The organism is Schlesneria paludicola DSM 18645, assembly GCF_000255655.1.
GTDB lineage: Bacteria > Planctomycetota > Planctomycetia > Planctomycetales > Planctomycetaceae > Schlesneria > Schlesneria paludicola.
The window spans coordinates 1,791,422-1,849,092 of sequence record NZ_JH636434.1 but is presented as its reverse complement, the minus strand read 5'-3'; the positions used below and the strand labels follow the sequence as shown (position 1 = coordinate 1,849,092).

General features: G+C 54.6%; 51 protein-coding genes and 1 tRNA gene (2 of these 52 running past the window's edge). 32 read left to right on the top strand and 20 right to left on the bottom strand.

The window, feature by feature from the left end:
- From OSO_RS0109115 to OSO_RS0109090, 5 genes are all read right to left on the bottom strand, one after another.
- A protein-coding gene (locus OSO_RS0109115; protein WP_162130522.1) for a hypothetical protein crosses the window boundary here: on the bottom strand, nucleotides 1-194 show its 5' portion. Its footprint begins 163 nt before the window's first position; 194 of the gene's 357 nt are visible here — the first part of the coding sequence; its start codon is at nucleotides 192-194; the stop codon falls past the left edge of the window.
- 1,124 nt (nucleotides 195-1,318) lie between these two features.
- Complete coding sequence (locus OSO_RS0109105) at nucleotides 1,319-3,265, bottom strand: recombinase family protein (protein ID WP_010583092.1); 1,947 nt, start codon at nucleotides 3,263-3,265, stop codon at nucleotides 1,319-1,321.
- Nucleotides 3,266-3,627: 362 nt separating this feature from the next.
- Nucleotides 3,628-3,831, bottom strand: coding sequence for a hypothetical protein (locus tag OSO_RS50710; protein ID WP_010583091.1), 204 nt, complete (start codon nucleotides 3,829-3,831; stop codon nucleotides 3,628-3,630).
- A 77-nt stretch (nucleotides 3,832-3,908) separates the two neighbouring features.
- Nucleotides 3,909-5,345 carry a tyrosine-type recombinase/integrase gene (locus OSO_RS0109095; RefSeq protein ID WP_010583090.1) on the bottom strand — a complete coding sequence of 479 codons (1,437 nt, stop codon included), beginning with the start codon at nucleotides 5,343-5,345 and terminating at the stop codon, nucleotides 3,909-3,911.
- Nucleotides 5,346-5,465: 120 nt separating this feature from the next.
- Nucleotides 5,466-5,552: transfer RNA gene (locus OSO_RS0109090), tRNA-Ser, on the bottom strand.
- Between the two features lie 173 nt (nucleotides 5,553-5,725).
- Between OSO_RS0109090 and OSO_RS0109085 the strand changes: the two genes are divergently transcribed.
- The 3 genes from OSO_RS0109085 to OSO_RS47675 all read left to right on the top strand — a co-directional run bounded on the left by OSO_RS0109085 (nucleotide 5,726) and on the right by OSO_RS47675 (nucleotide 10,725).
- Entirely contained in the window at nucleotides 5,726-7,033 is a 1,308-nt protein-coding gene (locus OSO_RS0109085) for a tyrosine-type recombinase/integrase (protein WP_010583089.1), read from the top strand.
- A gap of 1 nt (nucleotide 7,034) precedes the next feature.
- Nucleotides 7,035-7,937, top strand: a complete 903-nt coding sequence (locus OSO_RS0109080) for a hypothetical protein (RefSeq protein WP_010583088.1) — start codon at nucleotides 7,035-7,037, stop codon at nucleotides 7,935-7,937.
- Nucleotides 7,938-8,883: 946 nt separating this feature from the next.
- A complete protein-coding gene (locus OSO_RS47675; RefSeq protein ID WP_157605106.1) occupies nucleotides 8,884-10,725 on the top strand; it encodes an AAA family ATPase in 1,842 nt (613 codons plus the stop codon).
- 690 nt (nucleotides 10,726-11,415) lie between these two features.
- Here OSO_RS47675 and OSO_RS50705 read toward each other — a convergent pair.
- Nucleotides 11,416-11,559: a hypothetical protein gene (locus OSO_RS50705; RefSeq protein ID WP_157605105.1), complete on the bottom strand. Its 144-nt coding sequence runs from the start codon at nucleotides 11,557-11,559 to the stop codon at nucleotides 11,416-11,418.
- Nucleotides 11,560-11,586: 27 nt separating this feature from the next.
- On the opposite strand from OSO_RS50705, the gene OSO_RS0109055 reads away from it, so the two are divergent.
- From OSO_RS0109055 to OSO_RS0109000, 10 genes are all read left to right on the top strand, one after another.
- On the top strand, nucleotides 11,587-11,988 hold the full coding sequence (locus tag OSO_RS0109055) for a hypothetical protein (protein ID WP_010583085.1): 402 nt from the start codon (nucleotides 11,587-11,589) through the stop codon (nucleotides 11,986-11,988).
- A 13-nt stretch (nucleotides 11,989-12,001) separates the two neighbouring features.
- Nucleotides 12,002-12,331 (top strand): hypothetical protein, encoded by a 330-nt coding sequence (locus OSO_RS0109050; protein ID WP_010583084.1) that lies wholly within the window; start codon nucleotides 12,002-12,004, stop codon nucleotides 12,329-12,331.
- Between the two features lie 379 nt (nucleotides 12,332-12,710).
- Nucleotides 12,711-13,202 (top strand): hypothetical protein, encoded by a 492-nt coding sequence (locus OSO_RS0109040; protein ID WP_010583083.1) that lies wholly within the window; start codon nucleotides 12,711-12,713, stop codon nucleotides 13,200-13,202.
- A 77-nt stretch (nucleotides 13,203-13,279) separates the two neighbouring features.
- On the top strand, nucleotides 13,280-13,846 hold the full coding sequence (locus OSO_RS0109035) for a hypothetical protein (RefSeq protein ID WP_157605104.1): 567 nt from the start codon (nucleotides 13,280-13,282) through the stop codon (nucleotides 13,844-13,846).
- Entirely contained in the window at nucleotides 13,846-14,346 is a 501-nt protein-coding gene (locus OSO_RS0109030; RefSeq protein WP_010583081.1) for a hypothetical protein, read from the top strand. The genes OSO_RS0109035 and OSO_RS0109030 overlap by 1 nt, the downstream gene beginning before the upstream one ends.
- A gap of 23 nt (nucleotides 14,347-14,369) precedes the next feature.
- Nucleotides 14,370-14,609, top strand: a complete 240-nt coding sequence (locus OSO_RS0109025; RefSeq protein WP_162130521.1) for a hypothetical protein — start codon at nucleotides 14,370-14,372, stop codon at nucleotides 14,607-14,609.
- Nucleotides 14,610-14,702: 93 nt separating this feature from the next.
- Complete coding sequence (locus OSO_RS47670) at nucleotides 14,703-15,332, top strand: HK97 family phage prohead protease (RefSeq protein ID WP_050986064.1); 630 nt, start codon at nucleotides 14,703-14,705, stop codon at nucleotides 15,330-15,332.
- Between the two features lie 369 nt (nucleotides 15,333-15,701).
- The gene (locus tag OSO_RS0109015; protein WP_010583078.1) at nucleotides 15,702-16,097 is read left to right on the top strand and encodes a hypothetical protein; all 396 of its coding nucleotides are present in this window, start codon (nucleotides 15,702-15,704) and stop codon (nucleotides 16,095-16,097) included.
- Nucleotides 16,094-16,648: a hypothetical protein gene (locus OSO_RS0109010; RefSeq protein WP_010583077.1), complete on the top strand. Its 555-nt coding sequence runs from the start codon at nucleotides 16,094-16,096 to the stop codon at nucleotides 16,646-16,648. Before OSO_RS0109015 ends, OSO_RS0109010 begins: the two co-directional genes overlap by 4 nt.
- Nucleotides 16,649-17,257: 609 nt before the next feature.
- Nucleotides 17,258-18,646: a hypothetical protein gene (locus OSO_RS0109000; protein ID WP_010583076.1), complete on the top strand. Its 1,389-nt coding sequence runs from the start codon at nucleotides 17,258-17,260 to the stop codon at nucleotides 18,644-18,646.
- A 237-nt stretch (nucleotides 18,647-18,883) separates the two neighbouring features.
- Here OSO_RS0109000 and OSO_RS0108995 read toward each other — a convergent pair whose 3' ends face one another.
- Entirely contained in the window at nucleotides 18,884-19,216 is a 333-nt protein-coding gene (locus OSO_RS0108995) for a hypothetical protein (protein WP_010583075.1), read from the bottom strand.
- 394 nt (nucleotides 19,217-19,610) lie between these two features.
- Between OSO_RS0108995 and OSO_RS0108990 the strand changes: the two genes are divergently transcribed.
- The 10 genes from OSO_RS0108990 (at nucleotide 19,611) to OSO_RS0108930 (ending at nucleotide 29,770) form a co-directional block, all read left to right on the top strand.
- Nucleotides 19,611-20,102, top strand: coding sequence for a hypothetical protein (locus OSO_RS0108990; protein WP_010583074.1), 492 nt, complete (start codon nucleotides 19,611-19,613; stop codon nucleotides 20,100-20,102).
- Nucleotides 20,099-20,362 carry a hypothetical protein gene (locus OSO_RS42770; protein WP_010583073.1) on the top strand — a complete coding sequence of 88 codons (264 nt, stop codon included), beginning with the start codon at nucleotides 20,099-20,101 and terminating at the stop codon, nucleotides 20,360-20,362. Before OSO_RS0108990 ends, OSO_RS42770 begins: the two co-directional genes overlap by 4 nt.
- A 3-nt stretch (nucleotides 20,363-20,365) precedes the next feature.
- Nucleotides 20,366-20,572, top strand: coding sequence for a hypothetical protein (locus OSO_RS0108980; RefSeq protein ID WP_010583072.1), 207 nt, complete (start codon nucleotides 20,366-20,368; stop codon nucleotides 20,570-20,572).
- Nucleotides 20,573-20,576: 4 nt separating this feature from the next.
- Nucleotides 20,577-21,221 carry a Gabija anti-defense Gad2 family protein gene (locus OSO_RS0108975; RefSeq protein WP_010583071.1) on the top strand — a complete coding sequence of 215 codons (645 nt, stop codon included), beginning with the start codon at nucleotides 20,577-20,579 and terminating at the stop codon, nucleotides 21,219-21,221.
- Between the two features lie 1,368 nt (nucleotides 21,222-22,589).
- Entirely contained in the window at nucleotides 22,590-23,213 is a 624-nt protein-coding gene (locus OSO_RS0108965) for a riboflavin synthase (RefSeq protein WP_010583069.1), read from the top strand.
- Nucleotides 23,214-23,585: 372 nt separating this feature from the next.
- Nucleotides 23,586-23,756, top strand: coding sequence for a Flp family type IVb pilin (locus OSO_RS0108955; RefSeq protein ID WP_010583068.1), 171 nt, complete (start codon nucleotides 23,586-23,588; stop codon nucleotides 23,754-23,756).
- A gap of 473 nt (nucleotides 23,757-24,229) precedes the next feature.
- A complete protein-coding gene (locus OSO_RS0108950) occupies nucleotides 24,230-24,790 on the top strand; it encodes an A24 family peptidase (RefSeq protein WP_010583067.1) in 561 nt (186 codons plus the stop codon).
- A 381-nt stretch (nucleotides 24,791-25,171) separates the two neighbouring features.
- Nucleotides 25,172-26,320 (top strand): Flp pilus assembly protein CpaB, encoded by a 1,149-nt coding sequence (gene cpaB / locus OSO_RS0108945; protein ID WP_157605103.1) that lies wholly within the window; start codon nucleotides 25,172-25,174, stop codon nucleotides 26,318-26,320.
- Between the two features lie 143 nt (nucleotides 26,321-26,463).
- A complete protein-coding gene (locus OSO_RS0108935; RefSeq protein ID WP_010583065.1) occupies nucleotides 26,464-28,380 on the top strand; it encodes a type II and III secretion system protein family protein in 1,917 nt (638 codons plus the stop codon).
- Between the two features lie 175 nt (nucleotides 28,381-28,555).
- The gene (locus tag OSO_RS0108930; protein WP_010583064.1) at nucleotides 28,556-29,770 is read left to right on the top strand and encodes a CpaE/TadZ family protein; all 1,215 of its coding nucleotides are present in this window, start codon (nucleotides 28,556-28,558) and stop codon (nucleotides 29,768-29,770) included.
- Nucleotides 29,771-29,865: 95 nt separating this feature from the next.
- Here OSO_RS0108930 and OSO_RS0108925 read toward each other — a convergent pair whose 3' ends face one another.
- Both OSO_RS0108925 and OSO_RS0108920 read right to left on the bottom strand, forming a co-directional pair.
- A complete protein-coding gene (locus tag OSO_RS0108925) occupies nucleotides 29,866-31,275 on the bottom strand; it encodes an amidase (RefSeq protein ID WP_010583063.1) in 1,410 nt (469 codons plus the stop codon).
- Between the two features lie 165 nt (nucleotides 31,276-31,440).
- Complete coding sequence (locus OSO_RS0108920; RefSeq protein ID WP_010583062.1) at nucleotides 31,441-31,629, bottom strand: hypothetical protein; 189 nt, start codon at nucleotides 31,627-31,629, stop codon at nucleotides 31,441-31,443.
- Between the two features lie 182 nt (nucleotides 31,630-31,811).
- Here OSO_RS0108920 and OSO_RS0108910 point away from each other — a divergent pair, with 182 nt between their 5' ends.
- Nucleotides 31,812-33,881, top strand: coding sequence for a tetratricopeptide repeat protein (locus tag OSO_RS0108910; protein ID WP_157605102.1), 2,070 nt, complete (start codon nucleotides 31,812-31,814; stop codon nucleotides 33,879-33,881).
- 50 nt (nucleotides 33,882-33,931) lie between these two features.
- Here the strand turns inward: OSO_RS0108910 and OSO_RS0108905 are convergent, their stop codons facing one another.
- A complete protein-coding gene (locus OSO_RS0108905) occupies nucleotides 33,932-37,060 on the bottom strand; it encodes a DUF1549 domain-containing protein (protein WP_162130520.1) in 3,129 nt (1,042 codons plus the stop codon).
- 302 nt (nucleotides 37,061-37,362) lie between these two features.
- On the opposite strand from OSO_RS0108905, the gene OSO_RS42765 reads away from it, so the two are divergent.
- Nucleotides 37,363-38,148: an SDR family NAD(P)-dependent oxidoreductase gene (locus tag OSO_RS42765; protein ID WP_010583059.1), complete on the top strand. Its 786-nt coding sequence runs from the start codon at nucleotides 37,363-37,365 to the stop codon at nucleotides 38,146-38,148.
- A gap of 90 nt (nucleotides 38,149-38,238) precedes the next feature.
- Here OSO_RS42765 and OSO_RS0108895 read toward each other — a convergent pair whose 3' ends face one another.
- The 3 genes from OSO_RS0108895 to carA form a co-directional block, all read right to left on the bottom strand.
- On the bottom strand, nucleotides 38,239-39,021 hold the full coding sequence (locus OSO_RS0108895) for a hypothetical protein (RefSeq protein ID WP_010583058.1): 783 nt from the start codon (nucleotides 39,019-39,021) through the stop codon (nucleotides 38,239-38,241).
- A 449-nt stretch (nucleotides 39,022-39,470) separates the two neighbouring features.
- Nucleotides 39,471-39,932 (bottom strand): nucleoside-diphosphate kinase, encoded by a 462-nt coding sequence (gene ndk / locus OSO_RS0108880; RefSeq protein WP_029246805.1) that lies wholly within the window; start codon nucleotides 39,930-39,932, stop codon nucleotides 39,471-39,473.
- Between the two features lie 118 nt (nucleotides 39,933-40,050).
- Nucleotides 40,051-41,226, bottom strand: a complete 1,176-nt coding sequence (gene carA, locus OSO_RS0108875) for a glutamine-hydrolyzing carbamoyl-phosphate synthase small subunit (protein ID WP_010583055.1) — start codon at nucleotides 41,224-41,226, stop codon at nucleotides 40,051-40,053.
- 383 nt (nucleotides 41,227-41,609) lie between these two features.
- Between carA and OSO_RS0108870 the strand changes: the two genes are divergently transcribed.
- From OSO_RS0108870 to OSO_RS0108855, 4 genes are all read left to right on the top strand, one after another.
- Nucleotides 41,610-42,497, top strand: coding sequence for a DUF1559 domain-containing protein (locus OSO_RS0108870; protein WP_010583054.1), 888 nt, complete (start codon nucleotides 41,610-41,612; stop codon nucleotides 42,495-42,497).
- Nucleotides 42,498-42,579: 82 nt separating this feature from the next.
- On the top strand, nucleotides 42,580-43,068 hold the full coding sequence (locus OSO_RS47665) for a hypothetical protein (RefSeq protein ID WP_010583053.1): 489 nt from the start codon (nucleotides 42,580-42,582) through the stop codon (nucleotides 43,066-43,068).
- A gap of 114 nt (nucleotides 43,069-43,182) precedes the next feature.
- Nucleotides 43,183-43,956 (top strand): DUF3386 family protein, encoded by a 774-nt coding sequence (locus OSO_RS0108860; RefSeq protein WP_010583052.1) that lies wholly within the window; start codon nucleotides 43,183-43,185, stop codon nucleotides 43,954-43,956.
- 137 nt (nucleotides 43,957-44,093) lie between these two features.
- Nucleotides 44,094-45,746, top strand: coding sequence for a hypothetical protein (locus OSO_RS0108855; RefSeq protein ID WP_157605101.1), 1,653 nt, complete (start codon nucleotides 44,094-44,096; stop codon nucleotides 45,744-45,746).
- 227 nt (nucleotides 45,747-45,973) lie between these two features.
- On the opposite strand, the gene hemP is transcribed toward OSO_RS0108855, so the two are convergent.
- Together hemP and OSO_RS47660 are read right to left on the bottom strand one after the other, a co-directional pair.
- Nucleotides 45,974-46,174, bottom strand: coding sequence for a hemin uptake protein HemP (hemP, locus tag OSO_RS49770; protein WP_083842818.1), 201 nt, complete (start codon nucleotides 46,172-46,174; stop codon nucleotides 45,974-45,976).
- A gap of 351 nt (nucleotides 46,175-46,525) precedes the next feature.
- The gene (locus tag OSO_RS47660; protein WP_050986061.1) at nucleotides 46,526-48,283 is read right to left on the bottom strand and encodes a hypothetical protein; all 1,758 of its coding nucleotides are present in this window, start codon (nucleotides 48,281-48,283) and stop codon (nucleotides 46,526-46,528) included.
- Nucleotides 48,284-48,889: 606 nt separating this feature from the next.
- Between OSO_RS47660 and OSO_RS47655 the strand changes: the two genes are divergently transcribed.
- Nucleotides 48,890-49,495 carry a hypothetical protein gene (locus OSO_RS47655; protein ID WP_010583049.1) on the top strand — a complete coding sequence of 202 codons (606 nt, stop codon included), beginning with the start codon at nucleotides 48,890-48,892 and terminating at the stop codon, nucleotides 49,493-49,495.
- Between the two features lie 92 nt (nucleotides 49,496-49,587).
- Here the strand turns inward: OSO_RS47655 and OSO_RS0108835 are convergent, their stop codons facing one another.
- On the bottom strand, nucleotides 49,588-50,565 hold the full coding sequence (locus tag OSO_RS0108835) for a hypothetical protein (RefSeq protein ID WP_010583048.1): 978 nt from the start codon (nucleotides 50,563-50,565) through the stop codon (nucleotides 49,588-49,590).
- Nucleotides 50,566-50,704: 139 nt separating this feature from the next.
- Here OSO_RS0108835 and OSO_RS0108830 point away from each other — a divergent pair, with 139 nt between their 5' ends.
- The gene (locus OSO_RS0108830) at nucleotides 50,705-51,055 is read left to right on the top strand and encodes a RidA family protein (protein ID WP_029246803.1); all 351 of its coding nucleotides are present in this window, start codon (nucleotides 50,705-50,707) and stop codon (nucleotides 51,053-51,055) included.
- Here OSO_RS0108830 and OSO_RS42745 read toward each other — a convergent pair.
- The gene (locus OSO_RS42745) at nucleotides 51,013-51,939 is read right to left on the bottom strand and encodes a UbiA-like polyprenyltransferase (RefSeq protein ID WP_050986057.1); all 927 of its coding nucleotides are present in this window, start codon (nucleotides 51,937-51,939) and stop codon (nucleotides 51,013-51,015) included. The genes OSO_RS0108830 and OSO_RS42745 overlap by 43 nt on opposite strands.
- Nucleotides 51,940-51,997: 58 nt before the next feature.
- Entirely contained in the window at nucleotides 51,998-52,822 is an 825-nt protein-coding gene (locus OSO_RS0108820) for a sugar phosphate isomerase/epimerase family protein (RefSeq protein WP_029246802.1), read from the bottom strand.
- Nucleotides 52,823-53,669: 847 nt separating this feature from the next.
- Between OSO_RS0108820 and OSO_RS0108805 the strand changes: the two genes are divergently transcribed.
- On the top strand, nucleotides 53,670-54,008 hold the full coding sequence (locus tag OSO_RS0108805) for a hypothetical protein (protein ID WP_010583043.1): 339 nt from the start codon (nucleotides 53,670-53,672) through the stop codon (nucleotides 54,006-54,008).
- Between the two features lie 263 nt (nucleotides 54,009-54,271).
- On the opposite strand, the gene OSO_RS42740 is transcribed toward OSO_RS0108805, so the two are convergent.
- Together OSO_RS42740 and OSO_RS0108795 are read right to left on the bottom strand one after the other, a co-directional pair.
- On the bottom strand, nucleotides 54,272-55,654 hold the full coding sequence (locus OSO_RS42740) for an efflux RND transporter periplasmic adaptor subunit (RefSeq protein ID WP_010583042.1): 1,383 nt from the start codon (nucleotides 55,652-55,654) through the stop codon (nucleotides 54,272-54,274).
- A gap of 14 nt (nucleotides 55,655-55,668) precedes the next feature.
- On the bottom strand, nucleotides 55,669-57,671 hold the 3' portion of the coding sequence (locus OSO_RS0108795) for an efflux RND transporter permease subunit (protein WP_010583041.1). The gene runs 1,198 nt beyond the window's last position; only the last 2,003 of its 3,201 coding nucleotides appear in the window; the start codon falls outside the window, past its right edge; its stop codon occupies nucleotides 55,669-55,671.

Here is a 57,671-nt window from a genome sequence, read left to right as displayed (position 1 = left end):
AAATCGCAATCTTCAAATTGACAACAAGTTAAATCGATGACGCCCGGACGTGCTTCTTCGCTAGTCGAATCGAATCGCAACCAAGCGTGTTCTTGTGGGATTGGAAAGCGATCCCCAGATTCACTAATGCCAGAAACATGTGTGACCGGGTAATGTTTCTTGTTGAGGAAAAATCCGAACAATCGCGATGACATACGGCATCCGCCATTCGGGAACGGTCCGTAAACTAAACTCAATCCCCAATCCTCTTTCACGAGTTTCTTCAGGACACACGAAAATTCAAATGCGTAGACCTGAATTTGAGGCAGGGAAAGCATCCTGATGTCCATGAAACAAAACTTGGGCGTTTCGACAAGTGGAAGTGTGACAGGACATTCTTGCAAATCCGCGCCCGCTGTGTCGATCATGACGACGTCACATCGCCAACTCCCGCCATCTGCAAATAGGGTCAGAACGGGCAATTCAAATCCGATTTCGGTTCGATTCCTGTCGTTTCGAGCACCCGACGCTGCAAGCCCTGTTCGCGTTCCAGTTGCGCATGGTTTGGGAAAAGGTTAGTCTTCCGTTTCGAACCCGACATGGAACATCCGGTTTATGTCGGCCAGCAACTTGATGTCTTTATCGCCGAAACCAACGACTCTGTGTCTGTTTCCTCGCCACGGCCCTGACGAACGTTCGGGATCTCGCGCCTGAAGCGAATCCTCTTGGGGACGCGTTTAGCACCAACTCTTTGCAAGAGCGCTTGAGACGGCCGGTAGGAGATCCTGTTCACAACGCACTGAACGATGCGCGAGCTCAAGGTGAAATGTTTAAAAAAATGCGAGAAAGCAGACAAACATCAGACGCCCTCATATCAGACCGAATTTGACGTTGTCCTCACCGGCGTCGAGCGCTCCCTTCTCACTGTCGAATACGGTCATGATCACTTAAGTCCGTGAAATGCCTGCGACATCACGCATGCCATCCGACTGAGCGATCACGACTTTTTCGACGTGACTTCCAATAGCTAAAAAAATCCATTGTTCAGGCCACGGGGTTTCACCGTGGCCTGAACAATGGAGGTCGTTTTTCTATTTTGGTCTTGGCGATCGTGGCTTTGGGCGGTGTGTCGCCGGACAATTAGTCGCCGGCTGCGTACGTGCGATCAATTTGGCGGCGACTCGTTGTGCCAGGATTTCCAACAACCGGATCCAGGGATCTGCGGATTGTCGGTCAGGAAAGTCCTTTGACAATCATTCCTCCTTCTGCAAAAGAAACAAGACCCCGCCAAAAGCTTGGCGAGGTCTTTGTATGATGTGAGATTCAGTTTCAGCATGAATCAGTCAGTTACAGGCCGCTCGAATCCGGGCAACGGTTCGAACTGGTATCGAGGGTGCAGATGTCGCTTCCCCTTCCAACCACGGCTTGGCGGATCATTTATCGGTACCCAAGGGGATTGAAGCCCTCGTTCCCGCATGATTCGAAACAGCTTTCGCGCCATTCCGATCTCCCCCAGTGACAGGCCAAGCGCATAGCCCGTCGATACGACCGAACCGCGTTGTTCGATGGCCCCTAACTGGGGAGCATGCTGCACGTACGGCCTTGGTTCGAACAAATTTACCACCAAGCGTTTCGGGGATGCGAAAGACGGGAGTGAATGGCCGGCCAAGTGTTCGGCGAGCGGACTCAGATCCAGTTCCACGATCGCTTGCGGTTCAACATTCATCGAATCACACAATTCGACCGGACGAATGATGATACTTGGCAGAACACGACAGAGGAGTCGATGGGCCTCATCGTCTTTGCCCAACTCGGCAAACGTTTCTTCCACCAAGGTGGCAATTTCTTCCATCTTCGGAATCACAATCGAAGCCGGTCGCGGACGATCGAACTTGGAAAGTTCGTACTGGGCCGTTTTGCGCTCTGCGACATACTCTGACAGTTGGTCGCGGATTTCGGCGGAGTCACCGTGGTCGGCGATGAACTTCGTCAGATTTTTGATCTTCCGCGTCAGTTCGTTCACCAAACGTTCGAGCCGGGTCCGTTCCGCCTGGTCGTTGGATGAGTCCTTGCGGATGGCTGTCTCGAGTTGTTGTAGAAATTTGGACACAAATCCATCCAGGCTTCGAATTTCAGCTAGGACAGCGCGGCTAATTTCCCGTTGCGTCAAGTCGACATCGACGTAGAGGCTGTGCCAACACTTGTGATCCATTCCGCCACTGCATGTGATCTGTTGCCGGCCTGCAGACTGGCATGTCATGAGCATCTTGCGACCGCAGATACCACAAATCGCGTGTTGCGACGGAAAGAGAGTCCGCTTCGTCGGCATACCAAGTCGGGGATTCGGCTGCTCGCCATCTGTTGGCCGTCCCTTGTTTTTGTTCCGGTCCTTCACAAGGCTGAGAACGTGATCACGGTACGCGACATCCAAGAATGCCAAATGCGGGCAGTGACGTTCCAGCAACTCTTCTGGAGGGGCTGGAATACATGCTCGCTTGCCCGACTTATTGATCCGTTTACTCTTTTCGCGATTGTGATATCGCATCCCAACCAGCAAGTCATTCTTGACGAACTTGCCAAGCAGCGTTCCGTTCCATTGCCGAGTCCGACAAGCAGGGCCGGTCGGAATGTTTTGCGAGTTCAACCAATCAGCGACTGCGGCATACGACCCACCATCTTCAAGCCGCTGAAAGATTTTGCGGATGACTGGTTCGGCCTCTGGATCCTTCTGAATTTCATCGTCGGTTTTGGCGCCGAGAGGTCGAATGTACCCCCAGATCTGTTTGGGCAGATTGCCCCCTTGGACGAAGCGGTGCCGTTGTGTACGCCGAATTCTTTTTGAAGTGTCCTTGTTGTAGCTCTCGTGCCGCATCGTCGCAAAGTAAGAATTCTGCATCCAGTCGTCTTTTGCCGTGTCGACGTTATCATTTATCGCAATTAATCGCGTGCCACTGTCTTCACACATTTCGCAAATCTGAATCGCGTAATTGCGACGACAGATGCGTCCCAAGTCTTCGCAAATGACAACATCCCACTCGCCGCTCTCGATCAACTCGATCAGCTCAAACAACTCAGCTCGATCGAGACATTCTCCACCTGCCTGCGTCTTGATTGAATGGACGAAACAGGGAAATGTCGTGCGATCACGAATAAATCCTTGATTAAAGGCTTCCTGATCGTCATTACTTTTTCGGTCTTGCCTTGGGGTCGAAATCCGAGAAACGGAAACGACACGCAACTCATTTCCACGTCTCGGCACAAATTCATCATCACGGCATCGTGACATTGGACGGGTCTCCCGAACCAGGATTAAGTCAAAAACATCACGAACTCCTTTCTTGCTGCACTGAGTGGCTAGCTGGACTTCTCGATAAACGTGGTCCCGTTCAATGCCGTCACCGTGAACGTGGACCGAAATAGCGACTCATGACGAACTGAAGCGAGTAGTCAAATCACATGATCAAAGTAGGCGGGTTCGAGAAATGCCAAATGTCGACACTCGCGATACCACACACTTTGCTGGTTACCTTGCATTGACCAACACCGTCGGGTTATGCGAACTACTTTGCGGATCCGCGTTCCGTGAGGATTGGCTGATGAACAAAATGCTGGACCATAGAACTGTTCCATGTCGCTCGTCGGGAATAGTTAATGGCCGTGTTGATTCAACCAATCTGCAACTTCAGAGCAACTGGCACCTTTTTCAATGCGGCGGAACACCGCACGAATGATCCGTTCCGCTTCAGGGTCTTTTCGCAATTGACGGTCTGTTTTAGCACCGAGTGGTTTCGCATACCCATATGGGGGCAATGAGAGAGCACCGAAGGTGTTAATGGGGGAATCATTTGTCACTGGCAGGGTTCTCCTTGAGTGGACTGGGATCAGATCTTGCTCATCTCCACACATGAGAGATGACACGCGAATATCCATTAATCACCTGATTCATTGGAGGGAAATCGTTTTGAATCCGTTTCCCCCTTGGACGATGATTGAGTGTCGAATTCGTCAACTGAACTCAGCCAATGCTGAGCAAGTTCGAGCGAACGAGGGTATTGAGAAATTGCCCGCGCAATCTCGCGAGCATGGGTTTCTGGTCTTGAGTGCGTGTAGACGCTTGTCATCCCAAGTGCGCCACTGGTACCCGAGGGTTGGTGGCCCAATGTGATCTGACGTAGTAGCGGGTCGACGTTGGCATCCTGCAAAAGCGTCGCGAACGAATGGCGCCAACTCTTAGGGCAAGTCGCATATGGAAGTCCGCACCGGGTCGCAATGCGGATGAAAGACCTTCGAATTTGATCAGAATCAAATGCACCAGCGTCTCGCCACAACTGCCGTGAGAGCTGCTGTTTCGCTTTTCTGGTCAATGGAACACCCGAATTCTTTGAAACCTCCGAAGTCAATTCGGCAAGAGCGTCGCGGAGTCCAGACCGATCGATTTCGCAAGCAGCCGGGAACCCGGCGAACATCGGGCGACGAAATACCACACCAGCCACGCGATTGCCGATCACTTGGCGAAGCACTGCCAGGAGGATCGGGTGCAAGGGAACACTTCGTTCGTTCCGTGTCTTGACCGACCAACCAAGTTCCGGTTTGTTCCGAACATGCAGCCATCCGGCACGAAGGTCAATTTCTTCGATCAGAACGTGACACAGTTCTCCAGAGCGAAGACCCGTCTTGGCCTGTGTGAAATGAATCGGAAATTCCCAAGGTTTTGCCGCCCCGAAGAAACGCAATTCCGTATCAGCATCGAAGACAAAGATTGGCTTGGCGTCTTCGACCCGCATGCGTTCGATCCGAAGCTCCGCAAACGGATTGGTCGCGTAGGGCGGCAGGTGTCGTTGCCGTTGTGCGAACCCGTACATCGAGCGACAGTTTTCAAGAATATTTTGAACGCCCTTGTCGCGAAACTGGCGTTTGGCCGTGTTCGGGTGTCCGTTTGGTGACACGCAGCAAGCTCGCAAATACTCAACGAAGCCCGCCGCCGAAACCTCATGGGCTTTCGGTTGACGTGGCAAGCTGTTCGCGTAATTCACCAGATGTTGTATCGATGATCGGTACCGACCGATTGTCCCCAGCGATGAGCGCAGGACGTCCTCGTGGTATGCCAGAAACATCGAATGCAATTCAGTGACAACGACCGGACGGAAGTCGAACATTGTCTGTGCCGAGACGGTCAGCTGCGCGTTGATCTCTGAGGCGACCCGCTCAGCGGTCGTGCGATCAGTCCCGATCCTTTTACGAACCGGTTGATCGACCTGACGGTAGTACAGCCACCAGCAACTATGATGAAAATAGACAGAGACACGTCCGACGCGGAATCGTGTGCACCGCCCCCGCTTCGCAGCATTTGGTTTTCGAGTGACCATAATCCCCTTCCGTGCACAGCGTGTGCACCAAACGTGCACCAGGAAGGGAGTTCGACAGTCAAAAGAAAACCGCAAGTGACTATTTTATAGTCACTTGCGGTACTGGCTAAATTTAGAAAGCGGAGAGGGTGGGATTTGAACCCACGGTACCCTTGCGGGTACACTGGATTTCGAGTCCAGCACAATCGGCCACTCTGTCACCTCTCCGATGTCTAAATTATAGTGGTTTTTGGCTTTTCTTGAGTCCGCTGCAGAGTTGTTGACACCCGCATTGACACCCAGTAGGCTGAAAACCGTCTAATTTAGACGATTTTGACACCCGGCGGCGGCAACCGCTGGGTGTCTTTGACACCACCCCAAACGTTACTTGAGGCGAAGTCGTGGCGGATAATAGCAAAGCGCCCGCGAAGGGCAAACCCAACTTGCCAGCAAAACCGTACGCGGATTTTCCGCTATTTGCCCACCAGACAGGGCGATGGGCCAAGAAGGTTCGCCAGAAGTTGCGGTTCTATGGCCGCTGGGGACGAACGGTATCCGGCGAGGTCATTCCCGTTGAGGACGGAGAGAAAGCAGCATCTGACGCTTTAGCGGAATTCCAGCGTTGCTGGCCGTATCACTCTCAAGGGCGTGAAGCCCCTGACACAGATGACGGCGCGTTTCTGACGCTCCGAGCCTTGGCGAACAGGTTCCTTGGAGCCAAAGAGAGCCGTGTTGAGAGCGGTGAATTGTCTCGGACAAGCTTCGAAGACTATTACCGAACTTGTGAAATGCTGATTTCGCACTTCGGTCGACAGAGGCGTGTCGACGCGTTGACACCCGAGGACTTTGAAGGCTTGCGGAAGGCAATGGCGACCGGGTGCAACTTGACGACACTCAGGAACAAGGTGAATCACGCCAGGATCGTTTTTAAGTTCGCTTTCGACTCGCGGCTCATTGACCGGCCTGTCAACTTTGGGCAATCGTTTGACCGACCGTCACGAATGCGGCTCCGAGCCACGCGAGAGCTTGCTGGTAAGAAGCTGTTCTCCCGCGAAGAGGTGCTATTGATCCTCGCCGCATTGGACGGTCACCCAATTGTCATCGAGGGTAAGTCGAAGCCCGTCACATGGCCTCGATCTTCAGTTATGCGGGCGATGGTTCTCTTGGGCTTGAATGGCGGATTCGGGAACACGGATTGCGCGAGCTTGCCACAAACTGCGGTGGACCTGAAAACGGGATGGCTCGAATTCCCGCGTCCCAAGACCGCGATCAAGCGACGAATTCCGCTTTGGCCGGAAACGGTAGCAGCAATTCGCGAAGCGATCTCAGTGAGACCTGCGGCCATTGACCCCGATGATTCAGGTCTTTGTTTCCTGACTGAACGCGGAACTCGATTCGTGCGAGTCCAAGCAAGCAAGCAGTCCGAGCATCGCATCGTCGTGATCAATTCACTCGCACGGCGTTTTGAACAGCTCTTAGACGCGATCAAAGTTGGCCAGCGGAAAGGGATCGGCTTCTACACGTTTCGGCACGTCTTCGAAACAATTGGCGGAGATTCGAAGGATCAGGTTGCAGTCGATTCGATCATGGGGCACACAGACAACACGATGGCTGCGACTTATCGCGAGGAAGTGGCAGACGAACGGCTTCTGGCGGTTACCAACCATGTGAGAAGTTGGTTATGGCCAGGACAAAGAGAGGCCAAGTGAAATGACCGGATCAATCGAACTGAATCGGAAGCATGATCACTGCTGCGGATTTCTCCGCGAGATTCAAAGCTGGCTTGCGATGACCGCATTCGCAAGCCGAATCCCAGTCGAAGAATCTCGGTCCGAGTTTCAAAAGTCTCTATCAGATTCCACGTTCGCGGCCCTCAGCAATCGCTTCACGGATTGGCAGCCAGAGTTTGACAAATGGCGGGAGAGAGCCGAAGCGATTCTTAGTGAGCCAGATGCTGTGCTCAAACAGCGTTCGGATCTCGAACAAGAGTTTCCCGGCATGCTGTGGGACTCGCAAGCCATGCGGTTCATCAACGCGGCAATTGACGTTCTGGAACCTGCGATTTTCCATCGCGGCGAAGTTCCGATCGGCTGGCGACCGTCGACCTACGCTAACGTGAATCGCTTCCCTACGACTCCGATCAGGTCTGCTGCGGATTTGTTGCCGACGCTCAAGTCGATTCTCGATGACATTCGAGAGAGTCTGTCTTCCGGCTGGTCAGGCCGTGGTGACAGCTTGTATGTCGACGCCCGTCGCGAACTGCTAAATGCCCGTGATGCCTTGCGAGTGCTTGCGCCTGGCCATCCTGCAATCGCTGATGTCGGCGATGTCACGATGGATACGGACCCCGATGTCCTGAAAGGCAATCTTGATCGGCTGATTGAATCGCTGTCGGAGCCATCGAGAATCGACAACGATGCTTGGAGTGATTATCGGCAGCCAAAAGTCTGGAAACAGGTGTTCGGCCTAGATTCACCGCAAGGCTGGACGGCGTTCGCGAATAAATATCGCGAACGCGGCTTATTGAAGAACGATCCTCAAAGCGGGGCCAAGCTCGTGTCGGTCCATGAATCAGTGTTCTCTGAACGAGGCATTTCGATGCCGAAGAACTAGCGATTCGGCTCGATTGGTACTGATCAAATACTGACTAAGTACGGCATGTACTGAAGCCGTACCGAACGCGTCAGAAGACTATTTCAAATCGAAAAACGGACGCTAGGATACCGCCGTAGTCACGTCACTGACACGCAAACGAAAGGAGAACAGTTGAGCCTGACCATTGCAGAAGTTGCCGTCGCAATCGGCAGACGGCACCAAGCGGAGCCAGTTCCGCTGTGGAAAATGCGACGAGTTGTGGACGATCTGGATTCGCGGGGGCTGGTATCTATCCAGCGAATCGGAGTCTACCGAACAATTGACGATTCATCGATTGAGACTGTGGCCGAAGAGCTGCGAAAAATCGGCTGGCTTCGACCAGGGCAAGTTGGTTGCTAATCGCAACGCATTCACCCGCAGCCATCGCAGAGCGATGGGGCTGCAAAGTCGACAAGGTTCTTGGCTTGATCGCAACTTGTGAATTGGTCGCGATCAACATCGCAACCAAGAGAAACGGCAGTAAGCCGCGATGGCGGATCACGCAAGAATCGCTCGACGATTTCGAGCGGGCCAGATCGACGCTACCGAAGGCAGCCACCCCCGAACGTCGCAGGCGGGCGGTTGTGACCACGAAGCAATATTTCTGAATTTGAAACGTTTGGAGCCTTCAATAAATGACAATTGGTAGCAATCAGTAGGCGTGGCGGACACACTTCGAACCGCTGTTTTGTCAGCGGATCGTCCACCTGATCATATCATCGACTCAGCGGCAATCCCCGGTGACATGACTAACCTGGCTCGCTGGGTCTGCTGGAGATGGGAGCGAAATGGGGATCGGTGGACGAAGATTCCCAAACGTGCTGCCAGCCCAAGCGTAAACGCGTCATCGACTGATCCGGCGTCATGGTCTGACTTCCCGACTGCCGCTGCATCATCATTGATAAACGGCTTGGGAATCGGGTTCGTGTTTAATGGTGACGGTCTGATCGGTATCGATTTGGATGATTGCCGCGAGCCAGTGTCTGGCGATCTTGCTGGCTGGGCTCAAGACATCGTCGAGTGCTTTAAAACCTACGCAGAAGTGAGTCCATCCGGTACGGGTGTCAAACTGTTCGTTCGTGGCGTGCTGCCTGAGGGGTTTCGCAAGAAGCATCGTCGACCGGAAGGCGGTGAGGTCGAGGCTTATGATTCGGGCAGGTTTTTCACGGTCACTGGCCAGCGTCTGTATGGAACTCCAGACGACGTGAAGGATCGACCGAACGCGGTTAACTCACTGGCGCGGATGCTGGAGGGTTGGAAGCCTGAGCAACCGGCACCGGAACCGACACCTCGAAAGGAATCGAGCCCTGTAACCGGTGATCATGAGGCTGGCTTGCGGCGGGCGAAGGGTTATCTCGCGAACGTGCCGGGCGCTGTGTCTGGCTCCGGTGGACACAATCACACGTTCGTCACGACGATGAAGCTTGCCGGGTTCGGCCTATCGGCTGATGCGATGTTCGACCTGTTGGCCGAATGGAATCTGCGATGTGAACCACCTTGGTCGGACACCGAGCTACGGCACAAGATCGATTCGGCGTTGAAGTCGAATCCGGCACCTATGCCAGATCGACCGCGTGAGCCAGTGGGGGATCGGTATCCTGACGTTGATCTGTCGCGGATCATGGGTGGGGGATCGCAGCCATTGTCGAGCGTTGTCGACAAGCCGCAATCAGCCAGTCCAATCGTAATCCGCAAAGCGGGGGATCTCATCCGAGACTTTCCCGCCTTGCGGTCACCGATTCTGGAAGGGCTGATCCGTCGCGGTGAGACGATGAACATCATCGCCGCGCCAAAGATGGGGAAGTCCTGGCTTTCAATGGGGCTTGCGCTGTCGGTTGTCGCGGGGCACAAGTGGCTCGGTCGATTTTGGCCAACACGCGGTAATGTATTGATCGTGGACAATGAATTGCACCCCGAGACGTCATCGCATCGACTTCCGGTGATTGCGTCTGCGATGGAGATCCCATCGGCGGACTACAGTGACCGGCTTTTTATCGCGAACCTTCGCGGTGGGCTGCTGGATATGAATCAGTTGGCAACGCAACTGATTGGGTTGGAGGCTGGAACCTTTTCGCTGATCATTTTGGATGCGTGGTATCGCTTCCAGCCGACTGGATCGGACGAAAATTCGAACGGCGACGTGTCTCGACTTTACAATCTGCTGGACTCCGTTGCATCGAAGCTTGGATGCGCCTTTGTATGCATTCATCACAGCTCGAAGGGGAACCAATCGGGTAAGTCGGTGACTGACATGGGGGCAGGTGCAGGGGCGCAAGCCAGGGCTCCAGACTGCCATCTGGCAATGCGTCAACATGAACAGGACGGGGCGGTCGTTGTCGAAGCGGCTGTCAGATCGTGGGCTCCGATAGAACCATTTTGCCTGCGTTGGAAATTTCCCGTATGGGAGCCTGCCGACGATCTTGATCCGAAAGCCCTGCGGGTTGAGAACCCAAGGCGAGAGCGAAAGCAGGTTGATCTGAGTGGATTGCTTCATCCTAAAGCGATGTCGACGGACCAAGCAAACCAACTGAAGGTTTTGGAAATCCTAGAATCTCTGCCATGCGGCGAAACGAAAAGCTTGATCTCTGAATCCGCTGGCTTGAACAATAGAGTTACCAATACGATCTTGGCCGCGATGCTTCGCGATGAACAAATCACCAAGTGCATGGTCCAGAAAGTTCGGAAAACGCCCTACGATGGATTCCAGATTACGAGCGCCGGAATCGGTGTGCTTGAACGACTCCGACAACTCCGACAAAACGCATAGTTGTCGGAGTTGTCGGACCTAGGTTTTGAGGACTCCGACAAATGCCCCCCTCCGTAGGAGGGGGCATTGTCTGTCGGAGTCCAAAACCACGGCCAGTCGGGGTAGTTCAGGGGAAGTGATTGGTGGTGAAACCACGATCAAAAACGCGAATACATTCCTGAACGCGAAAATTACGCCATACGAGGCGTTTCCCTGCCGGGATGATGGATCTGCCGTGCGGAACATTGAATGGCCGCAAATCGCGTTTTGTGGCAAAAGTGAATAGTTGTATTATTAACATGAGTAGTCCGACAAGTCCGACTACCTGAAATGGGGTTTGTCGGAGTGCTCCTTCTAGTCCGACAACTGGGGTTTGTCGGACTACTTTGTCGGAGTCCGTTTACTAGGCGTTTTGTGTTCCGTTAGGGCACGTTGACGGCACACCACTGGCTCGCGGGAATGCCACCAATTGGACTCGGTTCACCACACATTCGAAAGGAACAGCGATCACCACGACTGACACCCAGGCCGAGCAGTGCAGCAACTGCCGCTTTGCCAGATCACTCGACGAACTGAAGGGCACGCACCACTGCAGGCGGTATCCGCCGTCGCCTCAGCAAGAGCCTGACGAAGACTTTGCAGGGATGACAGATCACCATCCGGGCTGGTGGGTTTTTCCGGTGATGACTGGCGATGGTTGGTGCGGTGAGTTCAGGCCAGCATCAGCGCCGAACTGACCTGCCAGCGCCGACCGGCAGGGGCGGGAGGGTGGTCGAAAACCGACCAGGGGGTCATTTTGTGGCCCTCCGCGAGTTCCCAAACCATCCCGCTCGGCTTTTTTGCGAATAGTTGCATCACGATATTTCGAGGAGATAGCGAAAAATGAAGTCTGGGCCTAAGCCCCAGCCAACTGCCGTGGCATCACTGGCAGCGGTTCAACCACCCCCGCCTGACCTTCTGGAGATCGTCCCAGACCCGCCAGACTGGTGCCGTGACAGCTCCGTAGAGCTGTGGCAAGAAACATGTCAGATCCTGATCGATCGAAATCAGCTCTCACGCGGTGATCTTAAGGCGGTCGAAGCTTTCGTCCTGTCGTGGAACATGATCGACATGGCACGCGATGAAGGCTGCGTACGCGATTGTGACAAGCTGATGTTGTCGGCGACACGCTTTGCCCGTGAACTCGGGCTAACGCCGAACGCGAGGGAACGGTTTCGTATTGTAGCTGGCTCTGACGAAGACCCTGAACGAACAGATGAGTTGGAGCAGTTCAAACGAGGCTGATTTTACAGAGGACATGATGAAGCGAGTTTCGGCGAACAAGCCACCGAAGAAATCACGGGCATGCAAATCACGGGCTCAGTACCCGCTGATGGTGACTGGTCCGAGCGACGCGCAGGGATTTGCCGACTGTCGGGAGCAAACCCGATCGGCGCTAATGATCCTTGCGACTGAGCGTATTGCGATCACGATTTTCGACGCTGTCCAAGCGGATAAACGCGAGATCCTGAAGTCGGCACTTCACGATTGCCCTGACATCCTCGGCGACGACTTTGAGCAAGCGCTGCTGACCGCGATCAAGCGGTGGGACTTCGGGTCGACAATCGAGAGGCAGGCAGATGAATAGTAGCCCTAATCCACCAGAATCGGAGTCGATGAAAATTTAGCCCTTACCAACCCCAAGCCTTCGCGGGCTTTCAACATTTCATCAATTCACCCTTAAGAGGTTTTTTCGAATAACAATCACGTCTTGTGTCGAGTTGGATCTTGCTGGAGAACGATCCTTCTCAACCGGTTCCGTTCGATGGATCTGGGAATCAGTTGAAGCTCGACGGAACCGCATTTTCAGATACCGACCTTTGGCGGTTTTGCTATCGACCATTTGGAAACCGCGTTGACTACTCAGCGATGCCTTGGAGCTGATTGATGGTTTGCGGCGTGAATGTGCCCGACTCGATGTGAGTCGGGCCTTGTTTTTAATTCGAATGGAGGTTTGTTTTTTGGCGATGGCAGTGAGTGAAACGGCATCTGACTTTCAGTTGCCGCACGGGCTTTTGGACAAGTTGCGCTCGGTCCGGTCTCCGATCGCAGAGCGCGAGGCCCGATTGCAGCGAATCGAGGCCGACGCGAAACATGATGCGGACTGTGCTCGGGCTCGACTGGTCGAACTGGCGGAACTGACCAGACAAGAACGGATACGCCACATCCAGAGAGATCCTGGCGCTGACCTGAAAACGCTCGACGATCGGATGCGGCAGCAACAGGAGTTGTTGCGACTCGCCGAACTAAAGATCGATTCTGTGGCTCGCGATCGATCTATCGGCGTTCCGATTGACGCATGGACAGAGGTTGTGGAGCAGTTTCGGATTGAGCTCGATCAGGCTGCCGAAGCCGAGCGTGTAGCCTTAGTGTCTCTCGGCAATGCTCGGCGGATTCGGTACTCGATCGCTGATCACCTCAGAAAGCTGGGATGCCCTGCCGTGATCGCGATCCGGTAGCTGATCGTTTTTTTGCTTGGTGGCGTGTGCATGGTGTGCGCGTCGTGTTTGAATGAGTTTTGTGTGAGGGAATTGATTTGACGGAATTGGTTTCGGGCGGGTTGGCGATTCAGCATGTCGACAAGCATCCATTGGTTTGTGATGCGGCTGAACGGCTGAAGACTTTGCAGTCTCGAGTTGATGGCTACCGGCAGCGGAATGCCGAACTGCTAAAGCTAGGTGCTACGCAGGCGGCACTTGATGCGGCCCGTGAAAAAGCCCTGTTTGATGACGACGATCCTTCGTGTCAGCGTGTCACTGAGATTTCTGGGTTGCTCTCTGAGTTCCGCGACAATGCTGGATTCATCAGCGTTGGTGAATCTGCGATTGAACGCATGGAGCGAGATCTTGCTTCCTCGGTCGTGAACCGAGCGCGTGAAGCAGTGATCGCGAGCGTGCGGCCCTATCGCCAAGAGATCGAGCAACGGCTGCGAGACGCGATCCGCGAAATGGTGTGCTGCTTCGACGATGATCGAAATCTCCAGTGGCGGCTTCAAAATGCCGGTGCCGCAAGCCACGGGTTTGTGTCGTTTGAGCGGATGGGCTTCGGCTCCGACAACTTGCATGATCGATTGACGAGCTTGGCTAATGAGCTTGACCGCTAATGAGCGGAACAAATCGAAAACGGACGGCTCTTGAGCCGTCCGTTCTTCCGGCCGAATTGCTCGACCGGTTGAAGAGCGTCCGCAGTCCAGCGCTCGACCGTGAAGCCGACTGGCAAAAACGCGATGCTGACGCCCAGCGAGATCAAGTTGCCGCACAGGCCGAGTTGAATCGGCTTTCTGCCTTGGAACAGCAAGAATTGAGATTCGCGAACTCAGAAACGCGTGCTCAGAATCTGGCGACCATTCGGCGGTGTCAGGTTTACGCCTCGGACAAGTTTCGAGCCGCGTCCGTGACGATGGATCTGATTGCCCGCGACCGGCAGACGCAGCAGGCCAAGGGGTGGGATGCCGTTGTTGAGACCTGTCGACCGTGGCTGACCGAGCTGGCTCGCGAAGAAATGGAGCTTCGTGAACAGCTCGGCACTGTGCTTTTGCGACGGTCTGCAATTGCAAAGCACCTTTACCGGCTGGGCGCGCCGCTTGGGATTGAAGTTCGATGAGTCAAACACATTTGGGAAAACGCATGGCAGTGGAATCAGCGAGCGGCGAGCGATTCGTCAACAAGGTTCTTGTTGACGCAAGCCGCATTCAGAAGCGGAAGATTAAAAAGCTTGAGACTGAAATTGCGGAACTGCGGTCGAAGCCGGCTGAGCCAAATCGTGTGAGGCTCAAGCTTCTTGAGATCGAACTCGGTGAAGCCAAACGATCCGGCGATGTTGTCACGCGGGCACAGATGGATTTACACGACTCGGAAGACGAGTGACCTAGCTGACGACGATGGTATCTGCTCCGCTGGTGACAGCGGGGCATTCTCTTGAAGGATTGAATCATAGGATTAGAGCGAAGATCGGCACCCGTGTTGCCGACTGCCGTAACTATCGAACGGCGATCAGGCGGCGGAAAAGTGCTGACCGGATATGCAGCCGTTTTTTACAAGCCTGGCATCCCCGGCACACAGTACCAGCTTAATCGTGGAATCGTTGAGCGCATCCGACCTGGCGCGTTCGATAAGGCTTTGCGAGAACGGCAAGACACCATTTGTTGCTGGAATCACGACGCAGACTATCCGCTTGGCAGAGTGTCATCGGGAACGTGCAGACTGTCTGTCGATAGCGTCGGACTGAAGTATTCCTGCGATCTGCCGCAGTACCCGTTTCCGCCTGGCTTGGTCGAACTTCTTGAACGCCGTGACGTGTCTGGCAGCAGCTTCCAGTTCGTAATGGGCGATGACCAGTGGGAGGAAGACGGAAGCTCGATCGTGCGATGGGTCAATGAGATCGCGCTATTAATCGATGTTGGCCCGGTGACAACACCAGCATACGCGGCTTCGACTGCCACGATAGCTGGATCACCACCGATACGTGCTGCCGTGCCTGCGGTTGGATCTGATGCGGTAGCAGTGAGGCTTCGCATGTTGGCGATCGACGAGGAGCGGGAACGCGATCGTGACGCGGTTGCGAAACGACTTCGGCAGCTTGGGCTCTAAAGACGCTCGACTTGGATGGCGGTTCTTGAGACCCGTGGGCGTGAGCCTGCGGGCTTTTTTGCTGTGCGCGAGTCTTCTAAACGTTTGGAAAGAAGGGGCCGATTGGTCCTCGCGCGGCGAAGCAAACGTGCTATCGTCTGTGCGGTCAGGCTAAACCGAGCTTAAAATCTTGCCGGCCATTGCTTTTCGTTGCAAACTGAGCGGTGGATGAACCTTTCTCTGGAGACGCTTGTCCGATAACAACACGCGATTGATAAAAAATCACACGGTTTGTACATTGCGATGATCATTGCATCCAGAAGTACAACGGGTGGAGCGCGCGTGAGTAGTACCAGGAGTCGGAAGGATTCGGCCCATCGCCAAAAGGCGATGACTGATAAAGAGTTTGAGTGGCAGGCAGAAAAGTGGAAGAAGAACTGCGAATTTCGTAAGCAAATTCTGGTTTGTGGAACGGTAATCGCCTGCATTTTCATCGTGTGCTACTTCGGCGTATATTTGCCGATTGAAGCATCTGCGGGAAAGCAGACATCTGTCCTTTATGCGATGAAATTTATTTCAGACGTGAAGCTTCATGTTTGGGCCGCTTGGGGAGCCGGGGCGGTTGGTGCTGGTTATGGAATAACTGAGCGAAGGAAAAGATTGTCGGAACGCAAAGAGAGGGATGAACGAATCAAGAGTTTAGAGATTCAGATCGACGGTAAGCGCTCGTCGAGCGGATTGAGCGTGAACGGTGAAATCCCGAAAAAGGAAAAGGCATCTGAATGATTGATACATCATTAACTCAAATGGTCGTAAGTCTCGGTTTCATCTTCGTGCTTTGGCGATGGGGGTTTGAACCTGTACGTAGAGACAATTTCCGATCTGATATTCGTCGCATCAGAGACGGTCTGTTCGACTATATGGTCCAGAACAACCGGTCCTTTGATGATGCGATTTATCGCGAGACGCGGGAAACGCTCAATGGAATGCTCAAGCTTTCGAATGCAATAAATTTTGTCGACTTCTTCCTCTTCGCGTACTTGGTTGAAAAACGGGGAAAGAAAACTGGCCCCAGTTTATTTTACCAAATGCCGAATAGTGCGTTTCGTGATGAAATTGAGTCAGTACGCGATGCAGCGTCACGACGGCTTCTGACATTCTTGTTGCTTGAAGGCGTGACTGGCGCGTTTGTGAAGAGTGCTTTCGTGGTCCTGATGATTGCAGATAAACTAAAGCAGACAAAGAACTGGGCCAAGCACGTTGGCACGCAAATTCTTCCGGAATTCTCTGCCCTTGGCCGTAGCCACTTCAGTGGGCGAAAGACATGCGAAATATGACGGCGTCTCCGATGCCGAGTTTTTGAGAGAGGTGCCTAAGACTAAGTTTAGGCACCTCTTTTTTATGGAGTAAACTCAGTTTCATCCATAGGAAGTCCGATCCGTCTCGACTTATCACCCATCTGGCCGCAAGCACGCACGCCATTATCAGCGCTGCATCGCCCGGCTTGCGTTTCCGGCCCCTGAAGAACTCTCGCACGTTCTGGCTCGCAAAGCGTGACGTTTTGTCTCTAGTCTGGCAGGCCGCAGAATGGGGAGCAACGGTCGACGACGGCGGGCCAGAGGTTTGCGGCTGCGAAATCCGCTAAGAACTCCCAAAACCAATTAGGAATGATTGGGCAGTAGCTGCTGGCTGGCGTCGAACCGGCTTGCCTGAATCCAGGCAAGCCGGTTTTCTGGAACTGATGTTCGCACCCTTGGATTGCTGAGAACTCGGCGGTGGGAGGAATCCAGCGGTTTGCGAAAGTATGGCCAGCGAACCTGCCCTAGTCGTAGCAATATCCCGAGTTGACAATGTACGAAACTACATATGTTTTGACAGTCATCGACAAGACGGATACGCTTTTTCAAAAGAGCATAGTCGTCATATCACTAATGTGAGGCAGCCCTTTGAACGAAGCCGACGCACCCGAACCAGACGATACCGAATCGGAAACTAGCGCAAACCCGCAGATTGCTGATGTACCGGCGGTTGTCCGCAAATTTACTGATCGCATCGCCCAAATCGAGAATTGCGCTGCGGCGCATATTTCTATGGCACTTTTGTCAAAGCAGTCTCGCTTGCAAACTACATTGAGGGAGGTATTTACGCTCGCTGGCAAGCAGATCCCCAAAATGATTGGAGGAAATGAGCAGGTCGAGGTAACCTATGAGGAGTATACGAAGATTGCGCAAATAATCGGGTCGTCGCATGATGAGATTATTGCGGAAGGTCTTTTCATACTTGGGTTTAGCACATTTGACGCATTTATCGGAAACCTCCTGCGGGCGATTTTCTCTCAATCGCCAGAGTTAATTTACAAGCTCGAAGAAAAGGCAATCAAGGTCGGCGATTTCCTCAAATGTAAAACAATTGAGGAAGCTGTTGAAAAACTCATCGATAGAGACATATCCTCATTACTAAGAGATAGTTACGACGAACAATTCACAAAAATCGCTAACCGCCACGGCCTGAATACGATCAAGGCTTTTGAATCCTGGCCAAAGTTCATTGAAGCTGCTCAAAGACGAAATTTGATTACGCACTGTAACGGAATCGTAAGTCAGCAATATCTCTCTGAATGCCTTCGCTGTGAATTCAAAATTCCTGATAACGTAATCGAAGGCACTCAGCTCAAGATTTCCGGAGAATATCTGCAGGCATCTCTTGATGTTTTGTACGAAGTTGGCCTGAAATTAGCTCACACATTGTGGCGAAAAACTTGCCCAAATCAAATTGAAAAATCTGAAAAGGCTCTCACAGACGAAGGATTTAAGCTATTACAGCAACAGAAGTTCAGTCTGGCCAAGACGATTGGGCTATTCGCAATCGGATTGCCAAACGCGAAAAGCGATTTGCAGAGTAAGATTTCCCGTATCAATTGTGCTCAAGCGATAAAATGGTCTGGCGACAAGCCAGCAGCTTTGAAGATTTTGAACAACGTTGAGTGGTCAGGCAGCATACGAGACTTGAGATTAGCTGTTGAGGTTTTACGAGAGAATTATTCTAATGCGGCCGATCTGATGCGCGAGATCGGAAAAAAAGGCGAACTCGTATTGCGTGTCGGCTATGAGACTTGGCCTGTATTCCGTGAGTTTCGTGAAACGACCGAGTTCAAGAACGCGTTCCGAGAAATTTACGGCGACGATCCTGGGGTCGTCAATAATGTTGCATTTGCTTCACCAGAATCCAATAATGATCTGCAACCGAACATTGACAAGGAGATATTCGCGATGCCTTCCGAACAACCCGTAGAGAAGAACTCAAGTGACTCTGACAGCAAGCGAGAACTCGCATAACTTGCGGGGATCGTGAGGAAAGATTTAAAAGGCCCTGCGTAACCTCGCAGGGCCTTTTTGTTTCTGAGGAGGCGACTATCCTCAGATTGTCGAGCTAAGTTAGAACAAGTCAAACGGCCGCACTTGCGTATCGACCACTGGTCGACAATCCTCCTTATTTGTCTTGAATTGAAGGCAAACGCAGTGCAATCGATTGCACAAACGACGGGAACACAGCCCGCCATCCGTTGAGCTACATCACTCCGCCTTCTTCTTCGCAGCCTTTTTCGGCCACGGCTTCTTGGCTGCTGCTGCTTTCTGGTTGGCGTTGTAACGCTTTCGAATCTCAACCTTTGATTCAACGCCAGCGACAAACGATCGGAGCTGAGCCTTGGCATCAACCTCTGTTTTCTCTGCCCACTGGATGACTTCTGGGATATGCAGATTCAGTTGCGTTGCGCTGTGTATCAGCACCTGAGGCATTTCAGCGTCTTTCATTGACTTGGCGACGGCGCGGAGCCGATCGCACGCCTCAGTCAATTCTGCGGCGATACGCTCAAGGTCTTCTGGAGAATGCTCGTTTCTGGCCATGCCCTACTTGAATGTGTCGCACATAATCATGCAAATGGGATCTACTGAAGTTGCTACTAAAGTTACAAAAACGGTTGACCGACTCTTTATGCGGTGTTACAGTGACTCTCGCCACAACGAAGCGAGAGCGTTTTAACTCACGCAATACAATTTGATTCGCCTTTCCGACCCCTCGCGGTCGCTTCGTTGTGGCAGACAAAGCAATCCGCGAGGGGTTTTTCGTTTTCATGCCGGATGGCGGCTCTTAGCTGCCGTGCGTGCCTACTGCTTCGCGTTTTGACGCGTTGAATCTGAGCGGGCAAGCCGTACGCAATCATTCTGCGCTACCGGTGCGCCCTGACGACGCCTACGCGTTTTTTGTTTGTTGTCTGCCATATGAAAGAGGCTTTCCCCAATGCCATTGCGCCCATCGTCTATTTCCGTTCCCGGTGACTGGGTCAGATTCGCGACAGAGAAGAGCATTTTGAAGAGACTCGGGCCGGTTTGTGCCGTCCTCGAAATCAAGATGTACAACGAGTTTTCGCCGAAGCGGATTGACTCCGTTCCGAGCGACATTCTGCAGGGGCTGCCATTGGATTTGGCAGTCAAGTTTGCGAGGGAATTGAACCAGTCGCTGTTCACCCATCAGAAAAACAGATGGGCATGCATGGCGCTGAACGCCGCAGTTTTCTTCGTCCGTGACATGCCACCTGAAGACAGGCCAGCCGATCCATCGTGCTTTCCGATCGGTGCCCGTTTGGGCCTAACCTACGACGAAGCTTTGGAGATTCAGAACCGCGAGAACTTTGCCCGCGAGCACAAACTGCTACGGCCAGATTTCTGGACAGTAGCCTTGCGGCCACTCATGACGCGCAGCGAACTGCTGGAAATGGGGACCGCACTATGATGACCCTATCGCAATTACCGACCAAGCCAGTCAAGTTTGATGTAGAGTTCGCGGCGCTATTGGAGCGTGAATCTAGCGACGGACGGCGCGAGGATGCGAGCTATCTGCCGTCACTGGAGCAGATCGCGGAGGAATGCCGGGCAATTCAGGCCAGTTGGTGTGACGAAGAGCGACGCTTGCGATCACGGGGAGAACTGTACCAAGCGGTCAAGGCGGGCCAAAAGCATGCGTTGAAGCTGGCAACGGCGAAAGGCGGTTGACCCATGTCGGCAACCGTCCCGCGAGTCCCTGGCATCCTGATCATCTGGCAGCAACCGCACGGTGTGCCATTCGACGCAGATGCGACGATCGAAGTCACGATCACCAAAAAGGGGCGTGACTACCTGAATCTGCACCGATCAAAACTCACGCGTTCAACGAAGGTCACTCGTTATGAAAAACAAACCAAACTGTGTTCATCCAAGCGATAAGTCCATGTCCGAATGCTACGGCTGGTTCCGTGAAACCTTGCAGGCTGTTCCCACAGGCTGGATCGCTGGCGGAAGTCTTCGCGACTACTTCCAGCGGAAGCCCTGCAACAGCGATGTAGACGTGTTCTTCCGCAATCCGGACGATCTTGCCGAGGGAATCTGGACCATCGAACGGACGAACGCCAAAAGGATCTACGACAAGCCGAACATCCGTGGATACATGTTCAAGGGGCAACATATTCAGTTGATCAAGAATCGATTCTTCGCGGGGCCAGAGGAAACGATCGCGGAGTTTGACTTCACGGTCTGTTGTGCGGCGATCGACCAAACCGGCTTGGTCTACGTACATGAGGATTTCTTCGAAGATCTGGCCGCGAATCGGCTTTCAATCAACCAACTCGACTTCCCCCTGGGAACGCTTGCCCGGTTGCCAAGGTACATCGGCAAGGGCTTCCAGCCGTGTAAGGGAACGCTGCTCAAGCTGGCGAAAGCCATGCAATCCGTTGACTTCGCAAACCCGGTCGAGAACGAGCTGCAGTTCTACTCGCATGGCGGGCAGCGGTTCGGACGGTTTGAGGCAGTTGACTCAACTCCCAAGCGAGAACTGGTCGCGGCCCTGAGCCACGAAACGCCATTTCCGTGGTTCTAGACATCCGTGCGAATTCGTATGGTGCTCGATTGAATCGATTGCGATCGTTTCCGCCCCGCCCGTTCATTCTGGCGGGGCGTTTTCGTTTATGCTGGTGTCGGTCGATGCGACACTCGTGATTGTCTTCGAATCGTCAGACAATCTGAGCTTTATCGTTAGTATTTCAAGGCTAGTTATGGTCGTTAATGGCTGCTTGTAAGTGTTGAGAATCCATGGAATTATGAAGTCTCGAAAACTGATTGCGCTATTTAAAACGGGATCAAAGTGCAGGGCCGCTTCTCCAGCGTTCAGGCTAACATTGGATAGCCAGCGTTTTTCTTGGATGTCGAACACGCATCCGTATGTGACAATGTCTCCAACCCGCGTTCCCGAGTGGACGATATGGCATGTATCTCCCTCTGTCGGGTCTACCCAGCTTAGTGACCCCCAGACGGGAAATTTGTGCGGAGTGTGGCTTGAAAGCTCCCTGTCTAAGTGTTGGATGTAATTTCGAAGCACTTCGGCTTGTTCAGTCGAACGCAAGAACCGCTTAAGTTCTGGGTGCTTTTGGCTTAGTCCAGGGACGTACTGCGAAATCTCTCGCAACCTATGCACGACATCAACGAACGACCAGCAGGGCAAGAATGCTGACGATAATTGCTGAGACTCTGTTTTCAGGCGAATGCAGGCAGGCCAAATTTGGGAATGTAGTCGTTCAAGCATCGCAAACGACATCCCGAGCGCATCAAGGCAAAGAATGAGCCTCGGATCTGTATCGGCACGCATTAAGAGACCTTTCAGTCCGGAAATTAACTACTATTTCGGAAATTTCCCCGGATCTTTGGGCCGGGTGTCTTTGACACCCACAAGGGGGTATTTAGGGGTGTTTTCGGGGGGTTTTTGCTAACGGCGGAAATCGCGATTTAGCCTACGAAAAAAGGCTTTTCCCGTTAATTCGAGAAAAGCCTTGTTGCGATTTCGAGTCCAGCACAATCGGCCACTCTGTCACCTCTCCGTGAAAAACGGAGGGGGAGCCCCGACCGTTTTTCGAAGGCCGGATAATAGTCGGGGGCTGTTGTCAGCGCCAAGTCTCCATTGAGGAAATGCGCAGATTCTGAGCGACCGTGACGTGCATGTTCTGGCGAGAGTGCCCGTTTTTGCCGGTTTCATCGTCGAAAACGAGGTTCGTCTGCTCAAAATGAGGGGTGATTTCTTTCCGCCGTCGAGAAGGCCGTGTGGAAAAACGTCTCCTTCAACCCGATGAGTTTCGGCTGAATCTCTGCGCTGATGCACTGACGGTTTGCCAAGCCTTTGTCGGACGACTTATCCTATGGGCTGTCGGGGCCGTGGTCCCGCTTTGCGATTGAAGTACGCCAATGAGATGCTGGAATGTTTACAGGATTGGTTGAGTGCCTGGGGCGCGTCGTTTCCTTGACCGAGGAGCCGGGTGGGGTTCGACTGGCAATTGAGGCGCCTGCAACCATGCGTTCTCTGGCTGCTGATCCCGGGGCTCAGAATGCCTGTGGTGACAGTGTGGCCATCAATGGCTGTTGCTTGACGATCGTGGCGTTCGGCCAGAACACGTGGGAATTTCAAGCGGGGCAAGAGACGCTTTCGAAAACCAATCTCGGCGCGTTGCGGCCTGGCGACTTGGTCAATCTTGAACGGTCATTGCCTGTGAATGGTCGGTTGGGTGGGCATTTCGTCCAAGGGCATGTTGACGGCGTCGGCGTTGTTGATCAGCTAGACCGCGATGCCAAGTGGATTGCCATGGGGTTTCGAATTCCCGCGCCGCTCGCCGAACTGCTCGTTCCTAAGGGATCGGTCGCGGTGGATGGAGTGAGTTTGACTGTTGTTCTGGCCGAACCTGAACGGTTCACCGTGGCGCTGATTCCTCATACTCTGTCGGTGACGACGCTCGGGCAGCGTGCGGTCGGGCAAACGGTCAATATCGAGACCGACATTCTGGGGAAATATGCTCGCAAGTTCATGGCGGGATTTCAGAATGTTTGAATACGACCGGTGCTGATCACATTTCATTTGTGAACCGTCTTTCTGTTCGCTGCCCCTTTTGGCTCGCCGGGATCGACTACGGGTGTGCGGATTTTCTTCAGCGATTCGTTCCCAAAGACTTTCGGTGCGAACGGAAATTCTGAGATTCCGATTTGACGACCTTCAAACCTGACCTAGGTTTCAGGTGGAACCCTTGAAGCGTCTTCGATTCAGGTGTCACGGACGATGCTGGCCTTCTCAAAATGAGAGTCCAAGCTGAGAGCAGAAGGCGGTTCCTGGTCTGTATGACCACCACAACGTGAAGGCTTCAGCAAGTGAGTCGGGCTCTACCACCCATTTCGGGATTCGGGCCGTGTCTTGAGAGGGATAGCAATGAACAAGTTCATGACCAGCGTTAAGAATTTTCTCGTTTCGGAAGATGGTCCAACCGCCGTTGAATACGCGGTGATGCTCGCTTTGATCATCGTCGTTTGTATCGGTACGGTCTCGTCGATCGGTACGAAGGCCAATGCCAAGTTCCTGTCGGCCGCCAACGCCCTGTAATTGACGATCGAAATCAGGGGACAGGCCACTCCAACAGGATCGCCAAGCTATTCCGGTGGTTTGGCGGAACCAGCCCTCGTGATTTCAATGAATGTCATTCAGGCGACTCGGTCCGCCTAGGAACTCAGCAACCCGGTCGTCATTTTGCGACCGGGTTGCTTCGCTGACCTCGCCCTGTCTTTGAATCTGCCGTTTGCCACGGTTTCTTGAAGCAGTCGCACACGTCGAAATGACTCTGAGATTTCGCTTCAATACCCGCTGATTGATCGAAGGTTGAACATGCTTCCTATTTGGTTTGATTTGTCTAGTAGCCAGCTTCTCCAATGGGCCCCCGCTGCACTTGTGCTGCTAGTGGGGATGGTGAACCTGGCCACCGGACAGCAACGCGGATGCTGAAAACCGATCGCATGCTGGCGGGAGCTGGAAGCTCCGTCGACGCCGCCCCTCAACTGCTTTACGAAAGGTGATTGGACATGGATTGGCTGCAAGTTTTGTTGGTTCACTGGGATATCACACTCGTCTCAGCCGTTTTGATTTTTGCCGCCTATATCGATGGGAAACAGCTTAAGGTTCCCAACTGGATTACGTTTCCGATGGTGCTGACGGGCCTGGCCTATCACACGCTCGCCAATGGCTGGTCGGGTTGCAGTGCCAGCCTGGCAGGAATTGGCTGCGGATTGCTGTGTCTGTTGCCGCTGTACGCGATCGGTGGAATGGGAGCCGGCGATGTGAAACTGATGGCGGGAATTGGCGCCTGGCTGGGTGCCGCGACGACCTGGAATTCGTTCTTGGTGACGGTGATCGTCGGTGCCTTGATGGCCATTGTGATGGTGGCATGGAGCGGACGGATTCAGCACCACGTGACCCAATTCTTCCACATTGCGTTCGAAATCATGACGATCCGCGATCCGAACAAGCTATTCGCCATCGCCAAAGAGCGCAAACCTACGATGTCTCTGCTGCCCTACGGCATTCCGATCTGTGTCGGATCGCTGATGTACTTCGCATACGCCGTGGGTTACGGCTTGATCTAAAGTTCGCAAAATTTGGAAAGGGCTCGCGTTTCCTTGGCGCGAGCCCTTTTCTTTTAACATTTCTGAGAATTTGCCGCCGTTGTCCGGCAGGATGCAAAACTTGAACTAAGTTTGCTCGGGAGAGGCCGAGTGGAAAGTATGACGCCACTCGCGTGATACATGCCTTCTTTCCCTTCCAATACGTACTGATCGCGTGAAGATCAGACTCTTGATTGACGATCATGACGGAGAGTCGACGGAAAATCAGTCCGTCGGTCGCCGAAAATGACGTTCAAGATCTGGATTCCTTCAGCAGCGACAAGTCGGCTGAATGCCGGATGGCATTCGACATATCCAGTCAACTGCGGGATCGTTGAACTCATTGGCGGCGGAGACTTCACCATGAAATCAAAACAAATGATGTTGTTCGCAGTCGCGATCGGCTGCGGTCTTGTCGCAATGATTGGCGCGCAAGCGATTTTGTCAGGGAACAAAGCCCCCGAGCAGGAAATGATTAAGATCCTGGTCGCATTAAAGGATATGGATCCGGGAACGCCACTCGACGAGACCAATGTTGGTTTCAAAGAATGGCCGAGGGAGAACGCTCCTGAAGGATCGATTACCACGAAAGAAGAGTTTGCAGGGCATGCAATCAAAATTCGTGTGTCACCGGCGATGCCTGTTCTGATTCCCTATCTGGGCCCCAAAGGCCAGGTCGGTGTTGCCAGCATGATCCCTAAAGGAATGACTTTGGTCTCGTTGCCTGTCGATTCGACGCAGACACACAGCGGGTTGCTGAGAGCGGGCAGTTACGTGTCCGTCTCTTGTGCGATTTCTCGTCGTCTTCGGGACGGACAGGAAAGCACGTCGATCAAGACCGTTTTGAAACGCGTTAAGGTAATCGCGGTTGGTGACAAGGTTGCCGGAAACGACGTCGCCACGAAAGATCCGAACGCCGTCAAGGTCGAGAACATTTCGTTCGTGACCTATCCACGGCAGGCGAAACTTCTGCATCTGGCCAAGGTGGTCAGCGCAGGTCGACTTCAGTTCGCGCTACTCGGTGAAGAAGACATCGCGAGCGAAGACGAACAGGACCTTGATGAAACGATGTTGGCGCAACGATCAAGAGAACTCGAGAACGCCTCCGACATTCCCGACGAGAATTCAACGATTTCGAAAACAAAAACACCTCCGAAAGAGCGGCCGATTGGATCGAGCTTTTCCGAGTACCTGAAGCAACAACCGGTCGCACCTGAAGTTGCCCAACTTGGTAAGAACCCTTCACGGCCAGTCTGGCGAGTGGAGATCTACAACGGCGACAAGAAAGAGATCTATGAGCACGATCTTCCGGATGGTCATCAACCGGTTGCACCCGCGACGAATCCGACAATCGGAGATCAATGGGCATCACCGTTGATGAAATTCTTCAGCCGCAAACGAACACCCAAATCAGAGATTCAAGAGACCGAAGCGACACCCGCCAGAAACACGCCAAAGAGTCCATCGAGAGATACGAGCGCGGCAGTCCCGACGGATGCCATGCGACAATAGTGCTGCGTCACAAACAAACGAATGCACTTGTCAATTGCGATGATTTTCACAACGAGCTTTCCGAACGACAGTGGATTGAGGCCATCGGTGGAACCGAGACTTCAATCGCTTAAGACAAAAAGATTCAGAATCGAGGAACAGGGATGTCAACGATTCAGCCGACGGGCCGTGCCAATTCCGATCGAGTGTTATCTCTCGAGAGCTGGTGTGGTTTTGCATTTCGCCAAATGACGTCACGGCGGTTGCCGTGGGGTTGTGCTCTGGCTGCGGCGTTGCTTGCGCCTGCCATGGAGTCGACCGCACGCGGTCAGGATCCGCCCGAGAGTCCTGCTCCGTCGACAGTTCGCCGTGCGGCAGAAGACGATCGGTCTTACGAGGCGGTGAAAGTCATTTCGCCGAAAATGCGGGTCAATCTGACCGAGAAGTTCTCCAAAGATCTTGAATTCAGCGAATGGCTGAAACGGGTCGACGGATTCGACGACAAAGTCATCAACGTAATGTCGCTGGGGCACAATCGTCTGCGAATTCGCGGACTGACCCAAGGTGTGACCACGATGGTGATCACCGGCGATAGTGGGCAGCGATATTCCATTGAAGTTTACGTCAGCGGCGACGCCCGCTTGCTGCAGGCCGTGCTCAAAGAGAATTTTCCCGACTCGGCAATTGAATGCCGGGCCCTGTTTGGGGGAACCATCCTGCTGACGGGGTATGTAACAGACAATCAGACGATCGCGCAGATTATGGATGTGGCGCGCGTCTATGCTCCAGACGTCATCAATCACATGCGAGTTGGCGGGCCACAGGAAGTTCAGGCGCGAGTCAAGATCCTCGAAGTTCAGCGTTCGAAGCTGCGAACGTTTGGGATCAACTTCCAGGCATTGACGCAAAGTGCGGTCATAGCGAGTACGCCAGGATCGATTACGCCCATTACAAGTCTGGTCAATCCGATCGGGGGCGGTCCGAGTATCGGTCAACAGCCGAGTTCGACCAACCCCTTGTCACTGACCGCGGGATTCAGCGGAAATCACTTTGCCTTTGATTTGTTTGTGCAGGCCTTGAAGGAAGAAGGCCTGTTGAAGGTGATGTCGGAACCCGTACTGGTTGTTCGCAGTGGCGAAGCGGCCCGCTTGGAAGATGGGGGCGAGTTTCCGATTCCAGTTCCTGGTGGGCTCGGAACAGTGACGATCGAGTTCCGTGAATTCGGGGTCATTTTGCAGACGCTGCCGATCGTGATCAGCCCGACACGCGTCAAGCTGCAGGTGACGGCGGAAGTGAGCGACAAAGATACGGCGAACTCGATTACGTTGCAGGGCACGACGGTTCCCGGCATTTCGAAACGAAAAGTTCAGTCGACTGTCGACATGAATTTCGGCGATACGATGGTCGTCGGCGGATTGATCTCGACCCGAGTGATGGGATCAAATTTGAAAACGCCGTTCCTGGGTGAATTGCCACTGGTCGGTGCGATGTTCCGAAAGACGATCTCTCAGCAGTCGGAAACCGAGTTGATCATTCTGATTACCCCGGAATTCGGAAACAGTATGCCATCGGATCAGGTTCCGCCTGGCGGTCCAGGGATGAATACGACCGTTCCGACCGACCGCGAACTTTATGACTATGGTTTAATCGAAGTTCCCAAATACGGTCCAGATTGCGGCACAGAATGCGACGGAAACTATCTGAATCGATTTCAGGGAGATTACCAGCCATCGCGATCCAGCATTCCGATCTCACCTGCGGTGACGCCAACGCCGATTATGGGAACATCGCCAAGTTCCGGAATGGGGACACTGCCTAACCCGACATCGGGTGGATTGATTTCACCATCCGGTCCAGGGACGACCTCCCCTGTTCCACCACCTCCAAGTACCGAAAACGGCTTGTCGCGACGGACGCGATCCGCCAAACCCCCATCTCGATCAAAACCCCCGACAACACGGGGATTGCAGGATACGGATGAATCCTCGGTTCAGCCGGCTGGATTCAAGAAATCCCCGAAATCGGAACGCACGACAGAAACGCAATCGAAGAGTCAAAAGCGAGATGAGACTGGCCAGTAATACGAGATTGGCGACTTGACCAAGACCGTTGGCCGTTGATTGCTGTTAGAGGCCGAGCAGAAAGGTGTTCTCAAACAAAGAGTACCACGTGTCAGACAATTTCACCGGACGGTCGACCCCGTCGCAGCGTTTCGACCGCGATCACAGGCCATCAGAAAGCGTTAAAGGTTGTTCCATGAAAAGCGTTATCCGACTCGCACTCGTTGATCCAAACGATGCTTCGCGGAACACGCTGAAGCCATTGCTTCTCGGGATTGACGCCGTGTGGCTGGAAGCGGAATGCTCACGCTACGAATTCTTCCCCGATGTCTTGAAGCAGACTCAGCCTGACATTGCATTGGTCGCCATTGATTCCAGTCCGCAGAGCGGGCTGGAGGTGGTGGCGCACATTCATCAGAACTATCCCTCGTGTCAGATCCTGGTACTGAGCAGTTCTCAAGAAGGTACTCTGATTCTGCAGGCGATGCGGAACGGGGCGAAGGAGTTTCTTTCCAGTCCCCTGAAATTGGATGATTTCCTGGCGGCGCTCGAACGGATCCGGCTGGTGATGGGCAAGGCTCAGGGCGATGGACAAGTGCGTGCCAGTCAGGTGATTTCCGTGGCAGGTGTTTCTGGCGGAATCGGGTGCACATCTCTCGCCATCAATCTGGGATGTTGCCTGGCCCAGCACCCTGGTCGCAGCGTTTCGATTATCGATCTTGATTTGGCGCTGGGTGATGCGGATGTGTGGCTGGATATTATTCCCGACTACACAATCCAGGATGTTGCCGAAAACATTACTCGACTGGACTACTCGCTGCTGCGTCGCTCGTTGACGAAGCACGAGTGCGGGGCCTTTTTATTGCCGCGACCCGTTGAGATGGAAGAGAAAACGCATATCGGTGCCGATGAAATGCGCCGGATGATTGCGCTCTTGAAAGCGACCTTTACCCATTTGGTCATCGACCTGAGCAAGAGCTACGGAGCTCTCGATCAGGCGGCAATGGCAGCATCGGATGTGATTCTGATTGTCACTCAATTGGACCTGCCGTCATTGCGAAATGCGAACCGGTTAATGCAGTATTTCAAGCGACAGACGGGCCTGTTCGAGAAGGTCAAGATTGTGGTCAATCGTATGGGCCTTGAGGATAGTTCGATCAGCTTGTCGAAGGCGCTTGAAGTTCTCGGTCACGATGTCTTTGCACAGATTCCAAATGAATATGGCACGATGGTCGAAGCGAGAAACAATGGAATTCCATTGATTTCGCAGGCACCCAAGTCGCGCCTGACAAAAAGCATCATTCAACTGGCTCGGAATCTTGATCAGGCGACAGAGGCCGAAGACGCGCTGGAAGAGAAGAAGCCAACGCGGAAAGGTCTGTTTAGCTTTCTGGGCGCGGGCGGCAAATAATTGCGAACACCGTTCGTCCCGTTTAGTGAGACACGATCTTCGTGCGGAAACCATTTGAAACGTTGGTCACACACGTGCTGACCAACGTTTTTTTCTCATTCGGGCGTCGGCTGCTTCAGAGCCGGGTGTCTTGTGTGCCAGTCGCTGGATTTCTGACACGCGATTGCCGCGGCAAGGATGGAGTGTTCGTTGAACGCACGTCCCGTGAATTCAATTCCGGTGGGGAGTCCGCGGTGACCGAAGCCACTGGGAATGGTGATTCCCGGTAGTCCGGCGACGTTAGCGGCCGCACTGAGCTCCGAACAAACGAATCCGCGTGACCATTGAGAGAATCGCTGTTCAATGGGTCCGGCTTCGGTGCTGAGTGTCGGTGTGACGATCGCATCAAATGGGGCGATGATGTCGTCGAGTGCGTGCTGAATCTTGGTGCGAATACGCAGGGCGTTGATGTAGTCTTTGGCCGGAATGAGCATATTGGAATGCGCGCCCCAACGATCTTCTGGCGCGGTCAATTCCCACGTGTCGCCGCTGCGGACAAATGATTCAAACGCGGCGGACATCTCGCTCGAAATGATGGTCGAAGCCACCACCGAATACGGAAGATCTGGTAGCTTAATTGTCTCGACGGTACCGATTGTCCGCAGCAGGTCCAGCATGGCGTTGTAGTTTTCCAGAACCTCGAGCTGGACATCGTCGGGGGGGGCATCGAGCACGGCGAAGTGAAAGCCGGATTGTTTTGGTTCTGGCTGTCGCTCCCATCGATCTGGAACAGTCGTTTCGTCAGCTCGATCGGGACCGGCGACGGCGTGCAGGACAAGGGCGCAGTCTGCTGCCGTCCGGCACATCGGGCCGATCTTGTCCATCGTCCAACTGAGTGCCATGGCTCCATGTCGGCTGACGCGGCCGTACGTCGGACGCAGTCCCGTGACGCCACAATATCCCGCGGGGGTAATGATTGATCCCATCGTTTCAGTGCCGATCGCGAACGGAACGAGGCCCGCGGCAACGGCCGCACCAGATCCCGACGACGAGCCGCCTGACCAGCAGGTCCGGTCCCAGGGGTTTCGTCCTGGACCGGTGAAACTGGCGTTGGCTTGCTTGTAGCCGAACCCGCCAGCCAGTTCGACCATGGCAAGTTTGGCGCACAAGATGGCGCCGGATTCTCGCAGGCGGACAACAACCGTCGCGTCGTCATCGATCATCTGGTCTTTGAGTGGCGCGGCGCCCCACGAAGTGGGAATTCCCTTCGTTGCGAAGAGATCCTTGAGTCCATAAGGAATTCCGTGCAGCGGTCCGCGATCGCGACCATCTCGTAATTCGTCGTCGGCCTGCCTGGCTTGGGCAAGTGCCAAATCGCGTGTCGTCCTGACGACGGCGTTGAATTCTGCCCCCCAACGTTCCAGTCGTTCGAGAGAACTCTCGGCCAATTCAATCGCTGTCACATCTTTGTTTCGAAGCGATCGTCCAAGTTCGGCGATCGAAGCGAACGCAGTCGAATCAGACATCTCGATGTTCCGGAAAGACCTACGTGGCGACCAGGATCGGCAACTCAGATCGACACAGAACGTTTTACCTGTCTCCGTGTCGGTCGCAGGAAATCTTAGTTCACGGATGACCTTTTAACACGGACGGCCTCGGGGGGACCGAGGCTCGCCGCACTCGTGGGCCGGTTACTTCTGTTCTGACAGGAACGTGAACATCACTCGCAGGCTCATTGTGATGTTCGCCGCGAGTTTCTCGACGTGCGAATTCAGGTTCGGAGCTGGGCGAGCAATGACGATTTGCTCGAAAGTGGTGCGATCGTACGCAAAATTGCCGACAGTTGAACAGGCAAGGCAATCTGGGCGAATCTGCAACATCAAAACCTCGTCTCGACAGGATCTGAGTAAAGCTTTAGATTTTTCTTGGATTCCAATCGATATCGGATTTTCACCTCTTTTGATTTCGATCGTCGTAATTCATCAATTCAGTTTTCGGCCCGATGAGTTCGATGTTCCAACTTGTCGACAGCTCAATTCCTTTTTCAACCAGGGACGGTTGAATGGTTCGCATTACCAGATTGAACGTTTGCCTGGCGGCGCTGCTCGTCTCGTTCATCGTATCCGGCTGTCAGTCGAACAAGTCGATGATGGCGTGGAAAGAACGTAGCAAGCCGAAGCCGAAATTCCAGGGACTGGAAGGTCCGGACGAGGTCGCGTATTGGCCTTATAAAGTGGATAAATCCGGCAAAAAAACGACCCCGATGCCGGATCAGATCAAGGACAAACTGGCAAAGAAATCGGAAATCGAGAAACGCGACTCGCAGTTGTCCGACCTGATGAAGGAAGGCGATCAGCTGAGTGCGAATGGACAATTCGAAGATGCTCGGTTGGTTTACATGCGTGCGCTGATGGCTTCGCCGGGCAACGCCGCCGTGCACCATCGACTGGCCGTCGTGGCGGATAAACAGCATCAGTATTCTGCGGCGGATGAACACTATCAGGCGGCGCTGCGTTCAAGGCCGCGCGACGTGAACATTCTGAGTGACCTTGGTTATTCCTATACATTGCGTGGAAGCCTGTCTCAGGCGGAACAAACGTTGAAGCAGGCTCTCGAAATCGACCGCCAACACCGCCGAGCGATGGCCAATATGGGGTTGGTCTATGCCAAGCAAAATCGCCGCGACGATGCGCTGGCCATGTTTCGGGAAGGGGCGACCGAGGCCGAGGCACAACAGTTCATGGCCTCGATCTTCTCACAGAACTATGGCGAGCCTGAAGTTGCTGCGAGCGGTCCTCGGCGAACTCGAGATCGGAAGGGTATGACCTTCGAGCAGATCCAAGATGAAATGGCCCGCGAGGCGCAAGACGCCAAGCGAAAACGTTATGAAGCCGACCAAAAGGAATTGGCTCAAGCTCGTAACTCGCAACAGCTTGACGAAGAATGGAGTGAGCAGCCCGCACCGCGTCGAGTCGCTTCGACACATCGGGGCGATCCGAACCAGAACCCGTCGGGGGCGTTCGCCTCAAACGGTGAATCCCAGTCGGATGCCTTTGCCCATCACGACACACAAAATCGAGACGGGCAACGCCAGAATCTGGCGGGGGTAACACTTTATCCGTCGACGAATGATCCAGGCGCCGGGGTGACGCCACATGACCCGTCCTTCGTCGGACAGACTCCAGCGGCAGGAGCGCAACCATTCACCATTGAACGCGGTCGTTCGTCGCTCGCACAAAATCCGCGGTCACGTTCGTTAGATCCGCTTGTCCAACAGACGCGTGGCCAGCAATCGATGATGGGGGCACGGTCGAGTCTGGGAGGCGATTCGGCCAGCCAGCTTGCAACACAATTGGGCATGAGCGTCGGACCTGGAAGTCTATTCCCAGTGATGGATGGGGCCGTAGGCGAATCGCCAACGCAGTATGCGAATCCTTCCACCGCCAATCCTGCCTTCACCAATCCCGCTGTCACTGCACCACCAATGGGAATCCCGGCCGCCGCAGTACCCGCCGCCCCAAATGGATCGATGGCCGTACCAGCACATTCGTATGACACGCGCTTTGGTGGTGAATTCCAACAGGCTCAGTCGTATCAGAGTTCGAACAGGTTTGGTGACAATCAAATTCAGCAGACGGCAAATCGAAGTTTCTCGACAACCTCTCAAGCCGAGAAAACAGAAGCCGGACCAGCCATTGCTCCTGCATCACCGACCTCCAATTGGGGATCTCCGAGTGACTGGCAAGGCGGTTCTGGCGAGCTGCCTAGTTGGGCCAATCAGCAGCCCACAACGGGGTCAGCGGGAACCGGACAGGATTCGGCTGTCGGGCAATCAGCCTGGGCACAGAATTCCGATCGACGCGTGAACACCTTGGACTCAGCGGATTTCTCGAATCAGGCGAACAGCCGCGATCAATTCTCGTCGGATACGACTCGTCCCTATAGCGGAAACTGGCCCGCGAATGCGAACTCGCTTCCCAATCGACAACCCTCGAACGTCATCATCAATGGTCGTTCTTCGAATGGCCTTGATGCCCAGAACCAATTCGGCACGCCCACCAATCAAGCCGGATCAATGCCGCCAACGGGTTCAACCGGCTCGGTGCCTCAGTGGCCTTACACCCCGAAGTAATCCCGAACTTGCCATCGACGACCTGGCAGCAGTGACGCACCGCGTTTCGATTACTCGACATAGATGAATTCATTGAGGCAGAACAGGATCTGACAGAAATCTGTCAATGCGCGACGGTCGCTGAACGTCGGATCGAGTCTCGAATACGCGTCGCGCTGCCCACGCACAAATTCGAGCGATCGTGCGAATTCGGTATTCGACGGGGGACGACCAATCGTCGTCAGGTAACCTCGCCGAATCGCGGAATCCAGTGATGCGTGGGACTGAGCGAGCAATTCCGTTGCGCATTGCTGCGCTGCCTGGCGTACATGCGTGTTGTTCATCAGAAGCAAGGCCTGGGGCGCGATCGTAGTCTGCGGACGGTCTGCAACGGGCGTCGTACCGTCAGGGGCATCGAAGACTGTCATGGAAGGCATCAATTGGCTGCGCTTCATGGTGAAGTACAGGCTTCTTCGCCGGTGGCCTTCGTCCAATTGACCGGGACCGTAGAGGCGATCGTCGAGTCGATTTCCACATGCCAGAATCGCGTCACGAATCGACTCGGCATCCAGACGTCGCCGGGGCCGATGCCAGAAAAGCCGGTTCTCGCGATCGACGCTGGCCCGAGCTTCGTCCTGGTCGCAGGCCTGCTGATAAGTCCCACTTATCAGAATCTGACGGTGGAGTGGTTTCAGTTCCCATCCACGACGCACAAGTTCATTCGCCAACCAATCAAGTAGTTCAGGATGTGTTGGTCGTTCACCCCGTGTGCCGAAATCAGACGGTGTGCCGACGATTCCGCGTCCGAGATGTTGTTGCCAGAGCCGATTCACAATGACACGGGCGAACAGGTTCCCGGCGCCCGACTCTCGATCCACCAGCCAGTTTGTCAGTGAAGTCCTGCGAAACGACGTATGCCATCCGGCCGGTGGCTGTTCCTGAAATCGAGTGGACTCGTCGGACGTGGACAGTAGTACCTGGAGGAATCCTGGTGTCGCGATGGCGTCTTTTTGGTTCGTTTCCCCTCGTCGCAGAAAGTAGGTCTCGTTTTGAAACTCGGCCTCGGCTTGCGTGTGAAGCGTCACGGCCGGTAATCCTTCGGTCGCAACCAAGACCTTTCGAATTCGAGGCTGCGGCGCACTCGCGGCATGGGTCGCGCGTTGACTGTCGACGGCTTGCCAGCCGGCGTCCTGTGGTTTGAACCAATTGTGCAGCTCGGCTCTCTCACTGTCGGTCCAATCGGCTTGCCGACGCAGCAGCAGCGATTGGATCGCTTCATCGCGCGCACCGCCGACCGTGGCGGGAAGATCCGCTTGTGGAGAAATCGTCAGTCGCACCCGTCCCAACGAATGTTGAGTATTTTGTTTGAACTGCAGCGTGATTGTGACAGCCGTACCTTGCTCCGTTCCAATTGGCGTGGCGGTAGAGAAGACGGCGGCGTGGTTCTTGCCAAATTCGGGGTCGACGGCCCAGCCGGTGTTCGGATCATCGTCGATCGTGGCCGTCACTGGCAGTTGATTTTGTTCGAACGTTGCGATCACAGACTTCAGGCTGACGGGTGTCGGCTCATTGGTGGCGGAGTCGTCGTACGGTCGCACTGCAACTTGAAAATCGGTAAGTGCGAAGTTTCCATTGGGAGCTCGGCCCGGTCCTGATTGAGCGAGTGACGCATCGGCGAGCGCTTCGAGCCGGAGGGATTGGATGTTTTTCGATTTCGTGACGAACTCAATCGTCCACACATCGTGGGCAGGATTGGGGCCAGTCACGAGCCACGACCCGTCCGGCTGCCGTGTGAACACCGCATTTCCCTGTGATCGAAACGTGATCCCCGACGGAATCAACCACATAGACTTTTCGGCCGTTTGATCACGCGTGGCAAACCATTCGGCAAATCGCGTCGGCAATTGAGATGTTTCGTAGGCGCGAACCGCTTGGAGAAAAGGTTCATGTTCGCGGTCAAAGTCAGCTCTTGCACGCTGATATCCAATCGGATCGAAATCTAGTTCAACCTCGCTGCGAATTGTGGTTGTGAATGTGGCCAGCAGTCGGTAGTAGTCGGCTTGCGGAATGGCATCAAACTTATGGTCATGGCACCTGGCACAGCCAATCGTCAGGCCCAACAGAGACGTACCAATTGTGGACAGCATGTCGTCCATTTCGTCGTAACGATGCTTCTCGACTTCGTTCTTTGTGATTTGCGTCGAATGAACACCCGCAGCGAGATATCCCGTTGCCATTTGAGCCATGCGTTCCTGAGGCGCGAGTTCGTCTCCTGCGATTTGCCATCGGACAAACTGGTCATAAGGCATTCCCTCGTTCAGGGCTTGCACGACGAAATCGCGATAGTGATAGGCCGAGGGGCGGTCATAGTCATGTTCAAAACCATGGCTTTCGGCGAAGCGGACGAGATCGAGCCAGCGACGTCCCCAGCGCTCGCCGTAATGCGGACTGGCGAGTAATCGATCGATCAAACGCTCATAGGCATCGGGCCGTGAATCCTCGACGTATTGGTGCACATCGTCGGCCGAGGGGGGGAGTCCGATCAAGTCGAACGTGACGCGACGAATCAACGCGGCGCGGTCGACAGGGCCATTGGGATTGATGGACGCGGACTTCAGTGCTTTGAGGATAAAGGGGTCAATCGCCGACTGGGCCCATGCGTCATTGTCGGAAACCAGTGGTGGTGTGACACTCGTGAGTGGCTGATAAGACCAGAACGACTTTGCCTCGGCATCCACTTTTCGCCGCGTCCAGGCGGTGGGATCAGTGGATTGCGTGAGGAGTGGCTCGTCGTAGGGAGCCCCCAATTCAATCCATTCGATCACCGAAGCAATCTCGGCTTTGGAAAAGGGGGGGCCATCCTTAGGCATATGGGGTTCTTGCTGATGTGAAATCAGCCGCGCGAGCAGACTTTTTTCGCCGCGCCCGATGATCACCGCCGGTCCGCGTTCGCCACCGCGAAGCAGGCCGTCTTGTGTTGCCAGGTCAAATTTTCCTTCGGTGGCATCACCCCCATGACAGGCAAGGCAGCGTTGAATCAACAGGTCTCGGACCTGTGATCGAAACACCTCCAGGCCTTTTGCACGTTTCACAGCATGATCGGCATCAACGGTCGGTGCGTCGTCGACAGCCCATGAAATGGACGCACTGGCGATGAAAGTGATCAGGACGAACCATCCTGATTGGGTTCGCGAAGGCATGGGAGGAATGACCGAACGCAGGAATAAAGGCGGGAAGAAAACCATGCACGGAATTGTAACCCAGGACTGGAGTCAGAAGCGAACGGAACGCGTTGCCGGTCTCCCCGAAGAGTTTGAGGACCTCCGCCGCTGGCCTCAGATCTTTCGATCGTGACGGATTGGATGAGCCATCTTGTGCAATCCAGAACACGGTCGATTCTATGGCGTGTTGACCGTACGCTATGCGGGCAAGAGCGACTGACGGTGAATGACATCGTTTCAGTCGTTGTCGTCTTCCTTCCGTTGAATTTTGAGGTTCACGCATGTCCGCTTCGCACAAAGTCGCAATCGTCACGGGTGGTGGTACGGGTGTTGGGCATGCGACATCGTTGCTGCTGGCGAAACAGGGCTACGATGTTGTCGTGAACTATTCTCGCTCGCGTGACGACGCAGAGCAGACGGTGGCGGAGATTCAAAAAGCTGGTCGGCGAGGTCTCGCCGTTCAGGCCGATGTCGCGGATGACGCGGCGTGTCGGCGAATGGTTTCCGATGCGATCACAACTTTGGGGCCAATTTCGGTCCTAGTGAACTGTGCAGGAACGACGCAGTTTATTCCCTTCGGTGAGCTGGATCAGGTTTCCGATGAAACCTGGGATCGGCTGTACAAAGTGAACGTGGTGGGTGCGTTTCATTGTGCTCGCGCGGTTCGTGATTCCATGCTGAAGGCCGGTGGCGGGGTGATCATCAATGTTTCGAGCGTGGCGGCTCAGTTGGGGCAGGGAAGTTCCATCCCCTATTGCTGCACGAAGGCCGCTCTCGACAACCTGACCGTGTCATTGGCCCGAACGCTTGCGCCGACGATTCGTGTTAACGGAGTTGCGCCGGGTTTCATCGCCGGGCGATGGACTCAAGCGGGACTGGGTGACAGCTACGAGCGGATCAAGACGGCCTATGAGCAATCACTGCCGCTGAAACGCGTCTGCACACCCGAGGACATTGCCGAAGGAATTTTAAGTCTGATCCTGGGGAGTGTACTGGTGACGGGGCAAACGCTGACCGTCGATGGCGGAATGATGATTTCCGGATACCAGGTCAAGTTTAGCGAATGATGCCATTCGACAATGCAGGTGATGTTTCCCGCACATGGTGATGATGTGCGGGAAACTGCCCCGGCGATTGGTCGCTTGGATCGAGTCCTTTTATTCAGGCTTCACTTCGTCTGATTTTGGTTCATCGACTTTTGGCTCTTCTGGCTTTGCCGCGTTGTCGTTGGGATCTTCGGGCTTCGCGTCACCCAGCTTCGGCTCATCGGACGTCGATTCTGCGGGAGTCGCCCCTTCGAGCATTTTCAGCACCGCGTCTTGATTCCAGATCTCGTCGTCCATTTGCAGACGCAAAAACGTCAAGCTCGTCCCTTCTTCCAAATCTGTGGTGACGGTGTGGACGGCCTTCCCTGTTGCGCGATAGGTCCCCTCGCCGATGACGACGTTGACCTTCTTGCCGTTCATGGTGACTTCGTGATTTTCCGACGACTTGATATCGATTGTTTCGCGCATCTTGTCTTCGAACTTGCCGCGAAACTGTGTGGATTGCATGTTGGCCTGAGCGGCGTCACCAATCTTCACTTTGACGTTTCCCATCATCAACTCGCCTTTGCCCTCTTTATGTTTGAATTCGGCGATATGCATGCTGAAAAACATGTTGTCGATTGTCATCGCCTGTTGAGGTGTAAAGTCGGGAAGCATCTCGGCATTCAAAATCTTCTTCGCGACGGCGGTCACTTGAGCCTGCTCTGTGGTGATTGTCGGCATGACCATGCTGAAAAACCATCCGCCGAGCCCGCAACAGGCGAGCAATCCGACGAAGCTGATTCCACCCACAATCAGGCTGGCCAGCATGCAACCGCTCATTCCCTTTTTCTTGGGGGGAACTGGGACTTCGGATGGTGATTGCGGGTCATTCCAGGAATCGCGTTCGGACATCGTGAATGTTCCTCGTTTCCGCAGGGGAGGGGCCGTTGACAGGGGACTTCGAACAGTTCGAAGCGGATCTTGTCGTTACTTGATGATCAACACCGATGTGCGTGTCATGGCATTTTGGCAAACAGAAATGTGAATTGAGTATGCCTGGAATTACTGCTAACGGAAAGTCGTCGACAGGTTGACTGACGTCGCGAACACAATAGACCCATCAAACTCAGGAATACAAGACACGAGAACGTGATCGAACGCAATTCGGATCAAGAAAAGCGGCTCCTCGAGTCGTGTCGCCATGGTGCCGTCGCGGATGGGTTGGCCGCAGACAGGCTTCGGATGTGATTTGGGTAATGACGCGTGGACATTATGCCAAAACAGCCCGCTCGACGAACCGCGCCAGGGCGGATCGAGTGGGCTGTTTTGGAGAGTGACGATGAATCGAACGGCGTGCGATTCTACTTTTCGTCGCTGGCGTACAACCAACCATCCAGCGGAGTGGCGTAGGTCAGAAGTTCGCTCGGCTGGAAGTAGATTGCCAACTCGCGTGCTGCGGCTTCAGTGCTATCGCTGCCGTGCACCAGATTCATTTGGCGGCTCATTCCAAGGTCGCCTCGGATTGTACCGAGGGGTGCTTCACGTCCATTGGTGGAGCCAAGCATTGCACGAATCACCGCGACGGCGCCCGGGCCTTCGACCGCCAGCGCGACAACCGGACCCGAAGTAATGAATTCTTCCAGAAGCGGATAGAATGGTTTTTTCACATGCTCGGCATAATGCTGCTTTGCCAGGTCGGTTGTCACTTGCAGCATCTTCATGCCGATGATTTTCAGTCCCTTCGCTTCCAATCGTCCGAGGATTTCACCCATCAGACGACGAACGACGGCATCTGGCTTCAACATGACGAAACTTCGTTCAATAGCCATCGCACAAGATTCCTTTGAAATGTTCCTATAGCGTCGACAAGACGGTCTGTCGCGAATGTCGGCGAGCGTACAGAAGTTTTTTTTGAGTTCAATCGATGAAGCGCGACTTTGTTTACGCTTTTGTCATCATTTGATGAAAAGTCTCGAACAGATACCCGCTGTCGTGCGGCCCGGCTGATGCTTCAGGGTGATATTGGACGCAGAACGCCGGGAACTCGCGGTGCCGCAATCCCTCGATGGTGCGATCGTTGAGATTCAAATGCGTGACTTCCAGAACCTTGGGTAGCGTTTCCGAGGCGATGGCGAAGCCGTGATTCTGCGAGGTGATTTCCACGCGACCAGTGTCTTGATTCAAAACGGGCTGGTTGGCACCTCGGTGCCCGAACTTCAGCTTGTAGATCTCGGCACCGCAGGCCATGCCGAGCAATTGATGGCCCAGGCAAATTCCGAAAATCGGGACATTGCCGAGCAGATCGCGAATGGTGTCGATGGCATATTTCAGGGGGCGCGGATCGCCGGGGCCATTTGACAGAAAGACTCCGTCCGGTTTCAGTGCCAGGACTTCGGCGGCGGTTGTCGTTGCGGGCACGACCGTCACGCGGCAATTGATCGCCTTCAAGTGTCGAAGGATGTTCCATTTCATCCCATAATCGATCGCCACAACGTGGCGTTCCGGAGTGTCTGTGGAGACCAGACTCGTACCAGACGCACCCAGATCCGAGAGACCTTCGCTCCAGTTGAACGGCTTGGCAGGTGTCACTTCTGCCACAAGATCCTGGCCGACGATCGAGGGGCTGCTTTGTGCTTTGTTGATCAGCGACGCATCGTCCAGATCGGTGGACGACAACACGCCGGTCATCGCTCCCCGAATTCTCAGGCGGCGCACCAGTGATCGCGTGTCGATTCCCTCGATTCCAACCACGTTCGCTTTGCGTAAGTAGCTGTCGAGAGTGTCTGTCGATCGAAAGTTACTCGGTTGACGGCAGAGTTCGCGGACGATGAAGCCGCGGATCGACAGTCCACGACTTTCGACGTCTTCGGTGTTGACGCCGTAGTTTCCGATCAAGGGATAGGTCATGGCGACGATCTGACCGCAGTAGGACGGATCGGTCAGGATTTCCTGATATCCGGTCATACTGGTGTTGAAGCAGACCTCTCCAAAAACCTCGCCTGTGGCGCCGAAAGCCGTTCCCGAATAGACAGTTCCGTCAGCCAAGGCCAATTTCGCAGATGGCAGAAGACTCATGATTTCCCAGAATGCAGAAAGATTTCCGAACACATCAAGCATAAGGAAACTTCCGCTGAAAATGAAGTGTTGGCGGATGGTGTGTGCTGTGAAATCTTGTATGGGGTGAGTTTCGCGGTCGCTGGGAGGTTTCTCAGCAGGCGGGCAGGAAACGAGAAAATCCCGCCTGCGGAACGGCTGTTGTTTGACATTGAGACTCAGTGTCAGTAATGTTGTGCCGACATGGCGGGGTTGGACCGCGTGCTCGAAGGCTCTGTTGTGATGGAGGCCTGAGCCCCGGTCCGACGTCCTGCACGTGCACCTGCTGCGAGAGTCGGCAGGTGTTCGCCATTTCGACTAGCCAGCCACCTTCTCGGTAGCCAGCCAACGACTCGGCCAATTTTCCAGAGTGTCGTTTGTTGGATTTCGATTTGAAGGAGGCTTTCATGCCGTGTTCACGCCCAGGTCGTCGCGCCTTTACGTTGATTGAATTGCTGGTGGTCATCGCGATTATCGCGGTCTTGATCGCCCTGCTGCTGCCAGCCGTGCAGCAGGCGCGCGAGGCCGCTCGTCGATCTCAGTGCAGCAACAATCTCAAGCAAATTGGCCTGGCGATTCACAACTATCACGACACGTATAATCAGTTTCCGCTAAGCTCCGTCGATTCGACGCTCTCGCGTTCAGGAGCGTTTGCCAGCATTCTTCCGTTCATCGATCAGGCGAATGTCTATCAAATCTACGATTTCAGTCTGGGAAATTCAGACGCGGCAAATCTGAAGGCGGTTTCGCAGCGAATCAATGTTTACTTGTGCCCGTCAGCTCCGTTCCGTCGCGCGGTGCCGATCAGCGGTTGCGATGCTAATGATCGCGCGCCAGGAACATATGCTGTGAGCACGGGAAGCGATGACCCATACGGCACGGTGGCGGCTGGGAATCCAAATAATGGTGCGATCGTGAATTGCGGGAGCGGAAAAACCGCGATGCGCGATCTGACCGACGGGGCAACCAACACCTTTCTTGCTGGTGAATCGGCCTGGAACTTTGCCGACTACACATTCACCTCGGGGCCTTGTAACGGGCAGATTCGTTGGGGCTTTGGCTATTGGTCGTCTCCCTATCCGTTGGCGACGGCGTTCACGACCAAAGGCCCCTTCAATCCAAAATCGCGAGACGGCGACAGCACACGGCTATCGAACTTCCGCAGCGAGCACATTGGTGCGGTCAACATGATGCTCAGTGATGGCTCGGTGCGATTCTTCGGTGAGAATATCGATCACAAGCTGCTCGATTCACTTGCTACACGCGCCGGTGGCGAAGTGGTTGGCGAGTTCTGAAATTGGTCGTCCTTTAAGTTCACGACAGGGTCTTGCGCCCGTCGCGGAGTGTCGCGCCGTCGATTTCTGTCAGGAGTTTTCAATGCTCACCGAAAATGTTTCACGTTCTTGCCTACTGGTTCTCGCTGCGGCGGGGCTGGCGGTCTGCGCGGTGGGCGGCTGCGGTCGCTCGAATCAACCCGCTCGCATCGCCGTAACGGGCGAAGTTGTGCTGGATCAGAAGCCGCTTGATTCTGGGCGGATCATGTTTATTCCGATCGACGGCACGAAGGGGCCAACGGCGACCGCATTTGTCAAAGATGGGTTTTACAGTTTCGACCGCAAGAATGGCCCTGTCGTTGGCAAGAACAAGGTTCATATCGAGTCGGTGCCCAAACTCGAGTTTGAGCTCGACGACGAAGCGGCGTATGCCAACGCGCATCGTGCCAACCATGGCAAGCCGGTATTGCCCCCGGAAAAAATTCCACCGCAATACAACCGCGATTCGACGCTTGTCGCCGAGCTGTCGCTGGCGGGGAATGCGGAAGTCAATTTTGCGCTCGAACGGTCTGTTGCGCAGCGTTCGCGATAATCGTTACGCGGGTCTGGACGATTCGTTGCGGCGAATCAACGGGTCCTCGGATCACGGCTTGACGTTACCAGTCTCTAATCTAACGTCCTCAGTCAATCAGGAAATTGAATTGCTATGAAATCGATTGAATCCGCACGACGGTTTTCCGCGTGGCGTTTGAATGTCATGTCATTTGGGTTTGTGGCGATGGCTGGGATGTTGACAACCTTCACGCAAGGCAACGATTCCAAGCCCACCGAAGTCACGGCCGTGTCGCTGATGAAGCAAGCGCACGATGGCCGCGCTGAGTGGCACGAGTTTCCCGGCTTCCGTGCGGCACTACGCGTCAGCGTGGATGGAGTTGCCGTCGAAGGGGCGGTCAGTGTCAGTCGCGAAGGCGACGTCAAGGTGGAATTGCCTGCGGGAGACTCGTTCGCCTGGGTGACATCGACGTTGAAATCGATCGTCGGTCATCGTCTCTCTAGTGATGGCGCGATCGAGACCGTTGCATTCGCCGACGAAAATACGGTGCACCCGTTGGGGCGACTGCTGAAATCGACGGAGGCTTCGGACAAAAGCTTGTGGCGGGTTCAGGGGGACTTGCTGACAGAAGTCCACCGTTTTAACGACAAAACCCGATTTGTCATCAGCGTGGTAGATGTATCGCGCAATGTCGAAGGCAAGCACCTGCCCAAAAACTTCAGTATCACAACGTGGGACGCGGTCTCGGGGCAGATACGATCCAGCCGACAGGTCTCTAACGAATGGGTGCGCGTTGGGAAGATCGATCTCCCCGTAAAATTGCGGGCCGTGATCTGTAAGGACGACGGGTCACGCCGCGTCGAGCAGATCGAGTTGCTGAATCCGGAACTCTTGCCAGCGAACGCGAGTGCCGCTGCGGCTCGCTGAAATGTCTTGATCCATAGTTTGCCCACGTCAAAATTGAACGAGTGGGCTCAAAGACACGAATACCCCGGATTGCACTCGCCCGTTTGATGCAGTCTTCCGCGGTGTTCGTTTCATTCCTTCTCACAGAGAACATCACAATGAAGCGCATCCGATTCACGCTGAGTCTAGTCTTATTTCTGGCGGCCTTGCCCACCTCTGGTTGGGCGCACTTCTTGTGGATTGCGTCCGGTTCGCAGGCCAGCGACGGCAAGGTTCATGTCTATTTCAGCGAGTCGGTTGCTCCCGATGAGCCAGAACTTTTGGACAGAGTTGCCAAGCTCAAGTTGTGGCAATGGTCACGCGACGGTGTTCGTACTGTCTTGGACGTTGAGAAAGACGCGAATTCCTTGGCGGCGACTCCTGCACAAGCGGCCGAAGCCGTGTTTGGGCTTAGCCATGATTATGGGGTGATGTCACGTGGCGGTGAGACGTTTCTGCTGAAGTACCATGCTACGTCGCAGCCAACCTCAAACGCCAAGAATTGGCGTGCGATCGGGAAGTCCGACGAACTGCCATTTGAAATCGTTCCTTCTGTCAGCGGACGAGAAGTGACTCTGACGGTCTTGTGGCAGGGAAAGCCGCTTGCGGATTCGCCCGTGACGATCAGCGGGCCAGGAATCGAAAAGCACCTGGATGTGGTGACCAGCGCTCAAGGGAAAGTGGGGCTGAGTTCAAATGCTCCGGGGCTGTATTCGGTTCGAGCGAAACAGATTGAAGCGAAGTCGGGTGAGCTCGATGGCAAAGGTTACACGTCGATTCGTCACTACACGACACTGGCACTCAGCCTGGCTGAAGATTCCTTTGCAGTGACGTCGACTGTTCCGGGGACTGTGTTTCCTGCGCTCGATCCAGGAATTACCAGCTTCGGTGGGGCCATCATTGGCGACGAACTCTATGTCTATGGAGGACACTTTGGGCAGCCGCATCACTACTCCATGGAAGGGCAATCTGATCGCTTGCTACGTCTGAATTTGGCGCAGCCTTCCGGTTGGGAGCAGGTTGCCCATGGGCCACGTCGCACAGGGCTTGCCGCAGTGGCACATGGTGGCAAATTCTATCGAATCGGCGGATTCGAGGCTCGCAATCAGGCTGCCGACAAACAGTCATTGTGGTCGATGTCGGACTTTGCGCGATTCGATCCCGTATCGAAGGAGTGGGAGTCATTAACACCGCTGCCAAGTGGACGATCCTCACACGACGCGGTGGTTATTGGCAATCTGTTGTACGTCATTGGGGGGTGGGAGCTTAGCGGAGAAGGGAATACCAAATGGCATGATTCGGCCTATGTCGTTGATTTGTCTGCAGAGAAGCTGGTTTGGACGGAACTGCCGAAACCACCTTTCCAACGGCGAGCGATCTCTGTGGGAGCATGGCAGGGAAAGGTCTATGTCATTGGTGGGATGCAATCGGAAGGCGGTACCACGACAGCAACCGCGTTTTATGATCCGGCGTCGATGACCTGGGGCGAAGGGCCGAAGTTGAATGGTGAATCGATGGATGGATTCGGTTCCTCGGCCTTTCTGTGTGGTCAGCGGCTGTTTGTTTCCACCTTCTCAGGCAGCTTGCAAGCGTTGGCGGACGACGGGCAGTCGTGGATCAATTTGGAAAAGCTGTCGCATCCGCGATTCTTCCACCGGATGCTCCCTTTGAACGATTCGCAACTTGTCGTTGTGGGTGGGGCGAGCATGAAGGTTGGCAAGATTCGTGAACTTGAGGTTCTGACGGTCGGAACGAAACTCGCGGGTCAGTAGTCTTGCCGGGGCGAGCGATCTCAGACACCGAACGGTCGAAACAGCCACCTTCAAAGGTGGCTGTTTTCGTTAAGGCGTTCAGAGGAGCCGTGAGAATCACCACCACGTTGCGATTCAGACATTGGCGTTCCGGGCCGGCGGCCTCGGTTGCTGATCTGAGGCAGGGGGATCGCGATGCATGATTCGCCAGGGCACCATTCGCTCGCATCGGCCGCTTGTCTGTCTGACTACTTGTTGAGGATCAGTTTTCCGTTGCGGGTCATGCGTAGCCGATACAGTTGGCCTTCATGCTCAATCAGGACTTCGTTCGAGGATTGGCTCAGGTCTGTATAGCGGAACGTGGGAGTCCCGGACGAGTTTACCGGAGTGGGGCTCGAGGGTGTGATCTCGTTTGCTGGATTAGTGTTACGATCGTCGCATGGTGGCATGATGAGTCGATTTATGGCGAATCCGGATCGAGACAATGCTGGGGGATTGTATTGAGATCGAGTCTCAGTGTCAATTTTATTCGCTTCGTTTCACTGATTTCAGCAGGGCGCGTTTCGTCGTCGATTCCCCACTTGGGCGTGGATCGCGAGAGCCGCGTTCTCGGAAGAAAGCGATTGTCTGCTCACGCTCGCGAGCTCGTCAACACGAGTACCGCCAATAACGCGAGCCGAGACCGATAAAGGATCGGCCACGGCTCGTGGTGAGGATTGCGGGATGTCCGCCGGGTTTGTCTCAGGCGTTCATGTGCCAGGAGAAGGTTTTTTTCGGGGCGGCCAACCGCTCGGCTCATTTCAGGGAATCAACTTGATCGTCTGAGTCGTAATTTTCGAGGAGGTTGTCACCATGACATCGGTGCCGTCTCCACCATCGGCGTTGAGTGTTCCAATCGTGCAGAGGGTGAACGCCAGCTTGTCAGCGCCAGATCCCAGCTTGATGGTCATGGTCGAGGAATCAACTCCAACGACGGAAAGACCGTCATCACCGTCGAGCAGATCGGCATTGAGTTCCAGCTTCCCAGTGTGGGGCACGCTGTACGATGCCAAATCATTGATCTTTGTTCCGTTCGCTCCTTCGACCTTGAGCGTGCCGGCCGAGAACGTGACGGTGAGCGAATTCGGATTGCTGTCCCCGGTCAGCGTCAGAACCTTGTTCGAGTACACGGCCTTCACCTTTGAGGCGATGCCCGACATCGTTCCAGGATAGGTACCGGAAATCGTGTACTGCCCCAGACTGCTATAGTCCGTGTATCCCGTGCTGAGCGGGCTTCCTTTTCCAACACCGTCGATTTTCAAGAAGTAGGTTCCAGCCGGGGCCGCGTAGTTAATTGTTGCCGTCACGTCGTCGATTGGATTGCTACTGGCGACCAGTGTGCCACTGTTCGAATACAGCTCCAGGGAAATATCCAGCATGGTGTTGACGGGTCCACCTTTCGCGGTGATGACAATGTTGCCGTTACCTGAGTTAATTAGAAACCAGTCATTGTCCGTTCGTGTCTCGATCACACCCGATTGCAACACGGTATAGGTATTCGCCGTTGCTCCTGAGCCGGCCGTGGCCGCGACCGCTCCGGCGGAGGCACGGGTGTTCGCGAAGTCATCAGAGCGATATCCAAAACCGTTCTGCGTCGAGATGATGGCAAGGTCGTCTTCCTGATCGTTCGCATTCAGGTATTCGCCCTTGCTCCATTGGACCAGATTGACGTAGTAGCCTGCGCCCATGTGCGGAGCCCAACTGGTGGCCCCTGAGCCGTGTCCAAAATAGTACTCTTCAACGGGCGAAGTTCGTCCGTCATGATGCAGTCCCAGAGTGTGACCCGCTTCATGAACCGAACAGTCGGCAATCAGTTTGGTCGCGTTTCCCAGGCTTTGAGGAAACACAAAGCATGGGGTGTCGGTATTCCAAGAGAAACTGGTGAGGAAGGCGACACCGCCTGCATCGGGAGCTGGCGAAGGAGTGGACACCCCGATGAGCACTCGGATACCCCAGCGGGTATCGCCCGTACCGGAATTGATCAGATCGGCGACAGGCGGCTCTTCCGTTGTCACGTCGACATCGAACGGTGAATAGCATTCACTGACGCGGAGAAAGATCTCCTGAATCATGGACAGTTCGGTGCTTGAGAACGCTGGCGTCGCATCAATCGAGAATGGGGCGGTGACGATTTCGGTGACCGTTGATGAATTCCACTCGGTATCTTTCGTCGAGTGTCCCGTAAAATCGAGGTAGATTCGCTTTGTTGCTGCGGGGCGACTGTGTAGCAGAAACGTGTTTGCGAGTGGGAATGCCGTTGCGTTCGTTCCGACATTGACGGTCGTGTTCGTGCCGGCGTTGTTCGTCGTGTTTGCCGCAAGTTTCGGTGCGGTTGGGATCGGGCGTGCCGTGTTGATCTTCGGTGAAATGAGCTTTGTTAGAGTCTTTGTTGAGGCCGCCAGCAGGTCCCGGTTCTGGGCAAGACTTACCGTGCAAATGAGGCCGCAACACATCGTCATGCGCCAAATCACGGACGCAATCTCGCTTGATCCGACACCCTTTGCCGCAATTCTTCTCATCGTGTTTCGCCCTCTGAATCGGTGAAGTTGCGCCGTACAAATCTCGGCCGTGTCGGGTTGAATTCAGACAGAAAAGTCTGACCAGGCGTCATCGCCATTTGCAAGGAAAAAATGACAAAATCGTTATGTTTTGACCCAGAGTAATAACGACCTCACTCCGCAGAATTGGAACAACCCTGCTGACGGAAATTGTGTAATGAACTCGCATCAGCGGATGCAGCCATCGATCTGCCGAACCTGAAATCAAACAGGTGGCCAGACGCGAAATGCAACATCGAGGCGATTTGTCTGAGATCATCGACTATTGGACATTCGCGATTGTCGATTTTCTCCTGTGGTCGTCGTAACGAACTGAACTTGCAGTCCCGTTACATTCGTTGCCATGCTCCTGATTCGCAAAGGCGGCTAGTTTGACGCGACGCCGACCAGTCATGGTGGGGCCGGGGTTGCGGTTCTCGAAATGTCTCTAGGCTACGCGACAGCCACGCTCTGCATATAATCGTCGCGTTCGAGACGTCGCAGAACGCTTTCGTGAAGGTCAGTTTTTTTGAAACGAATCGACCGTGTCTGGCTGAAGGCCATCTATCAAAAGGCAATGAAAGCACGATGTACTGGCTGAAGCGATTGTTGACACCACCGCTGATCGTCTTGGCATCGTTATTGATCTGGTGTGAAGAGTCGATCTGGATTTGGCTGAAGCGGCTGACATCGCTCATTGCGATGGTTCCGATGCTTCGATGGCTCGAATCGCGGATCGTTCGGCTGCCTCCGTCGATCATGCTTGGGATTTTTTTTCTGCCATTGGTGTCGCTCTTCCCTCTGAAGCTGCTTGCTGTTTACTGGCTGACCCGGGGATATTGGTTGGCCAGTCTCACCCTGATTGCCGCAGCGAAAATTCTGGGAACGGCTGTGGTCGCAAGAATGTACGTTGTCTGCCAGCCGCAACTCATGTCGATTGCCTGGTTCAAGTGGTTGCATGACTGGTTTACGACCACGCGCGATCGGATGTACTCGGCCCTTCACGCGTTGCCGATTTACCAGCGGGCTCGTGCGCTGTTGCTGTCGATTCGGCTGCGCGCAAAGAGACTGTTAAAACGAATCAAGGGGCCTCGAGGAATCTGGTTTCGTTGGCGGGCGATTCAGCGCTGGCGTCGACGTCAGAATTCGCTGCCGGAATCGCGGAAATCCATCGCGGGTAACGATTCGACTTGAGGATGGCTCGACAAAGCGGCGACGTTGTACAGTCGGGGGGGGGCGCTTCGATTTGTGGGCGAGCCGACGACGAGGCCGATGCACAACGCAGATCAGAACTCGATTTCGAACGTCTGCTTTTCGTGCAAGATTTTCGATTCGACGACAATCGTGTCGCGCACGCGAACTCCACCGCCTGGGACGGCAATTCGAATTTCGACGGCACCCTCTTCGATGTCGAATTGTTCCGAGGCCCGAAACCGGATCACTTGCTTATAGGTGTCCGTTCCATTGACCATTCCCGTCAAATCCGATCCCCGGTACTTCTTGATCTTGGACGGAAGACGCAACTGGACCACGATGAAATAGTTCTCGTTGGGCTTCGGATCGCGCGGTTCCGTCCAGGCGCTGAAATGTCCCTTGGATTGGGCATAGCCGGGAATGCGCGGGCTGGCCACACCGATCGAGACGCCGTCACCCGAGTCTCCTTCGCCGTTTCCTTTGCCGCCGATCCCCATGCGAATCTGTTCCGTCACTGGCGCGCCCACGCCCAATGATTCCAGCGCCTGACTGGCCGCCGCGATTTCAATCGGCGGCGATTCGCCATCTTCGCTTGGCAACAACGTGTCGAGAACCGTGTCCGTCCCCAATTCCTGGCTCTCACCCAATATGCCCCACAGTGCGATTCCATCGTGCTTCGTGACGTTGGAAATCAAGATGAATGCCAAGATCAAGAGGACTGCGGTGTGGACGAGCAGCGAAACCAGGACGCCAATCGCCGTCTCGTTGGTGATCCACCGAATCAATCCATGCTGGTTGGGTTCGATGGCCAGGTCCGCATCAGACGCGAGCGCCAGATTTCCCAGTGTCGCGATGGCGGATGACCTGGACGGCGCTTGCTTGGTGGGGCGGAGCGGGGGGGCCGTCGCGTTTTTTTCGGAGGATACGGTCTGGCTTGTGGATGTGGCGTTTGTTTCACCACGCTGGCGACGGCGTGCGGCAAGCCATTCGGGCACATCTGCCGATGAACCGACGACGGGCAGAGGTCCGGAACCCTGCGTATCATCCGATGAAAGGGCCGAGGCTGCCATATCGCCGCCTTGAGGAAAAAGGTCGTACGTGTCAAAGTCACCGTTTCTTGGCCGTCAGAGGGCTGATGACAGAGTCTGCCGATTATACGTCGTCTGACTGACGAAGTTGACTTCAAAAATGAATCAATGGTGCGCAAAAATGAAAGACATTCGCCGGATCGGAGTCACACGACGCTGGTCGGATATCGTCGTCCATGGACCAACCGCCTATTTTGTGGAAGTGGCAGATGATCCCGCACAGGATATGCGCGGCCAGGTCACTCAGATTCTCGCACAAATCGACGGGCGATTAGCGACCCTGGGCTGTCACCGGACTTCGTTGCTTCAAGTGTTGATTTATGTCGCCGATTTGGCCGATGGGCCAATTCTAAACGAATTGTGGGAGGCGTGGGTCCCCGAAGGGCATGCGCCAGCGCGTGCGTGTGTGCAAGTCGTTTTGTCGCCTGGTTATCTGATTGAGATGGTGGTGACGGCGGCCGTAGACGCCTGAGCGTGTGGCAGCGTTGGTTGCAGCCACATATCCGCCAGACCGATGGCCAGAAGTCCGAGGCTGACGACCGCGTTCACGTTGAAGAACGCTTTGTTAACGTTGCTCAAATCGGTCGGCGTGACGAGCGAATGCTCATAAAGCAGCAGCCCCGCGACAGCGATGCAGCCCACCAAGAACAACGTTCCCAATCCAGCGACGTACCACAGTCCGAACAGGCATCCGATCGTCAACAGATGGCTGACGAAGGCGGCTCGCAATGCCTTCGGGATTCCCCAGCGAGCGGGGATGCTGAAAAGCTGGGTCGACCGATCGAAGTCGGCGTCCTGGCACGCATACAGGATGTCGAATCCGCCCACCCAGAAGAAGATCACGGCAGACAGCAGCGTGGGCGTCACGGCGACTTCGCCGCGAATTGCAATCCAGGCTGCGAGTGGCGACAGCATCAGCGCGGCCGACAGCCAGTAGTGGCAGAAAATGGTGAACCGCTTGGCATAGGAATATCCGCACAGAAACAAGAGGACCGGAACGGACAATCGAAGCGGCCAGGGGTTGGGCAGGAAAATCAGTGTCGCCGCAATGAAGCCTGCGGAACTGAGCAGCGTAAAGGCCACGACGGTGGAAAGTCCGAGCAGACCGGCAGGAAGATGCCGCTGGGCCGTCCGTGGATTTTGCGCATCGAACCGACGGTCAACGATCCGATTGAACGCCATGGCTGACGATCGAGCAAGAATCATGCAAACGACGATCCCAACAAGTTGCGTCAGTGAAAACGGGCTATCGGGAAGTCGCCATGCAAGTGCCGCCGAGAGCAGTGCGAACGGCAACGCGAAGACCGAATGGCTGAAGCGGATCAATTCCAGCAAGTGGCGAATCGTTGAAAGCATTTCAAACCAGCAACAAATTGGATGAACGAGTGGGATGTCGGATTCTAGTCGTCGGTCATCAGCGCGACGAGCCGAACAGGCGACGGAATTCGTGAATCGTTTGTTCGGCGGCAGAAGGGGCATCGGGCCATGACAACGCTTCTGCAGACAGGTAGCCGCCGTAGCCGATTTGTTGAAGCGCTGCGACGATCGGAGCGAAATTCAAGTGACCACATCCAGCGGGACGACGGTTCGAATCCACGAAATGAATGTGCCCGATCCACGGCCCTCCGCCGCGAATTGCCGCCGCCAGATCGGACTCTTCGATATTCATGTGGAACAGATCCGACAGAAGTTTCACGTTGTCGGACTTCAACGACTTCATCAGGTCGACTCCTGCAGAAACCGTGTTGACCAGATTCGTTTCGTAACGATTAAGAGGTTCGTAAATTAACGGCACACCGTGTTGACGGGCGTGTTCACCAAGTTCATTGAGAGCCTCGGTCAGCCAAGTCATGGCCTGATCCTTCGAGACTCCGTCGCCCCAGCGCCCCTGCATCGATCCAATGATTGCCGGCGCTCCATGAACGCCGCCGAAATCGATCATCGATCGAATGAAATCGATGGCGCGACGACGAACGTGAGCGTCCGCGCTTGTCAACGTGAGCTTGTGCTTGACCCAGCCCGCGCCCGTTCCGACGGCCGCGAGTTGCAACTCGTGTGATGTCAGTAGAGATGTCAGTTCCTCTTTGGAAACCGCGTCGGGACAGGGGGCGAACAATTCGATGGCGTCGAATCCCAGTTCCTTGGCCTGTCGGCAAGCGGCCGGCAGGTCGTCCCAGAAGACAAACGGACCACCTTTTGATTCGGTGACGAGGCTGACGGTGACGGCGGAGCGAATCATGAGTTGTTCCAGCGTGATCGATGTTAGGCTTTTCGCGTGGGGCACGATGAGCGAACCCGGCCACATTGCACCGGACAGACTGCGTTCTGACAATCGTTCCGTCCGGGCCGGTGGCCTGAAGCGGAATTTGACGCCTCACGCCGGTCGGTGTCGATTGATCCTCCCAGCCATCGAAACCGATTCAGGATTCCGCCAATAACGCGGTGCGACCGAGTCGTTGATGGTTGCCGTGAGAATGACTTCCATTGACGCGATCAATCCATTGCGATCGGCACAGTTCGTGCAATTGTTATGGACAGAGTTTGTCTGCGAATTGGGTTTTAATGTCAAATACGACGTAACCCTCACAAGCGGAATCAGATCAGGCATAATGATCAGCGTGAAATGGTGACGAATTGTCAACATGACTCGTCACTATTTTGAACGTTTCGTTTTCGATGTTTGACGTTTGTTGTCAGCGAGGCACGGCATCAATTCCTTGTCGTTGCAAGTTCGCGAATTTTGTGTGTCGGGGCCCGGCGCCAGTTTCGGCTATTTTCTTTGAGTTTCGCGAGACTGCGGCGCTGTTGCCGAACGTCAACAGCGCGGATTCATCGATTTCTTTTGGCGTTTCGGTACGGCCGCTGCTTTGTGTGGATGTGGAAACTGCTTCATCTTGAAGACTTCCAATCTCTCGCGAGAAGCGATGTTCGTGCTGGCCAGCGCGAACGTCATTACGGCGGAAGCATGCTTCCGCCGGACATTGTTCAACAGGCGAACTCTTTCGCCTGTTGAACGTGACCTCAATGGGTGGTTCCCGGAGAAGGTCGACGTTAGAGCCTCAGAAAATCACAAAGGAACTCAGAGTATGTTGCGTCAATTGTTCAACGACGAAAGCGGTGTCATCATCTCCGCCGAACTCGTACTTGTCCTTACGATCGCCGTGCTGGCGATGATTGTTGGCCTCAGCGAAGTCGCTGTTGCCGTTAACACCGAGTTGAATGATGTGTCGAACGCGATCGGGGCTCTCAACCAGTCCTATGCGTACACGGGATTTTTCTCGTGCGGCCTGAATGGCAAATTGAAATCCCGCTATAGCGGTACGACGTTCATCGACAATGGACCGGATGACTGCGATCTCAACAGCAGTTGCGACTTGGTTTGCGGTGCTTCGAGTGCCCCGACCCTCGAAGGTAACTCGTTCTGATCCCGCTTGATCTGACAGTCAAATGGCCAGGGTTTGAATGGGACGGCTTCTTTTAAACGGCCGTCACTCCCGGGCGAATTCAAAATCAAAAACCACGTCGAACGATCCCTCGTTTGACGTGGTTTTTTCGTTGGCTCGTGTCGATGTTGCGGCTCTCGTCACACCAGGCCGGGGAGGTCGTTCACTGTCGGCCATTTGGGGTGACCTGGTGTGTACGAGAAGCAGCGTTCACAGAGACGACCGTAAACGACAGATACGCTCGATCAATGCGTCTTGCCCGTTGTGGCAGGAGCGGCTGAAGGTGTCTGCACGGGAGCTTTTGAATCGAGTTCTTGATCGGGATCAATCTGAACCTTTAGTCCGTCCGACATGCGGTCGCCGGGATTCACGATGACCTGATCATCGGCTCGAATCCCCGTCGAAATGCCGACTTCTCGTCCGAAGTCACCGGCGACTTCGACGGCGCACAGCCGTACGGTCTCATCGGAATCAACGACTGCCACCTGAGTACCCTGTGCATTGAAGACCAGTGCCGATGCGGGAATCATTAAAGGCGGATCTTGGCGTGCCACGTCCATCTTGACTTGGACATAGGACCCTGTCAGCAACGCACGGTCGTCGTTCGGAACCTGGATTTCCGTGAGCAATGTACGGGTGGTCGCGTCAATGGCCCGCGCCGTGCGGGTGACGGTACCCGGAAATATGCGTCCTGGGATTTCGCGGACGATAATGTCGGCTTTCATTCCTTTGGTGACACCAGGGGCGTAGATCTGCGGCACATTCACGAACACACGGACGGGATTGGTTCGCGTCAGTTGAAACAGTGATTGGCCGGTGCCGTTTCCGGATGTGACCAGTTGTCCGGTGTTGATATTACGTGCGGTGATCGTCCCGGAAAACGGGGCGGTGATTTCGGAAAAAGACTGTAGCTCTTGCATATGCTGCATATTGGCCGTGTTGGCTTCCACAGTGGCTTCCGCCAGTCGCAAGTTCGCAACGGCAACGGCTTGGTTGCCTTCGGCATCGTCCAATTCCTGCTGCGACACGGTATTTTTTGCAACCAGCCCGCGCAATCGATTGGTTGTGATCGTGGTCAGATTGACCGTCGCCTTCGCGCGCTCCACCGACGCCTTGGATTCCGACAGAGCCGCCTTGCTCTGTTGAAGCTGCGCGAAGACTTCCGGCGTACTGATTTCGGCCAGCAATTGTCCCTCGTTGACCTCGTCACCAATATCGACCAGCCACTTTGTGACGTAGCCATTGGTGCGAGGGTAAAGAATCGTTTCTTCCATCGCCTGGACGTCGCCGGGCAGCATCGCCTCCGTAATGGCGGGCGATTGCCGGGGCGTCATGACGCGGACGCGTGGTCTAGAGGTTTTCACGCGATCGGATTCTTCTGCCAGGACGGCATTCGAATGATGACGTGGTACCGAGCCGAGCAGAAACAGCCCTCCAAACCCGGCGGCCGCGATCAGGATTGTCAAAATCAACGACGCCGCGGACCAGGTTTTCGTAGGGCGTTTCAGCTCAGGCTCATCGTGATGCTCGTGGCTTGGTTCCGCACGACTTGGTTCCGTATGAAGGGGACGATGCAACGGTTGAGGTTCCCCTGACTTGGGGGAATGAAGTTCCGTGGTAGCAGTCATTTCATTTTCCTTGACTAATCGACAAGCTCAGGCTCAGTCACGACTGGTTTCGGATGTCGTCTCAGAGCGCTGTAAACGACAGGCACTAAAAAGAGCGTGGCGAACGTCGCCATCATCAAGCCGCCGATCACGGCTCGTCCCAGTGGGGCATTCTGTTCTCCGCCTTCGCCCCATCCCAGTGACATCGGCAGCATCCCCAGGATCATGGCAAGAGCGGTCATGATCACCGGACGCAATCGGGTCACTCCAGCGGACCAGGCCGCGTCTTCAGGGCTATGGCCCGCCTTCTGCTGATCATTGGCAAACGTGACCATCAAGATCGAGTTCGCGGTGGCGACCCCGATGCACATGATCGATCCCATCAACGAGGGGACGCTGATGGTGGTTTGGGTGGTGAACAGCATCCAGATGATTCCGCACATGGCCCCGGGTAGGGCCATAAGGATGATCATCGGGTCGAGCCAGGACTGAAAATTGACAACCATCAGCAGGTAAACCAGGATCACCGCGAAGACAAGACCACTGCTAAGTCCCTGGAAAGAGGTGTTCATACTTTGAACCTGACCTCGCACCGAGATCGTCGTCCCGCGGGGAAGCGTGGGGCGAATTTCTTTCAATATCTTGTCGATGGCCGTTGAAACGCTTCCCAGGTCTGTGCCTTGCACTCCGGCGAGCACGTCGAAGCTTTGAGCAATATTGTAGTGCGTGACGTTGGTCGGTCCGAATGCGTGCTTCACACTGGCAAGGTTCCCCAGCAACTGTGACTGCGTCGTCGCGTTGGTTCGTGTCACGGGCGTATTGTTCAACGCGTCGATCGAGTCGATTTTGAACTGCGGCGTCTGCACCACGAGCGGATACTGAACGCCCGATTTCGGATCAAGCCAGAAGTTTGGTGCGGCCTGTCCGCTGGAACTCAACGAGACCAGCAGATTGTTCGATACATCGCGTTCCGACATGCCCAACTGGCTCAGCAGCGTGCGGTCCGCCTGGACATTCAGCTCGGGGGTTCGCACAACCTGCTGCAAGTGGGCATCGACGGCACCGGGAATCTCCGCAATTCGATCGCGGATCTGCTGGGCAATCGCGAAGTTTTTCTCATAGTTCACACGCGGACCGACAATCTGAACGTCGATGGGGGCCGCCAAACCAAAGTTCAATACCTGCGTCACGATATCTGGGGGCTGGAAGTAGAAGGTCAAGTCGGGAAATTGTTTGTTCAGTTCAGTACGGATTTTTGCGATGTAATTGGCCGTCGGAGCGTGATGATGTTCGAGTGTGACGAGCAATTCACCGTCGGCGGCGGACATCAGCGAACCGTCGCTCAAGGCAAGGTTAATACCACTGTTTGGAATTCCGATATTGTCGATGATCGTCCTGAGTTCCGATGGCGGAATAATCTCGCGCACGACTTCGCCGATTCGCCCGAACCAACGTTCGGTTTCTTCGATTCGCGTTCCAGCAGGGGCTCGCACGTGCATCCGAATCTGGCCGGAATCGACGCTCGGAAAGAAATCTCGTCCCAGGCTTGGTAGCAGCGCTGACGATCCAATGACCAGTGCGATAAAGGCTGTGACGACGATCGATCGATGCGCCAGTGCGCTGGCGAGGCATCGTCCGTAAAAGTCGCGCAGCTTGTCGAAGTAGCCGTTGAATCCATGATGGATTCGCCAGATCAATCCCAGTTTCACAGGCTTATGCGGGGCAGAATCGTTTTCCGATTTGCCGCCATACATCTCGACTTCCGCGGCCAGCAGGTAATGAGTCATCGTGGGGATCAGCGTTCGGCTCAGGAAATAACTGGTGAGCATCGCGAACACCACGGCCATTGCCATAGGGGTGAACAGCGATCGAGCGGCACCGGTGATGAACACCACCGGGACGAACACGATGCAGATGCAAAGTGTCGCGACGAACGCAGGTGTCGCGATCTGTTGTGCCCCGTCGAGAATGGCGGGGACCAATCTTTTGCCCAAATGAAGATTGCGGTGGATGTTTTCGATTTCCACGGTCGCATCGT

Coding starts and splice junctions, on each gene's coding strand:
- OSO_RS0109010 (WP_010583077.1), top strand. CDS start 16,094: ATGATTGATACATCATTAACTCAAATGGTCGTAAGTCTCGGTTTCATC.
- OSO_RS0109050 (WP_010583084.1), top strand. CDS start 12,002: ATGATGAAGCGAGTTTCGGCGAACAAGCCACCGAAGAAATCACGGGCA.
- OSO_RS47655 (WP_010583049.1), top strand. CDS start 48,890: ATGTACTGGCTGAAGCGATTGTTGACACCACCGCTGATCGTCTTGGCA.
- OSO_RS0108925 (WP_010583063.1), bottom strand. CDS start 31,275: ATGTCTGATTCGACTGCGTTCGCTTCGATCGCCGAACTTGGACGATCG.
- OSO_RS0108870 (WP_010583054.1), top strand. CDS start 41,610: ATGCCGTGTTCACGCCCAGGTCGTCGCGCCTTTACGTTGATTGAATTG.
- OSO_RS50705 (WP_157605105.1), bottom strand. CDS start 11,559: ATGCAACTATTCGCAAAAAAGCCGAGCGGGATGGTTTGGGAACTCGCG.
- OSO_RS42765 (WP_010583059.1), top strand. CDS start 37,363: ATGTCCGCTTCGCACAAAGTCGCAATCGTCACGGGTGGTGGTACGGGT.
- OSO_RS0108905 (WP_162130520.1), bottom strand. CDS start 37,060: ATGCCTTCGCGAACCCAATCAGGATGGTTCGTCCTGATCACTTTCATC.
- OSO_RS0108920 (WP_010583062.1), bottom strand. CDS start 31,629: ATGTTGCAGATTCGCCCAGATTGCCTTGCCTGTTCAACTGTCGGCAAT.
- OSO_RS0109015 (WP_010583078.1), top strand. CDS start 15,702: ATGACTGATAAAGAGTTTGAGTGGCAGGCAGAAAAGTGGAAGAAGAAC.
- OSO_RS42770 (WP_010583073.1), top strand. CDS start 20,099: ATGATGACCCTATCGCAATTACCGACCAAGCCAGTCAAGTTTGATGTA.
- OSO_RS0108935 (WP_010583065.1), top strand. CDS start 26,464: ATGTCAACGATTCAGCCGACGGGCCGTGCCAATTCCGATCGAGTGTTA.
- OSO_RS0108855 (WP_157605101.1), top strand. CDS start 44,094: ATGAAGCGCATCCGATTCACGCTGAGTCTAGTCTTATTTCTGGCGGCC.
- OSO_RS0108910 (WP_157605102.1), top strand. CDS start 31,812: ATGGTTCGCATTACCAGATTGAACGTTTGCCTGGCGGCGCTGCTCGTC.
- hemP (WP_083842818.1), bottom strand. CDS start 46,174: ATGCCACCATGCGACGATCGTAACACTAATCCAGCAAACGAGATCACA.
- OSO_RS0109040 (WP_010583083.1), top strand. CDS start 12,711: ATGGCAGTGAGTGAAACGGCATCTGACTTTCAGTTGCCGCACGGGCTT.
- carA (WP_010583055.1), bottom strand. CDS start 41,226: ATGCTTGATGTGTTCGGAAATCTTTCTGCATTCTGGGAAATCATGAGT.
- OSO_RS0109080 (WP_010583088.1), top strand. CDS start 7,035: ATGACCGGATCAATCGAACTGAATCGGAAGCATGATCACTGCTGCGGA.
- OSO_RS0108950 (WP_010583067.1), top strand. CDS start 24,230: ATGGATTGGCTGCAAGTTTTGTTGGTTCACTGGGATATCACACTCGTC.
- OSO_RS0108820 (WP_029246802.1), bottom strand. CDS start 52,822: ATGATTCGCTCCGCCGTCACCGTCAGCCTCGTCACCGAATCAAAAGGT.
- cpaB (WP_157605103.1), top strand. CDS start 25,172: ATGAAATCAAAACAAATGATGTTGTTCGCAGTCGCGATCGGCTGCGGT.
- OSO_RS0109055 (WP_010583085.1), top strand. CDS start 11,587: ATGAAGTCTGGGCCTAAGCCCCAGCCAACTGCCGTGGCATCACTGGCA.
- OSO_RS47660 (WP_050986061.1), bottom strand. CDS start 48,283: ATGAGAAGAATTGCGGCAAAGGGTGTCGGATCAAGCGAGATTGCGTCC.
- OSO_RS0108990 (WP_010583074.1), top strand. CDS start 19,611: ATGCCATTGCGCCCATCGTCTATTTCCGTTCCCGGTGACTGGGTCAGA.
- OSO_RS0109025 (WP_162130521.1), top strand. CDS start 14,370: ATGGCAGTGGAATCAGCGAGCGGCGAGCGATTCGTCAACAAGGTTCTT.
- OSO_RS0108805 (WP_010583043.1), top strand. CDS start 53,670: ATGTTGCGTCAATTGTTCAACGACGAAAGCGGTGTCATCATCTCCGCC.
- OSO_RS0108955 (WP_010583068.1), top strand. CDS start 23,586: ATGAACAAGTTCATGACCAGCGTTAAGAATTTTCTCGTTTCGGAAGAT.
- OSO_RS0108930 (WP_010583064.1), top strand. CDS start 28,556: ATGAAAAGCGTTATCCGACTCGCACTCGTTGATCCAAACGATGCTTCG.
- OSO_RS0108995 (WP_010583075.1), bottom strand. CDS start 19,216: ATGGCCAGAAACGAGCATTCTCCAGAAGACCTTGAGCGTATCGCCGCA.
- OSO_RS0109095 (WP_010583090.1), bottom strand. CDS start 5,345: ATGGTCACTCGAAAACCAAATGCTGCGAAGCGGGGGCGGTGCACACGA.
- OSO_RS42745 (WP_050986057.1), bottom strand. CDS start 51,939: ATGCTTTCAACGATTCGCCACTTGCTGGAATTGATCCGCTTCAGCCAT.
- OSO_RS0108965 (WP_010583069.1), top strand. CDS start 22,590: ATGTTTACAGGATTGGTTGAGTGCCTGGGGCGCGTCGTTTCCTTGACC.
- OSO_RS0109105 (WP_010583092.1), bottom strand. CDS start 3,265: ATGTCACGATGCCGTGATGATGAATTTGTGCCGAGACGTGGAAATGAG.
- OSO_RS0108830 (WP_029246803.1), top strand. CDS start 50,705: ATGAAAGACATTCGCCGGATCGGAGTCACACGACGCTGGTCGGATATC.
- OSO_RS0108975 (WP_010583071.1), top strand. CDS start 20,577: ATGTCCGAATGCTACGGCTGGTTCCGTGAAACCTTGCAGGCTGTTCCC.
- OSO_RS0109030 (WP_010583081.1), top strand. CDS start 13,846: ATGAGCGGAACAAATCGAAAACGGACGGCTCTTGAGCCGTCCGTTCTT.
- OSO_RS0108835 (WP_010583048.1), bottom strand. CDS start 50,565: ATGGCAGCCTCGGCCCTTTCATCGGATGATACGCAGGGTTCCGGACCT.
- OSO_RS47665 (WP_010583053.1), top strand. CDS start 42,580: ATGCTCACCGAAAATGTTTCACGTTCTTGCCTACTGGTTCTCGCTGCG.
- OSO_RS0108980 (WP_010583072.1), top strand. CDS start 20,366: ATGTCGGCAACCGTCCCGCGAGTCCCTGGCATCCTGATCATCTGGCAG.
- OSO_RS0108860 (WP_010583052.1), top strand. CDS start 43,183: ATGAAATCGATTGAATCCGCACGACGGTTTTCCGCGTGGCGTTTGAAT.
- OSO_RS42740 (WP_010583042.1), bottom strand. CDS start 55,654: ATGACTGCTACCACGGAACTTCATTCCCCCAAGTCAGGGGAACCTCAA.
- OSO_RS0108895 (WP_010583058.1), bottom strand. CDS start 39,021: ATGTCCGAACGCGATTCCTGGAATGACCCGCAATCACCATCCGAAGTC.